51 protein-coding genes and 1 pseudogene (2 of these 52 running past the window's edge) are annotated in these 57,045 nt (G+C 72.0%); 30 read left to right on the forward strand and 22 right to left on the reverse strand.

From position 1 onward, the window contains the following. From AY578_RS20650 to AY578_RS20705, 12 genes are all read left to right on the forward strand, one after another. Positions 1-789: the 3' portion of an HAD hydrolase family protein gene (locus AY578_RS20650; protein WP_420341331.1), read on the forward strand. Its footprint begins 426 nt before the window's first position; only the last 789 of its 1,215 coding nucleotides appear in the window; its start codon lies off the left edge, out of view; it ends in the stop codon at positions 787-789. Positions 790-803: 14 nt separating this feature from the next. Beyond that, positions 804-1,739 carry an N-acetylneuraminate synthase family protein gene (locus AY578_RS20655; protein WP_161231172.1) on the forward strand — a complete coding sequence of 312 codons (936 nt, stop codon included), beginning with the start codon at positions 804-806 and terminating at the stop codon, positions 1,737-1,739. Positions 1,740-1,781: 42 nt separating this feature from the next. Continuing rightward, complete coding sequence (locus AY578_RS20660; protein WP_258903732.1) at positions 1,782-2,870, forward strand: hypothetical protein; 1,089 nt, start codon at positions 1,782-1,784, stop codon at positions 2,868-2,870. Between the two features lie 259 nt (positions 2,871-3,129). Continuing rightward, positions 3,130-4,359, forward strand: coding sequence for a M20 family metallopeptidase (locus AY578_RS20665; protein WP_258903735.1), 1,230 nt, complete (start codon positions 3,130-3,132; stop codon positions 4,357-4,359). Positions 4,360-4,851: 492 nt separating this feature from the next. Beyond that, positions 4,852-5,895, forward strand: coding sequence for a BMP family lipoprotein (locus tag AY578_RS20670; RefSeq protein ID WP_028960168.1), 1,044 nt, complete (start codon positions 4,852-4,854; stop codon positions 5,893-5,895). Positions 5,896-6,203: 308 nt separating this feature from the next. Next, on the forward strand, positions 6,204-7,253 hold the full coding sequence (locus AY578_RS20675; RefSeq protein ID WP_019527810.1) for a BMP family lipoprotein: 1,050 nt from the start codon (positions 6,204-6,206) through the stop codon (positions 7,251-7,253). A 198-nt stretch (positions 7,254-7,451) separates the two neighbouring features. After that, entirely contained in the window at positions 7,452-9,032 is a 1,581-nt protein-coding gene (locus AY578_RS20680; RefSeq protein WP_258903738.1) for an ABC transporter ATP-binding protein, read from the forward strand. Further along, a complete protein-coding gene (locus tag AY578_RS20685; RefSeq protein WP_258903740.1) occupies positions 9,032-10,153 on the forward strand; it encodes an ABC transporter permease in 1,122 nt (373 codons plus the stop codon). The genes AY578_RS20680 and AY578_RS20685 overlap by 1 nt, the downstream gene beginning before the upstream one ends. Next, a complete protein-coding gene (locus AY578_RS20690) occupies positions 10,150-11,424 on the forward strand; it encodes an ABC transporter permease (protein WP_019527807.1) in 1,275 nt (424 codons plus the stop codon). The genes AY578_RS20685 and AY578_RS20690 overlap by 4 nt, the downstream gene beginning before the upstream one ends. Next, positions 11,421-11,822: a cytidine deaminase gene (locus AY578_RS20695; protein WP_019527806.1), complete on the forward strand. Its 402-nt coding sequence runs from the start codon at positions 11,421-11,423 to the stop codon at positions 11,820-11,822. The genes AY578_RS20690 and AY578_RS20695 overlap by 4 nt, the downstream gene beginning before the upstream one ends. 98 nt (positions 11,823-11,920) lie before the next feature. Next, complete coding sequence (locus tag AY578_RS20700; protein WP_028960167.1) at positions 11,921-13,195, forward strand: thymidine phosphorylase; 1,275 nt, start codon at positions 11,921-11,923, stop codon at positions 13,193-13,195. Positions 13,196-13,289: 94 nt separating this feature from the next. After that, the gene (locus AY578_RS20705) at positions 13,290-13,874 is read left to right on the forward strand and encodes a Uma2 family endonuclease (protein ID WP_137210020.1); all 585 of its coding nucleotides are present in this window, start codon (positions 13,290-13,292) and stop codon (positions 13,872-13,874) included. Here the strand turns inward: AY578_RS20705 and AY578_RS20710 are convergent, their stop codons facing one another. Beyond that, a complete protein-coding gene (locus AY578_RS20710; protein WP_028960165.1) occupies positions 13,875-14,795 on the reverse strand; it encodes an AEC family transporter in 921 nt (306 codons plus the stop codon). Between the two features lie 177 nt (positions 14,796-14,972). Between AY578_RS20710 and AY578_RS20715 the strand changes: the two are divergent. Next, a pseudogene (locus AY578_RS20715) lies at positions 14,973-15,173 on the forward strand (STAS domain-containing protein); the annotation flags it as partial. 21 nt (positions 15,174-15,194) lie between these two features. Here AY578_RS20715 and AY578_RS20720 read toward each other — a convergent pair. Next, positions 15,195-16,217: a sigma-70 family RNA polymerase sigma factor gene (locus AY578_RS20720; RefSeq protein ID WP_215048645.1), complete on the reverse strand. Its 1,023-nt coding sequence runs from the start codon at positions 16,215-16,217 to the stop codon at positions 15,195-15,197. A 157-nt stretch (positions 16,218-16,374) separates the two neighbouring features. Beyond that, on the reverse strand, positions 16,375-17,658 hold the full coding sequence (locus AY578_RS20725; RefSeq protein ID WP_215048646.1) for an MFS transporter: 1,284 nt from the start codon (positions 17,656-17,658) through the stop codon (positions 16,375-16,377). A gap of 63 nt (positions 17,659-17,721) precedes the next feature. On the opposite strand from AY578_RS20725, the gene AY578_RS20730 reads away from it, so the two are divergent. Then, positions 17,722-18,684, forward strand: a complete 963-nt coding sequence (locus tag AY578_RS20730) for a LysR family transcriptional regulator (RefSeq protein ID WP_215048647.1) — start codon at positions 17,722-17,724, stop codon at positions 18,682-18,684. 11 nt (positions 18,685-18,695) lie between these two features. Here the strand turns inward: AY578_RS20730 and AY578_RS20735 are convergent, their stop codons facing one another. Then, complete coding sequence (locus AY578_RS20735) at positions 18,696-19,454, reverse strand: alpha/beta hydrolase (protein ID WP_019527799.1); 759 nt, start codon at positions 19,452-19,454, stop codon at positions 18,696-18,698. A gap of 113 nt (positions 19,455-19,567) precedes the next feature. On the opposite strand from AY578_RS20735, the gene AY578_RS20740 reads away from it, so the two are divergent. Both AY578_RS20740 and AY578_RS20745 read left to right on the forward strand, forming a co-directional pair. Then, positions 19,568-20,725, forward strand: coding sequence for an adenosine deaminase (locus AY578_RS20740; RefSeq protein ID WP_019527798.1), 1,158 nt, complete (start codon positions 19,568-19,570; stop codon positions 20,723-20,725). Positions 20,726-20,863: 138 nt separating this feature from the next. Continuing rightward, positions 20,864-21,211, forward strand: coding sequence for a hypothetical protein (locus tag AY578_RS20745; protein ID WP_019527797.1), 348 nt, complete (start codon positions 20,864-20,866; stop codon positions 21,209-21,211). 173 nt (positions 21,212-21,384) lie between these two features. Here AY578_RS20745 and AY578_RS20750 read toward each other — a convergent pair whose 3' ends face one another. From AY578_RS20750 to afsQ1, 5 genes are all read right to left on the reverse strand, one after another. Continuing rightward, positions 21,385-21,585: a PspC domain-containing protein gene (locus tag AY578_RS20750; protein ID WP_019527796.1), complete on the reverse strand. Its 201-nt coding sequence runs from the start codon at positions 21,583-21,585 to the stop codon at positions 21,385-21,387. 59 nt (positions 21,586-21,644) lie between these two features. Continuing rightward, the gene (locus tag AY578_RS20755) at positions 21,645-22,229 is read right to left on the reverse strand and encodes a VanZ family protein (protein ID WP_215048650.1); all 585 of its coding nucleotides are present in this window, start codon (positions 22,227-22,229) and stop codon (positions 21,645-21,647) included. Positions 22,230-22,335: 106 nt separating this feature from the next. Beyond that, a complete protein-coding gene (locus AY578_RS20760; RefSeq protein ID WP_215048648.1) occupies positions 22,336-22,962 on the reverse strand; it encodes a hypothetical protein in 627 nt (208 codons plus the stop codon). Next, complete coding sequence (locus AY578_RS20765) at positions 22,962-24,563, reverse strand: ATP-binding protein (RefSeq protein WP_215048649.1); 1,602 nt, start codon at positions 24,561-24,563, stop codon at positions 22,962-22,964. Before AY578_RS20765 ends, AY578_RS20760 begins: the two co-directional genes overlap by 1 nt. Then, on the reverse strand, positions 24,560-25,237 hold the full coding sequence (gene afsQ1, locus AY578_RS20770) for a two-component system response regulator AfsQ1 (protein WP_033272295.1): 678 nt from the start codon (positions 25,235-25,237) through the stop codon (positions 24,560-24,562). The genes AY578_RS20765 and afsQ1 overlap by 4 nt, the downstream gene beginning before the upstream one ends. Before the next feature lie 243 nt (positions 25,238-25,480). Between afsQ1 and AY578_RS20775 the strand changes: the two genes are divergently transcribed. Next, positions 25,481-26,218, forward strand: coding sequence for a SigE family RNA polymerase sigma factor (locus tag AY578_RS20775; protein WP_019527791.1), 738 nt, complete (start codon positions 25,481-25,483; stop codon positions 26,216-26,218). Between the two features lie 244 nt (positions 26,219-26,462). Beyond that, positions 26,463-27,086, forward strand: coding sequence for a DUF6518 family protein (locus AY578_RS20780; RefSeq protein ID WP_258903750.1), 624 nt, complete (start codon positions 26,463-26,465; stop codon positions 27,084-27,086). A gap of 23 nt (positions 27,087-27,109) precedes the next feature. On the opposite strand, the gene AY578_RS20785 is transcribed toward AY578_RS20780, so the two are convergent. Then, positions 27,110-27,814 (reverse strand): uridine kinase family protein, encoded by a 705-nt coding sequence (locus AY578_RS20785; RefSeq protein ID WP_168713461.1) that lies wholly within the window; start codon positions 27,812-27,814, stop codon positions 27,110-27,112. Between the two features lie 59 nt (positions 27,815-27,873). On the opposite strand from AY578_RS20785, the gene AY578_RS20790 reads away from it, so the two are divergent. Beyond that, entirely contained in the window at positions 27,874-28,212 is a 339-nt protein-coding gene (locus tag AY578_RS20790) for a hypothetical protein (protein WP_168713462.1), read from the forward strand. A gap of 84 nt (positions 28,213-28,296) precedes the next feature. On the opposite strand, the gene AY578_RS20795 is transcribed toward AY578_RS20790, so the two are convergent. From AY578_RS20795 to deoC, 3 genes are read right to left on the reverse strand one after another with little or no spacing between them, the layout of a single operon-like run. Next, complete coding sequence (locus AY578_RS20795) at positions 28,297-29,211, reverse strand: aldehyde dehydrogenase family protein (protein ID WP_136239166.1); 915 nt, start codon at positions 29,209-29,211, stop codon at positions 28,297-28,299. Continuing rightward, positions 29,204-30,640, reverse strand: coding sequence for an aldehyde dehydrogenase family protein (locus AY578_RS20800; protein ID WP_258903770.1), 1,437 nt, complete (start codon positions 30,638-30,640; stop codon positions 29,204-29,206). Before AY578_RS20800 ends, AY578_RS20795 begins: the two co-directional genes overlap by 8 nt. A gap of 5 nt (positions 30,641-30,645) precedes the next feature. Further along, on the reverse strand, positions 30,646-31,599 hold the full coding sequence (deoC, locus tag AY578_RS20805; protein ID WP_019527785.1) for a deoxyribose-phosphate aldolase: 954 nt from the start codon (positions 31,597-31,599) through the stop codon (positions 30,646-30,648). A 148-nt stretch (positions 31,600-31,747) separates the two neighbouring features. Here deoC and AY578_RS20810 point away from each other — a divergent pair, with 148 nt between their 5' ends. Next, on the forward strand, positions 31,748-32,482 hold the full coding sequence (locus AY578_RS20810; protein ID WP_019527784.1) for a PH domain-containing protein: 735 nt from the start codon (positions 31,748-31,750) through the stop codon (positions 32,480-32,482). 100 nt (positions 32,483-32,582) lie between these two features. Here the strand turns inward: AY578_RS20810 and AY578_RS20815 are convergent, their stop codons facing one another. The 3 genes from AY578_RS20815 to AY578_RS20825 all read right to left on the reverse strand — a co-directional run bounded on the left by AY578_RS20815 (position 32,583) and on the right by AY578_RS20825 (position 36,253). Beyond that, the gene (locus tag AY578_RS20815; RefSeq protein WP_258903773.1) at positions 32,583-34,232 is read right to left on the reverse strand and encodes a phospho-sugar mutase; all 1,650 of its coding nucleotides are present in this window, start codon (positions 34,230-34,232) and stop codon (positions 32,583-32,585) included. A 677-nt stretch (positions 34,233-34,909) separates the two neighbouring features. Beyond that, positions 34,910-35,734, reverse strand: coding sequence for a purine-nucleoside phosphorylase (locus AY578_RS20820; RefSeq protein ID WP_019527744.1), 825 nt, complete (start codon positions 35,732-35,734; stop codon positions 34,910-34,912). Between the two features lie 81 nt (positions 35,735-35,815). Beyond that, complete coding sequence (locus AY578_RS20825) at positions 35,816-36,253, reverse strand: gamma-glutamylcyclotransferase family protein (protein WP_019527743.1); 438 nt, start codon at positions 36,251-36,253, stop codon at positions 35,816-35,818. Between the two features lie 87 nt (positions 36,254-36,340). Between AY578_RS20825 and AY578_RS20830 the strand changes: the two genes are divergently transcribed. After that, a complete protein-coding gene (locus AY578_RS20830) occupies positions 36,341-37,789 on the forward strand; it encodes an NAD(P)H-quinone dehydrogenase (RefSeq protein ID WP_019527742.1) in 1,449 nt (482 codons plus the stop codon). Between the two features lie 99 nt (positions 37,790-37,888). Continuing rightward, positions 37,889-38,854, forward strand: coding sequence for a DeoR/GlpR family DNA-binding transcription regulator (locus tag AY578_RS20835; RefSeq protein WP_078504712.1), 966 nt, complete (start codon positions 37,889-37,891; stop codon positions 38,852-38,854). A 64-nt stretch (positions 38,855-38,918) separates the two neighbouring features. Here AY578_RS20835 and AY578_RS20840 read toward each other — a convergent pair whose 3' ends face one another. Continuing rightward, positions 38,919-40,691 carry an acetyl/propionyl/methylcrotonyl-CoA carboxylase subunit alpha gene (locus AY578_RS20840; protein WP_019527740.1) on the reverse strand — a complete coding sequence of 591 codons (1,773 nt, stop codon included), beginning with the start codon at positions 40,689-40,691 and terminating at the stop codon, positions 38,919-38,921. A gap of 364 nt (positions 40,692-41,055) precedes the next feature. Here AY578_RS20840 and AY578_RS20845 point away from each other — a divergent pair, with 364 nt between their 5' ends. After that, a complete protein-coding gene (locus AY578_RS20845) occupies positions 41,056-41,547 on the forward strand; it encodes a hypothetical protein (protein WP_258903794.1) in 492 nt (163 codons plus the stop codon). A gap of 6 nt (positions 41,548-41,553) precedes the next feature. On the opposite strand, the gene AY578_RS20850 is transcribed toward AY578_RS20845, so the two are convergent. The 4 genes from AY578_RS20850 to AY578_RS20865 all read right to left on the reverse strand — a co-directional run bounded on the left by AY578_RS20850 (position 41,554) and on the right by AY578_RS20865 (position 44,318). Beyond that, on the reverse strand, positions 41,554-42,174 hold the full coding sequence (locus AY578_RS20850; RefSeq protein ID WP_258903796.1) for a Maf family protein: 621 nt from the start codon (positions 42,172-42,174) through the stop codon (positions 41,554-41,556). 75 nt (positions 42,175-42,249) lie between these two features. Further along, a complete protein-coding gene (gene mmpB / locus AY578_RS20855) occupies positions 42,250-42,378 on the reverse strand; it encodes a morphogenic membrane protein MmpB (protein WP_019527737.1) in 129 nt (42 codons plus the stop codon). Between the two features lie 128 nt (positions 42,379-42,506). Then, positions 42,507-42,719, reverse strand: a complete 213-nt coding sequence (locus AY578_RS20860) for an acyl-CoA carboxylase epsilon subunit (RefSeq protein WP_019527736.1) — start codon at positions 42,717-42,719, stop codon at positions 42,507-42,509. Between the two features lie 9 nt (positions 42,720-42,728). Next, on the reverse strand, positions 42,729-44,318 hold the full coding sequence (locus AY578_RS20865; protein WP_019527735.1) for an acyl-CoA carboxylase subunit beta: 1,590 nt from the start codon (positions 44,316-44,318) through the stop codon (positions 42,729-42,731). 111 nt (positions 44,319-44,429) lie between these two features. On the opposite strand from AY578_RS20865, the gene AY578_RS20870 reads away from it, so the two are divergent. From AY578_RS20870 to hutH, 5 genes are all read left to right on the forward strand, one after another. Beyond that, positions 44,430-45,362, forward strand: a complete 933-nt coding sequence (locus AY578_RS20870) for a biotin--[acetyl-CoA-carboxylase] ligase (protein WP_161232873.1) — start codon at positions 44,430-44,432, stop codon at positions 45,360-45,362. 761 nt (positions 45,363-46,123) lie between these two features. Next, positions 46,124-47,239, forward strand: coding sequence for an adenylate/guanylate cyclase domain-containing protein (locus tag AY578_RS20875; RefSeq protein ID WP_028959632.1), 1,116 nt, complete (start codon positions 46,124-46,126; stop codon positions 47,237-47,239). A 727-nt stretch (positions 47,240-47,966) separates the two neighbouring features. After that, on the forward strand, positions 47,967-48,767 hold the full coding sequence (locus AY578_RS20880) for an enoyl-CoA hydratase/isomerase family protein (protein ID WP_028959633.1): 801 nt from the start codon (positions 47,967-47,969) through the stop codon (positions 48,765-48,767). 43 nt (positions 48,768-48,810) lie between these two features. After that, the gene (locus AY578_RS20885; RefSeq protein ID WP_019525987.1) at positions 48,811-49,962 is read left to right on the forward strand and encodes a GGDEF domain-containing protein; all 1,152 of its coding nucleotides are present in this window, start codon (positions 48,811-48,813) and stop codon (positions 49,960-49,962) included. 64 nt (positions 49,963-50,026) lie between these two features. Next, entirely contained in the window at positions 50,027-51,595 is a 1,569-nt protein-coding gene (gene hutH, locus AY578_RS20890) for a histidine ammonia-lyase (RefSeq protein WP_019525988.1), read from the forward strand. A 75-nt stretch (positions 51,596-51,670) separates the two neighbouring features. Here the strand turns inward: hutH and AY578_RS20895 are convergent, their stop codons facing one another. Further along, positions 51,671-51,997, reverse strand: a complete 327-nt coding sequence (locus AY578_RS20895; RefSeq protein ID WP_026243989.1) for an LAETG motif-containing sortase-dependent surface protein — start codon at positions 51,995-51,997, stop codon at positions 51,671-51,673. A 737-nt stretch (positions 51,998-52,734) separates the two neighbouring features. On the opposite strand from AY578_RS20895, the gene AY578_RS20900 reads away from it, so the two are divergent. Together AY578_RS20900 and AY578_RS20905 are read left to right on the forward strand one after the other, a co-directional pair. Next, on the forward strand, positions 52,735-53,988 hold the full coding sequence (locus AY578_RS20900) for a L,D-transpeptidase (RefSeq protein WP_019525990.1): 1,254 nt from the start codon (positions 52,735-52,737) through the stop codon (positions 53,986-53,988). Positions 53,989-54,287: 299 nt separating this feature from the next. After that, a protein-coding gene (locus AY578_RS20905) for a S8 family peptidase (protein WP_026243990.1) crosses the window boundary here: on the forward strand, positions 54,288-57,045 show its 5' portion. 575 nt of this gene lie beyond the right edge of the window; only the first 2,758 of its 3,333 coding nucleotides appear in the window; it begins with the start codon at positions 54,288-54,290; its stop codon lies beyond the right edge, outside the window.

A 57,045-nucleotide genomic window follows, 5' to 3' on the forward strand; every position in this document is an offset into this window, starting at 1 on the left:
ACCACCGGGGGAGAAGTCCCGGCAGCCGGGCGATCGGCCCGGACCGCCCGCGGCGGGCACGGCGTGAACCACGACAAGGCCGTCCGCCCCCGCCGTCAGGACCGCCCCCAGGACTTCCTGGAGACCGGCGCCGCCTACGCCATGGACGCCGCGGGCCTGCGCGAACACCGCCACCGCTTCTTCGGCCGTACCGAACTCGTGCGCACCGACCCCGCGCGCGTCCTGGAGGTCGACGACCCGCACGACCTCGCCCGGGCCCGCGCCCTCGCGCCGCTCCTCGACGCCGGCCGCACCGGCCTGCCCACCGCCGCCGACATCGACGCGGTGGTCCTCGACTTCGACGGCACCCAGACCGACGACCGGGTGCTGATCGACGCGGACGGACGGGAATTCGTCTCCGTGCACCGCGGCGACGGCCTCGGCGTCGCCGCCCTGCGCCGCAGCGGCCTGAAGCTGCTGATCCTGTCCACCGAACAGAACCCGGTCGTCGCCGCCCGCGCACACAAGCTCAAGATCCCCGTGCTGCACGGCGTCGACCGCAAGGACCTCGCCCTCAAGCAGTGGTGCGAGGAGCAGGGCATCGCGCCCGAGCGCGTGCTCTACGCCGGAAACGACGTCAACGACCTCCCGTGCTTCGCCCTCGTCGGCTGGCCCGTGGCGGTCGCGAGCGCCCACGACGCCGTACGCGGCGCCGCCCGCGCGGTCACCACCCTCCCCGGTGGTGACGGCGCGGTCCGAGAGATCGCCGGCTGGATCCTCGGTCCCTCTCTCGATTCCCTCCCCCAGTAAGGAAACCCCTGGTCATGAGCGACTCCCGCATCCGCACCCTCGGCGCCCGCGAGGCCGGCCCCGGCCGTCCCGTCTACGTCACGGGCGAGATCGGCATCAACCACAACGGCGACCTGGACAACGCCTTCCGGCTGATCGACGCGGCCGCCGACGCCGGCTGCGACGCCGTCAAGTTCCAGAAGCGCACCCCCGAGATCTGCACCCCCCGCGACCAGTGGGACATCGAACGCGACACCCCCTGGGGCCGGATGACGTACATCGACTACCGGCACCGCGTGGAGTTCGGCGAGGACGAGTACCGGCAGATCGACGCCTACTGCAAGGAGAAGGGCATCGCCTGGTTCGCCTCCCCGTGGGACACCGAGGCCGTCGCCTTCCTGGAGAAGTTCGACGTGCCCGCCCACAAGGTGGCCTCCGCCTCCCTCACCGACGACGAGCTGCTGCGCGAACTGCGCGCCACCGGCCGCACGGTCATCCTGTCCACCGGCATGTCCACCCCGAGGCAGATCCGCCACGCGGTCGAGGTGCTCGGCAGCGACAACATCCTGCTCTGCCACGCCACCTCCACCTACCCGGCTAAGGCGGAGGAGCTGAACCTGCGCGTCATCAACACCCTCCAGCAGGAGTACCCGAACGTCCCGATCGGCTACTCCGGCCACGAGACCGGCCTCCAGACCACCCTCGCCGCCGTCGCCCTCGGCGCCTGCTTCGTCGAGCGGCACATCACCCTGGACCGCGCCATGTGGGGCTCCGACCAGGCCGCCTCCGTCGAGCCGCAGGGCCTGGCCCGCCTGGTCCGCGACATCCGCACCATCGAGGCCTCCCTCGGCGACGGCGTGAAGAAGGTCTACGAGTCCGAGCTCGGCCCGATGAAGAAGCTGCGCCGGGTGGCCGGCGTCGTCGCCGAGGCGGAGATCGCCACGGCCGCCGGCGAGCCCGTGTCGGTCTGACCCGCCCCCACCCACCCCTACGACGGGAACGGTCGTACGTCGATGAGCCCCCGCGCCGGCCGCACCGGCCCCCGCACGCTCGCCTTCGTGGAGAGTCCGGTCCAGCTGCTCAACGTGCTGGAGTGGGCGCACGCCCACGCGCCCGGCGCGGGACTCGCCCTCGTGGTGCTGTCCCCGGTCGACCCGATGACCCGCGGCCAGCTCCGCCGCATGGCCGAACTGGCCCGCGAGGAGGGGCACGACGTCCGCTGGGAGGAGGCGCGCGGGGGAGCGTCCGCCCCGCTGCGCACCATCGGCGGCCTCACCGTGCCGCTGCGCCGGGCCGGCCGGGTCGTCCTCGGCGACCCGTTCTCCCGGTACGTGCAGCTGCTGCTGACCATCACCCGGGCGCCCGAGGTGGTGGTCGTCGACGACGGCACGGCGACCATGGAGTTCGCCGGGCAGCTCGCGCGCGGCGAACGCCTGGTGCGCTGGCACCGCAAGGGCGGCCGCCCCGGCCCCCGCGACCTGGCCCTCGCCCCCGTGTCCGCCGCCGCCCGCCGCCGGCTCACCCCCGGCGAGGGCCGCACCGTGGAGGTGTTCACCTCCATGCCGATGGCGGACGTCCCGCCCGGCGTCACCGTCCGCGCCCACACCTTCGCCTGGACCCGCGACCGCTTCGGCCCGCCCCGCGTCACCCGGGGCGCCGACCTCGTGGGCACCTCCCTGGTCGAGACGGGCGTGGTGGACGCCGACGCCTACGTACGGGCGGTCGGCGCCCTCGCCGCCACCCACGGCGCCCGCCGCTACTTCGCGCACCGCCGCGAGACCACCGAGAAGCTGCACCGGCTGGCCGTCGAGACCGGCCTGGAGATCGTCCGCCCCGAACTCCCCCTGGAACTCGTCGCCCGCCGCGGCCCCGTGGGCCGTACCGTCGTCAGCTTCCCGTCCACCGTCGTCCACACGCTGCCGCTCGCGCTCGCCGGAACTGATGTGCGGATCGCGGTGTGCGACATCGACCCGGCGTGGCTGACCGCTCACGCCTCCCCACGCGCCCGTGGCTTCCTCGCGGACGTCGTCGGCACCGCGCGCGGCGCCCACCCCCTGAGCCCCGCCGCGCCCCCGGACACCGGCCCGCTGTCCGCCAGATGAACCGGTCAGCGTGGGTTGGGCCGGACGTGGTAACCGTGAAGGTACGGAAGGCGCCGACGCCCGCGCGGGGGCTGTGACCGACCTCATGGCCCGGCAGGCGGCGCGCTCCTACCCTCCCGAAAGGGCGGTGAGTGTACCCATCTCGCTGAACGGCTATGCGTAGGGCAGCCGGATTTTCTCCCTCCAACGGGCTGATTTTTCTTGATCAGGGGTCGGTGGAGCGCTTCGGAGCCCTACTCTTCAAAGGGTGAAGCCACTGATGTCACTGGAGTCCGAGATCGATCTCCCCGGGGGAGCGGTGCTCCCCGGCGCGCTGCCCGAGGCACTGCGCGCGGAACTCGTGGCGTTCCGGCGAGACCTCCACATGCACCCGGAACTGGGCAACCAGGAGTTCCGCACGACCGCCGCGATCAAGGAGCGCCTGCAGCGCGTGGGCCTGCGCCCCCGCGTACTCTCCAGCGGGACCGGGGTGATCTGTGACATCGGGGCGGACGAGGAGGCCGGCACCGACGCCGCCATGCTCGCCCTGCGCGCCGACATCGACGCGCTGCCCATCCCCGACATGAAGGCCGGCTGCGCCTACCGGTCCACCGTGCCCGACCGCGCCCACGCCTGCGGTCACGACGTCCACACCACCGTGGTGCTCGGCGCCGGCCTGGTGCTGGCCGAACTGCACCGCCAGGGCCTGCTGCCCCGTCCGGTCCGGCTGCTCTTCCAGCCCGCCGAGGAGGTGCTGCCCGGCGGCGCCGCCGACGTCATCGCCGACGGCGCGCTCGAGGGCGTCGGCCGGATCCTCGCCGTGCACTGCGACCCGCGCGTCGACGCCGGCAAGATCGGTCTGCGCCAGGGCGCCATCACCTCCGCCTGCGACCGGCTGGAGATCGCCCTGGAGGGCCCCGGCGGCCACACCGCCCGCCCGCATCTGACCACCGACCTGGTCACCGCCGCCGCCCGCGTCGTCACCGACGTGCCCGCGCTGGTCGGCCGCCGGGTGGACACCCGCAGCGGCCTCGCCGTCACCTGGGGCCGGGTCGAGTCCGGCCACGCGCCCAACGTCATCCCGCAGCACGCCGAGCTCTCCGGCACGGTCCGCTGCCTGGATCTGGAGACCTGGCGGCAGGCCCCGGACCTCGTGGTCGCGGCCATCGACGAGGTGGCCAATCTGCACCGCGCCAAGTCCGAGATCAACTACGTGCGGGGCGTCCCGCCGGTCGTCAACGAGGCCGGGGCCACCGAGCTGCTGCGCGACGCGATGATCGCCCGCCGCGGCACGGAGGCCGTGGAGGGCACCGAACAGAGCCTGGGCGGCGAGGACTTCTCCTGGTACCTGGAGCGCGTCCCCGGCGCCATGGCCCGCCTCGGTGTCCGCACCCCCGGCGAGCGCATCGTGCGCGACCTGCACCAGGGCGACTTCGACGTCGACGAGCACGCCATCACCGTCGGCGTGGAACTGTTCACCGCGGCGGCCCTGCTGGACGCGCTGCGGTAGCCGGCGTACGCATGCGCGCGGTTCCCCGCACGGCTGAGGGGCGTACCGCCCCAGCTGCGGGCAGTCGTGCAGCGGGGCGGCGGCATGGGTGAGCGCGGCGGCACCGTTTCAGCGCCGGGTGCGGGCCGTCCGTGGCTGAGCGCGCGGTTCCCCGCGCCCCTTGGGGGTGCTGATCGCGCAGTTCCCCGCCCCCCTGAGGTGGTGTGCGCCCAACGGTGCCCGGAGGCGCCCTTTCGTGTCGCACCTCCCCGGGGTCCCGCCGCCCGGCCCTTTCCGCTTGCGGCCGGGTCCCCGGGGGTGCAGCGTGGGGCCCGTGCAGACGCGTATGCCCGTTTCGCCTCCCTGCGACCCCCTGGTTCACAAGGGCGTAACCGGCCATCGGCACGAATGGATAACGGCCCCGCTCGACCCCGTTCCCAGGAGTGTCTACGCGCGTTAATGTGCGCCGAACCGAGCACCCGCTGCGGGGCTTTGGAGAATGGGGAACTTCAGATGCGTCGGATATCCAAACTGACCCGCGTAGCGGTGGGGGTCGCTTCGCTCGCGCTCGCCGCCACCGCGTGCGGCGGAACCAGCAGTGACAGCGGTGACGGCGGCAAGGACGACCTCGGCGTCGCCATCGCCTACGACATCGGCGGCAAGGGCGACCAGTCCTTCAACGACGCCGCCTTCGCCGGCCTGGAGAAGGCCAAGAAGGAGTTCGGCTTCAAGACCGCCGACGTCGAGCCCACCGAGGGCGAGACCGACGCGGACAAGGAGCAGCGCCTCGCCTCGCTGGCGAAGCAGGGCTACAACCCGGTCATCGGCATCGGCTTCGCCTACGGCCCCGCCATGGAGGCCGTCGCGGCCAAGTACCCCGACACCACCTTCGGCATCGTCGACTCCGTCGTCGAGGGCGACAACGTCGCCTCCCTGGTCTTCGCCGAGGAGCAGGCCTCCTACCTCGCCGGTGTCGCCGCCGCCAAGGCCACCAAGAGCAACACCGTCGGCTTCGTCGGCGGTGTGGACATCCCGCTCATCCACAAGTTCCAGGCCGGCTACGAGCAGGGCGTCAAGGACACCAACGCCAAGGTCAAGGTCGTCTCGCAGTACCTGACGCAGACCGCGGAGGAGGGCGGCTTCTCCAGCCCCGACAAGGGCAAGGCCGCCGCCGAGGGCCAGATCGAGAAGGGCGCGGACGTCATCTACCAGGCGGCCGGCCTCTCCGGCCAGGGCGTCATCGAGGCCGCGGCCAAGGCCAAGGTGTGGGCGATCGGTGTCGACTCCGACCAGTACAACCAGGAAGCCCTCGCCGGCTACAAGGACTTCATCCTCACCTCCGCCCTGAAGGACGTCGGCGGCGCGGTCTACACGCTGACCAAGTCGGTTCAGGACGGCAAGCCGCTCACCGGCACGCAGGTCTTCGACCTCAAGGTCAACGGCGTCGGCCTGTCCGACAGCAACCCCAAGATGGCCGAGATCCCGGGCCTGAAGGAAGCCGTGGACGCGGCCAAGAAGGGCATCACCGACGGCACCATCAAGGTCAACACGGAGTGACCCCGCCGCCGGACCCGGTCCGGCACCGGCACCTCCCGTACGCAGCGGGCGGGCGCACCTCGCGCCCGCCCGCTGCGTCGTACCCGCGCGAAAGGCCCGTTCGAAGGCGCGCGGCGCTCACCCACCGCCACCTTCCGTTCGCAAACAGCAACGCCTCGTCCCGGCAGGCGGAACCGGCTTGAACACGGGCGCATAACAAGGTGGACAGAAGGGGTTTTCAGGCAGGTCTACGCGCGTTAATCTGCGGCGAAGCCAGCGCCGTAGCCCGTACCGTTTCCCGGCGCTTGTACGACTTAGGAGCACCACACATGCGCCGGATTTCCCGGATCACGGTCGCAGGCGCAGCGACCGCCTCCCTGGCCCTCGCCCTCTCCGCCTGCGGCGGCACCTCGACCTCCTCGGGCTCCTCGGAGTCGAAGGAGGGCAAGGGCCTCGCCATCGCGTACGACGTCGGCGGCAAGGGCGACCAGTCCTTCAACGACGCCGCGTACGCGGGCCTGGAGAAGGCCAAGAAGGAGTTCGGCTACGAGACGGCCGACGTCGAGCCCACCGACGGTGAGACCGACGCCGACAAGGAACAGCGCCTCGTCTCGCTGGCGAAGCAGGGCTACAACCCGATCGTCGGCGTCGGCTACGCCTACGCGACCGCCGTCAAGGCCGCCGCGGAGAAGTTCCCCGACACCACCTTCGGCATCGTCGACGACGCCACCGTCGAGGCGGACAACGTCGCCGACCTGGTGTTCTCCGAGGAGCAGGCCTCCTACCTGGCCGGTGTCGCCGCCGCCAAGAGCACCAAGACCGACGTCGTCGGCTTCGTGGGCGGTGTGGACATCCCGCTGATCCACAAGTTCCGCGCCGGCTTCGAGCAGGGCGTCAAGGACACCGACCCCAAGGTCAAGGTCATCTCCCAGTTCCTCACGCAGACCGCGGAGGAGGGCGGCTTCTCCAGCCCCGACAAGGGCAAGAGCGCCGCCGAGGGCCAGATCGAGAAGAAGGCCGACGTCGTGTACGCGGCCGCCGGCCTGTCCGGTCAGGGTGTCATCGAGGCCGCCGCCGCCAACAAGGTGTGGGCGATCGGTGTCGACTCCGACCAGTACAAGCAGGAAGCCCTCGTCAAGTTCAAGGACTCGATCCTGACCTCGGCGATGAAGGACGTCGCCAAGGCGGTTTACAACCTCGCGAAGTCGGTCGAGGACGGCAAGCCCGCGACCGGTATCGTCAAGGGCGATCTCAAGACGGGTGAGGTGAGCCTGTCGAACTCCAACCCGAAGTTCGCGGACGACGCCGAGCTCCAGAAAGCCATCGAGACGGCCAAGGAGAAGATCATCAGCGGCGAGATCAAGGTCAAGTCGAGCTGAGTCACACCCTGAACCACCGCGGGGTCGCGACCGCTCGACGGGGTGCGAGGAGCCAGGCTCCTCGCACCCCGTCGGTCAGGTGTGCCACCCCTTTGTATGCCGAAGGGGCGCTACGCGCGTAGACGGCCCCCGTCCCCAGGAGAGTGCGTCATCAACGCGTCCAGCAGCCCTCCGGCCGGAGCGGCGGTCCACAAGACGGTGACCGCCGTGGAGCTCGCCGGGATCACCAAGCGCTTCCCCGGTGTCGTCGCCAACCACGACATCCACCTGACCGTCCGCAAGGGCACCGTCCACGCCCTCGTCGGCGAGAACGGCGCCGGCAAGTCGACCCTGATGAAGATCCTCTACGGCATGCAGAAGCCGGACGAGGGCACCATCACGGTCCACGGCGAACAGGTGAACTTCTCCTCGCCCGCCGACGCCATCGCGCGCGGCATCGGCATGGTGCACCAGCACTTCATGCTGGCCGACAACCTCACCGTCCTCGAGAACGTGGTCCTCGGCAGCGAGAAGCTGTACGGCATCGGCGGCAAGGCCCGCCGCCGCATCAAGGAGCTGTCCGAGCGCTACGGCCTGGAGGTGCGCCCCGACGTCCTGGTCGAGGAGCTGGGCGTCGCCGCCCGCCAGCGCGTGGAGATCCTCAAGGTGCTCTACCGCGGCGCCACCACCCTGATCCTGGACGAGCCGACCGCCGTGCTGGTCCCGCAGGAGGTCGACGCGCTCTTCGACAACCTGCGCGAGCTCAAGGCCGAGGGCCTGTCCGTCATCTTCATCTCCCACAAGCTGGGCGAGGTGCTGTCCGTCGCCGACGACATCACCGTCATCCGCCGCGGCACCACGGTCGGCACCGCCGTGCCCTCCGAGACCACCCCGCGCCAGCTGGCCGAGCTGATGGTGGGCAGCGAGCTGCCCACCCCGGAGACGGCCGAGTCCACGGTCACCGACCGGCCCGTCATCACCGTCGACAAGCTGCGTCTGGCCGCCCCCGGCGGCAAGGCCCTCCTCGACGACATCTCCTTCACCATCCACGAGGGCGAGGTCCTGGGCATCGCCGGCGTCGAGGGCAACGGCCAGACCGAACTGGTCGACGCCCTCATCGGTCTGCGCCACGCCGACTCCGGCGTCATCCGGCTGGCAGACGAGGAGATCACCGCCTGGCCCACCCGCAAGCGCCGCGTGGAGGGCATCGGTTACATCCCCGAGGACCGCCACCGCCACGGCCTGCTGCTCGAGGCGCCCCTCTGGGAGAACCGCATCCTCGGCCACGTCACCGAGAAGCCCAACGCCAAGGGCGTCTGGCTGGACCCGAAGGCCGCCCAGGAGGACACCCGCCGGATCGTCGAGCAGTACGACGTCCGCACCCCCGGCATCGACGTCACCGCCGCCTCCCTGTCCGGCGGCAACCAGCAGAAGCTGATCGTCGGCCGCGAGATGAGCCACAAGCCGCGCTTCCTGATCGCCGCCCACCCCACCCGCGGTGTGGACGTCGGCGCGCAGGCCGCGATCTGGGACCACATCCGCGAGGCCCGCCGCGAGGGCCTGGCCGTGCTGCTGATCTCCGCCGACCTGGACGAGCTGATCGGCCTGTCCGACACCCTCCGCGTGATCTACGAAGGCAAGCTGGTCGCCGACGCCGACCCGGCCACCATCACCCCGGAGGAACTCGGCACCGCCATGACCGGCGCCGCCGAGGGCCACCTCGAACACGAAGAGACCCCTGCCGAGACCCAGGCCGACGTGTCCAAGTCGCCCGAGTCTCCGGAAGACGAGGCCCGCTGATGAAGAAGTTCGACAAGGAGCGCGTGCTCCTCGCCGTGGCCGGCCCGGTCATCGCGCTCGCCGTGGCCTTCGTGCTGAGCGCGATCGTGCTGGTCGCCTCCGGCAAGAACCCCGTCGAGCCGTTCGCCCTCATGTTCGAGCAGGCCGGGTACTCGGACGTCCAGGTGCTGATCCTCAACCAGGCCTCGATGTACTACATCGCCGCCCTGGCGGTGGCCATCGGCTTCCGGATGAATCTGTTCAACATCGGCGTCGACGGCCAGTACCAGCTCGGCGCGATGATGGCCGCCATCGTCGGCGCGCACGCCAGCCTGCCGGCCTTCCTCCAGGTGCCGCTGCTGCTGCTGACCGCCGTGTGCACCGGCGCCTTCTGGGCCGGCATCGCCGGCGTCCTCAAGGTCACCCGCGGCGTCAGCGAGGTCGTCGCGACGATCATGCTCAACGCGATCGCCACCTCGCTGATCGTCTACATGTGGAAGCCGGACGTCTTCGGCGTCAAGATCGGCAACAACAGCACCACCGGCGAGATGCACGAGTCCGGCTGGATCCCCGGCATCGACCTCGGCGCGGCCGGCGAGATCTACGGCCTGGTCGTCCTCGCCGTGCTCCTCGGCATCGGCTACTGGGTCACCCTCAACCGCACCCGCTTCGGCTTCGACCTGCGCGCCTCCGGCGCGTCCAGTTCCGCCGCGGCCGCCAGCGGCGTCGACCCGAAGCGCATGGTCCTCACCGCCATGCTGCTCTCCGGCGCCATCGCCGGCCTGGCGGGCCTGCCGATCCTGCTCGGCGACTCCCACACGTACAACCTGAACTTCCCCACCGGCATCGGCTTCCTCGGCATCGGCATCGCCCTGCTCGGCCGTAACAGCCCGGTCGGGATCGTCTTCGCCTCCCTGCTGTGGGCCTGGCTCGACAAGGCGTCGCCCGAGCTGGACTTCCACGGCTACGACAAGGAGATCGCGGTCATCATGCAGGGCCTGATCGTCCTCTCGGTGGTCGTCTCCTACGAGGCCGTCCGCGAGTGGGGCCTGCGCCGCCAGCAGCGCCGGGTCGGCGCCGAACTCGCCGCGGGGCACGTCCTGGGCGCCAACAACACCACGAAGGAGGTGGCCGGCCGATGACCGCTCCGACCACAGCGACCGACGTCAACCAGCCGTCGCTGGAGCACGCCCCGCCGACCGGCCGCCGCATGTCCTGGCCCGTCCTGCTGCTGGTCATCGCCGGAGCCCTGGCGCTGACCTCGATCGTGCGCCTGGTCACCGGCGCCGACGGCATCACCAACGTCAGCCAGATGTCCACCGCCCTCCAGCTCGCCGTGCCGATCGGCCTCGCCGGTCTCGGCGGTCTGTGGGCCGAGCGCGCGGGCGTGGTGAACATCGGCCTCGAGGGCATGATGATCCTCGGCACCTGGTTCGGCGCCTGGGCCGGATTCCAGTGGGGTCCGTGGACCGGCGTCCTCGTCGGCCTGATCGGCGGCTGCCTCGGCGGCCTGCTGCACGCGATCGTGACCGTCACCTTCAACGTCAACCACATCGTCTCCGGTGTGGCGATCAACATCCTCGCCCTCGGCGCCACCCGCTACCTGGCCCCCCTCGCCTTCGAGGGCCACCAGGGCGGCTCCGCCAAGCAGTCCCCGGCGGTCGAGTCCCTCGGCCACTTCACCGTGCCCGGACTGTCCGACTGGCTGAGCGAGCTCAACGCCAAGGGCTGGTTCTTCGTCTCCGACATCGCGGGCCTGCTCGGCGGCCTGGTCACCAACGTCTCCTGGCTGACCCTGATCGCCGTCGCGCTCGTCCCCGGCACCTGGTGGATCCTCTGGCGCACCCCGTTCGGGCTGCGGCTGCGGTCCTGCGGCGAGAACCCGGTGGCCGCCGAGTCCCTCGGCGTCAACGTCTACAAGTACAAGTACCTCGCCGTGATCATCTCCGGCGGACTGGCCGGCCTCGGCGGCGTCTTCCTGTCCATCGTGGCGAACCCCTTCTACCTGGAGGGCCAGACCAGCGGCCGCGGCTACATCGGCCTCGCCGCGATGATCTTCGGCAACTGGATGCCGGGCGGCCTCGCCATCGGCGCCGGCCTCTTCGGCTACACCGACAGCCTCAACCTGCGCGGCGGCTCCACCAATGTGCACGCCCTGCTGCTGCTCGGCGCGCTGCTGCTGGTCATCGGCGCGATCTGGCTGGCGATCCGCAAGAAGTTCGTCCAGGCGGCCATCACCTTCGTGGTCGGCGCCCTCGTGTTCGCCTGGTACGCCGGCACCAACGAGGTCCCGAGCCAGGTCGTCGCCGCCACCCCGTACGTCGTCACCCTGGTCGTCCTCGCGCTCTCCGCACAGCGGCTGCGCATGCCCAAGGCGGACGGCATGCCGTACCGGAAGGGACAGGGCAAGTGACCGCGGCCGCCGACGTCGACTGGGACGCCCTGCGCGCGGCGGCGCGGGACGCCATGTCGTGCGCCTACGCCCCCTACTCGGGGTACCCGGTCGGCGTCGCGGCCCGGGTCGACGACGGACGCACGGTCACCGGCTGCAACGTCGAGAACGCCTCGTACGGACTGGGCCTGTGCGCCGAGTGCGGACTGGTCTCGGAGCTGCAGCGCACGGGGGGCGGCCGGCTCACGCACTTCACGTGCGTGGACGGCGGCGGCGAGATCCTCGTCCCGTGCGGCCGCTGCCGCCAGCTGCTGTACGAGTTCGGCGGCCCCGGACTGCTGCTGGAGACGCCCGAGGGCATCCTGACCCTGTCCGAGATGCTGCCCCAGGCCTTCGGCCCCCAGCACCTCGTCAAGTAACTCCCGTGCGGCCCCTCCCGACGGCGCCCGGCATCCCGGGCGGCGCCGAGCGGAGGGGCCGTGCTCTTCGCACCCCGGAAGGAACGCCAGCCATGGCCATGGACGTCATCTCCGTCATCCGCACCAAGCGGGACCGCGGCGAACTCACCGACGAGCAGATCGACTGGGTCATCGACGCGTACACCCGCGGGGAGGTGGCCGACGAGCAGATGTCGGCCCTCGCCATGGCGATCCTGCTCAACGGCATGAACCGCCGGGAGATCGCCCGCTGGACCGCCGCGATGATCGCCAGCGGCGAGCGCATGGACTTCTCGTCCCTGTCCCGCCCGACCACCGACAAGCACTCCACCGGCGGCGTCGGCGACAAGATCACCCTGCCGCTCGCCCCGCTGGTCGCCGCCTGCGGCGCGGCCGTCCCGCAGCTCTCCGGCCGCGGCCTCGGCCACACCGGCGGCACCCTCGACAAGCTGGAGTCGATCCCCGGCTGGCGCGCCCTGCTCTCCAACGAGGAGATGCTGCACGTCCTCGACACCACCGGCGCGGTGATCTGCGCGGCCGGTGACGGACTCGCCCCCGCCGACAAGAAGCTCTACGCCCTGCGCGACGTCACCGGCACGGTCGAGGCGATCCCGCTGATCGCGTCCTCGATCATGTCGAAGAAGATCGCGGAAGGCACCGGCTCGCTCGTCCTGGACGTGAAGGTAGGCTCCGGCGCCTTCATGAAGACGATCGAGGACGCCCGCGAGCTGGCCTCCACCATGGTGGGCCTCGGCACCGACCACGGCGTGAAGACGGTCGCCCTGCTCACCGACATGTCCACCCCCCTCGGCCTCACCGCGGGCAACGCCCTGGAGGTCCGCGAGTCCGTCGAGGTCCTCGCGGGCGGCGGCCCGGCGGATGTCGTCGAGCTGACGATCGCGCTGGCCCGGGAGATGCTGGACGCGGCCGGCCTGAAGGACGCCGACCCGGCGAAGGCCCTCGCCGACGGCTCCGCGATGGACGTCTGGCGCCGCATGATCGCCGCGCAGGGCGGCGACCCGGACGCCGAGCTCCCGGTCGCCCGCGAGCAGCACGTCGTGAAGGCCCCGGCGTCGGGCGTCCTCACCCGCCTGGACGCCTACGACATCGGCGTCGCCGCCTGGCGCCTCGGCGCGGGCCGCGCCCGCAAGGAGGACCCGGTGCAGGCGGGCGCGGGCGTCGAGATGCACGCCAAGCCCGGCGACCAGGTCACCGAGGGCCAGCCCCTCCTCACCCTCCACACGGACACCCCGGACCGCTTCGACTACGCGCTGCAGTCCCTGGAGGGCTCCTTCGACATCGGTACCGGTGCGGACTTCACCGCCACGCCGGTGGTCCTGGAGCGCATCGCCTGACCAGGGCTTTCCCCCTTCGGGTGAACGGGACCGGTGGACCCCCGCCGGTCCCGTTCGTCATGCTGTACTCGGCGACGTACCGAAGGAGACCGCCATGAGCGCACTCACCGTGAGCCAGGACCCCGAGCAGAGCTGGGACGACCTCGTCCGGTTCTGGGAGGAGATGGAATGGCCCGAGGGCAGCAAGGTGGAGATCATCGAGGGGATCGTCACCGTGTCACCCGCTCCCGCGTATCGCCACAACGTGATCGCGGCCCGTATTCAGCGCCGCCTCTACTCCGCGATCCCCGAGGACTGGGAGATCTTCCAGACCCTTGCCATCGCTGTGCCGTCGCGCCTGGGCATGCTCATTCCGGATCTCATGGTCGCGCCCGTGCACGACCACACCGAGTCCGAGACCCACATCCCGGCCGGTCTGGCCGAACTGGTCGTCGAGGTCACCTCGAAGTCCAACGCCCGCCACGACCGCGTCAGCAAGCCCGCCGCCTACGCGGCCGCCGGCATCCCCCTGTACCTGTTGGTCGACGCCTGGGCCACCGACGGCCCGACCGTGACGCTCTACGGTGAGCCGAAGGACGACGTCTACCGGCCGTTGAAGAGCGTGAAATTCGGCGAGCCGATCGAGCTCCCCCCGCCCTTCGACCTGGTCATCGACACGGCCGAGTTCCCCGAGGCCTGATCACCCCAGCACCGCCGCCACTGCCACCAGGACGGGGACCGAGAGCGCCGTCGAGATCAGGATGGACTCGCGGGCCAGGCGTTCACCGACGCCGTAACTGCTCGCGTAGGTGAAGAGGTTCTGGGCGGCCGGGAGGGCCGAGGTGACCACCACGTCCAGGAGGTGGGCGCCGTGGAGGCCGAAGACGCCCGCCGCCAGTGCCCAGGCGACCAGCGGCATGCCCACCGCCTTCAGGCCCACGGCCAGCAGCACCGCCCCCCGGTCGCCGCCCCGCAGCGGCAGGGTGCTGCCCCGCAGGGAGATGCCGAAGGCGAGCAGCACCGCCGGGACCGCCATGTTGCCGATGAGCCGCACCGGGTCCCACACCGGGCCGGGGATCTCCACGCCCGCGGCCGACACCGCGACCCCCGCGAGCGACCCCAGCGCGACCGGGTTGCGCAAGGGCGTGAGCAGCCGCCACCACAGGGGCCGTCTCCCGCCCGTCGTCGACAGGTCGAGGATCGTCAGCGCGACCGGCGTGACCCCGACCAGCTGGAACAGCAGCACCGGCGCCACCAGCGAGGCGTCGCCGAGGACGTACACGGCGATCGGGATGCCCAGGTTGCCGGAGTTGACGTAGCTGGAGCACAGGGCGCCGATGGTGGTGCGGCCGACGCCCCAGCCGCGCGCCGCGCCCACCGCGACGAAGACGCCCGCCATCGCCGCCGTGCTCAGTGCGGTGACCAGCAGACGCGCGGAGAAGACCACCGACAGGTCCGCGCGGGCCAGCGTGGTGAACAGCAGCGCCGGGGACGCCACATGGAACGCCAGCTTGGTCAGCACCTCGCTGCCCTGCGCGCCGAGATTCCCCCGCCGTCCGATGACGTAGCCGACGCCGATGACGACGGCGATCACCAGGAACCCGCTCAGCACCCCCTGCACGGCGGCTCCCCGTGGCGGAGGACGGTACCGGGCCCCGGGGACGGCGATGATCTATGGCGCATACAGGCAACCCTCCGGGGCGGGCCACGCCCCGGTCAATGTGATCCTCGGCGCCGCGCGACGGACCGTCCCGCGATGAGTTGGCGGCCCCCGCCCGGTCTACCGCTCGTGGACGCCATGACACCGCCCGTGCTCGTGCTCAGCGGCCCCCTCACCTCGGGCGAGGTGAGCGGGCCGTGCGAGGCGCTGCGCGCCCTGCTGGACGGCGAGGGGCGCGGCCGTGTCGTGGTGTGCGACGTCGCCGGGCTGGGACCGCCGGGCCTGGCCGCCGTGAACCTGCTGGCCCGGCTGCAGCTCACCGCCCGCCGGGCCGGCGGGCGGATACGGCTGCGGGACCCCTCACCCGCGCTCTGCGCCCTGCTCGACCTCGTCGGTCTCCGCTTCGAGACGGAGGGGCAGCCCGAACAGCGGGAACCACCGCTGCGTGTCCAGGAAGCAGTGGAACCCGGTGATCCGGCCGTCTGAGATCTCCAGCGCCTGGATCGCCCACGGCGTGTACCCGCCGTTCTCCGGGTCGGGCTTGTAGTGCGCGAAGCCGGGCAGCCCGTTGACCTCGACGGGCACCAGCCTCGAGTTGGCGCAGGAGGCGCCCATCGTCGTCATGAAGCCCGTGATGTCGTCGGCGCCCGTCAGCCACAGGTCGAACGGCGGCATCGTCATGATGGCGTCCTCGTGCAGCAGCGCGGTCAGCGCCGACATGTCGTACCCCTCGAAGGCCGCCACGTACCGGTCGAGGAGCTTCTTCTGGTCCTCGTCCAGCGGGTCGGCGACCGCCGCGTCGGCGCCCGGCTCCTGCCGCTCGGCGAGCGTCGCCCGGGCCCGCTGCAGCGCGCTGTTGACCGACGCGACCGACGTGCCCAGCAGCTCGGCGACCTCGCTCGCCTTCCACGCCAGCACCTCGCGCAGGATCAGCACCGCCCGCTGCTTGGCGGGCAGCCGCTGCAGCGCCGCCATGAACGCCAGCCGCACGGACTCCTTGGCGACCGCGGCCTCCGCCGGGTCGGCGGGGGTGGGCAGCACCCGGTCGTCGGGCATCGGCTCCAGCCACGTGTGGTCCGGGCGGGGGGACAGGGCGGCCCGCGCGAGCGGCGTGGACTCCGTGAGGTCCATCGGGCGGGCGCGCTTGTTGCCCGCGGACAGCATGTCCAGGCAGACGTTCGTCGCGATGCGGTAGAGCCAGGAGCGGAGGCTGGAGCGTCCCTCGAACTTGTCGAGGCTGCGCCAGGCACGGATCATCGTGTCCTGCACCGCGTCCTCGGCCTCGAAGGACGAACCGAGCATCCGGTAGCAGTACCCGGTGAGCTCCACCCGGTACTGCTCCAGCGTGGCGTCCAGGTCCGTCGTCGCCGTGCCGTTCGTCATCGTCCACCCACCCCAAGCGGCCTCGTGGCGGCGCCTCTTCGCGCCCACCACCTCGGAAGCTACCGCAGCCCACCGACAACGGCCCCCCGAGTGGACGAATCCGCAGGTGAAGGACGATGCGGACGCGCCCCGCCGACGCTGAGCGCCCCCGCAGCCGTCAGGCGGCGCGGGCCGCCTCCCCGGCGCGGCCCGCCGCCCGGGTCCCGGCCAGGGTGATCGCCGCGACGCCCGCCACGGCCACCAGGCCGACCGCGACCGTGCCGGACCAGCCGCCCGCGTGGAACGCCAGCGCGCCCACGGCGCTGCCCACGCTGGACCCGATGTAGTACGCGGACTGGTACAGCGCCGCCGCCTGAGCCCGGCCCTCCGTCGCGGTCCTGCCCACCGCCGACGAGGCCACCGCGTGCCCCGCGAAGAACCCGCCCGTGATCAGCACCAGACCCAGCAGCACCAGCGGCAGCGTGTCCGCCAGCGACAGCAGCAGCCCGGCCGCGGTGGTCGCGCCGCCCGCGTACAGGGCGCCCCGGCGGCCCAGCCGGCCCACAAGGCGTCCGGCCGCGGACGCCGACACCGTGCCCACCAGGTACACCAGGAACACCGACCCGGCCACACCCTGCGGCAGCGAGAACGGCTCCTCGGTCAGCCGGTACCCGATGACCGTGTACACGCCCCCGAACACCGTCATGAACAGCGCTCCGATCGCGAACAGCCGCCGCAGCAGCGGGTTCCCGAGGTGCCGGCGGACCGTGCCGGCCAGCACGCGCGGCCTGAGCGATCCCGCCGTGAAGTGCTTCGGCACCGGCAGCAGCAGCCGGAACGCCACCGCGCACGCCACCGCGACCAGCCCGATCACGCCGACGGCGGCCCGCCAGCCCCACTCCTGCGCCACCCAGCCGGTGATGACCCGGCCGCTCATCCCGCCGACGCTGTTGCCTGCCACGAACAGCCCGATCGCCGTCACCAGCGCCTTCGGCGTGACCTCCTCCGCGAGGTACGCCGTCGCCGAGGCGGGCAGCCCGGCCAGCGCCGCGCCCTGCAGCGCCCGCAGCGCCACCAGCGCCCCGAGCGACGGGGCGAACGGCACCAGCAGTCCGAGGGTCACCGCGACGGCCAGCGAGGCCGTCATGACCGTACGCCGTCCGAACCGCTCGGACAGGGCGCTCATCGGCAGCACGAACAGCGCCAGACCGCCGGTCGCCGCCGACACGGTCCAGCTCGCGTCGCTCGCGCTCACCGCGAAGTCGCCGGAGACCAGCGGCAGCAGGGCCTGCGTGGAGTAGAGGAGCGCGAAGGTCGCGACGCCCGCGAGGAACAGGGCGAGACTCATCCGGCGGTAACCGGGACCACCCGGCGACATCCGGGTCTCGTGGGCGGACAGCGGGGAGGGGGCGGATGCGACGGCGTCCACGCGGGTGGACGCCCCGGTACTGGCGGGAGTCATGCCTTGAACGTACGGAGGTCTCCGCTGATCCGTCCAATGCATGGAATCGCCATAATCGTTCCTATGGAGCATCAGCAGAGGTCAGGCGCTCGGCTGTCACAAACCGGTGACACACGAGACAGAGAAGAGATGGCCCGGCTGCTCGCGCCGCGCCTCGCCCACTTCGCCGGGGTGGCCCGCACCGAGCACGTCACGCGGGCCGCGCAGGAGATGCAGGTGCCGCAGTCCACCCTCTCCCGGGCGCTGGTCCGCCTGGAGGAGGACCTCGGCGTCGAGCTGTTCGCCCGGCACGGCCGCACCGTCTCCCTCACTCCGGCGGGCCGCACCTTCTACGCCTCCGTCGACCGTGCCCTGGACGAGATCGGCCGCGCGGCCGAGGCGGTCCGCGCCGACGCCGACCCCGCCACCGGCAAGGTCGCCTTCGGCTTCCTGCACACCATGGGCGCCGAGACCGTGCCCGGCCTGCTGCACGCCTTCCGCGCCGGCCACCCCGGCATCCGCTTCAGCCTTGTCCAGAACTACGGCGAGGCCATGCTGGAGGGGCTGCGCGGCGGCGAACTCGACCTGTGCCTGACCTCGCCGGTGCCGTCCGCCCCCGACCTGGTGGCCCGCCGCCTCGACGAGCAGAAGCTGCGCCTCGTCGTCCCGCTCGACCACCGCCTCGCCGGGCGCCGCCGGGTCCGCCTGGCCGAGGCCGCCGAGGAGGCGTTCGTGACCCTGGAACCCGGCTACGGGCTGCGCCGCATCACCGACGACCTGTGCGCCCAGGCCGGCTTCGCACCGCGCATCGCCTTCGAGGGCGAGGAGGCCGAGACCCTGCGCGGCCTGGTCGCGGCGGGCCTGGGCGTCGCCCTGCTGCCCCCGCCCCCGTTCCCGCGCCCCGGCGTGGTCGAACTGACGGTGACGGCCCCCAGGGCGGCCCGGGAGATCGGCGTGGCCTGGCTCGCCGGCCGCCCGGACACCCCGCCGGTGGCGGCGTTCAAGAAGTTCCTGCTGTCGAAGCGGGGGAACCTGCTGCCGGGGTAGCTCCACCCGGCTCAGCGCCGTAACGACCTGCCGAACCCCGCCGCCAGCGGCATCCGCAGCCCCAGCGGCGGGGGAGCGGCCAGCGCGTCCTGCACCGGGCGGGAGAAACCCCGCCCGAACAGCACACCCATCACGAAGTCCTCGGCCAGCGCCAGCACTTCGTCCCGGTACTGGTTCAACCCGTGCCCGTCCGCGTGGACCTCGAAGCGGCACACCTCGCGGTTCGCCTTCTTCGCGCGGGCCGCCAGGCGGAACGACAGCTCGGGGTCGGTGCGCGCGTCGTTCGTGCCGTGCACGATGAGCACCTGGCGGCCGGCGAGCTGTCTCACCGGCTCGGCCGGGGCGGTCCCGTCCTCCTCCGGCAGCCAGGGGGCCAGCGCCACCACGGAGTTGACCGCCTCGTGTCCCGCCGCGCGCAGCGCCGCCCTGCCGCCCATGCCGAGACCCACCAGGCACACGGGCACGTCGCCGTAGCGCCGTACGGCCTCGTCGGCGGCCCAGGCGGCGTCGTGCGCGAGATGCGCCTCGTGGCCGTTCCAGCCGCGGTAGCGGTAGTGGACGACATGCGTGGCCAGCTGCTGCTCGCGTCCCGCGCGGGCCAGCCGGCGCCCCAGGCCGCGTACGGAGACCGCCGACAGCGGCGACGGTCTGCGGGCGGAGGACTCCTCGCCGTTCGGGAGCAGCAGCGCCACCCCGTTCACCGTGGCCGGCTCCGAGCCGAGCGCCCTCCCCAGCCGGGCCGTGCGTTCCGGCGTCGCTTGCTGTGCCATGGCAGAACATTCTCAGAAGACGCGGTGGACGCGACCCGTCCGTGCGGTCACCTTTCCGTATCGGCGTTTCCGCGCACCGGGTGATCTACGCGCGTAGGAGTTATGGTGCGGAAATGACGAGCCAGACCATCGCGAACGCCCCCACCTCGGACCAGATCCGCCGGGCGCCCAAGGTTCTGCTGCACGACCACCTCGACGGCGGACTGCGCCCCGGCACCGTCGTCGACCTGGCCCGCGAGACGGGCTACACCGACCTGCCCCACACCGACCCCGACAAGCTCGCCCTCTGGTTCCACCAGGCCGCCGACTCCGGCTCCCTGGAGCGCTATCTGGAGACCTTCTCGCACACCGTCGGCGTCATGCAGACCCGTGACGCGCTGGTCCGGGTCGCCGCCGAGTGCGCCGAGGACCTCGCCGAGGACGGCGTCGTCTACGCCGAGGTGCGCTACGCGCCGGAGCAGCACCTCGAAGGCGGGCTGACGCTGGAGGAGGTCGTCGAGGCCGTCAACGAAGGGTTCCGTCAGGGTGAGCGGCGGGCCAGGGAGAACGGCCACCGGATCCGCGTCGGCGCCCTGCTCACCGCGATGCGGCACGCCGCCCGCGCCCTGGAGATCGCCGAACTCGCCAACGCCTACCGGGACCTGGGCGTCGTCGGCTTCGACATCGCGGGCGCCGAGGCCGGCCACCCGCCCACCCGTCACCTCGACGCCTTCGAGTACCTGAAGCGGGAGAACAACCACTTCACCATCCACGCCGGCGAGGCGTTCGGGCTGCCGTCCATCTGGCAGGCGCTCCAGTGGTGCGGCGCCGACCGGCTCGGGCACGGGGTGCGGATCATCGACGACATCCAGGTCCACGACGACGGCTCGGTCGAGCTGGGCAGGCTCGCCGCCTACGTCCGCGACAAGCGCGTCCCGCTGGAGCTGTGCCCCAGTTCCAACCTCCAGACCGGCGCCGCGTCCTCGTACGCCGAGCACCCGATCGGGCTGCTGCGGCGGCTGCACTTCCGGGCCACGGTGAACACCGACAACCGGCTGATGTCCCACACCAGCATGAGCCGTGAATTCGAGCACCTGGTCGAGGCTTTCGGATACACGCTCGACGACATGCAGTGGTTCACCGTCAATGCAATGAAGTCCGCATTCATTCCTTTCGATGAACGGCTGGCCATGATCAATGACGTGATCAAGCCCGGATATGCAGAACTGAAATCCGAGTGGCTGTTCCGTCAAACCGCCTCGACCAGCACTTCTTCCCTCACGGAGGGCTGACAGGGGCGTCACCGGTAAAGGTGAACGCGCACCGCCTTCACCGTCCGTCCGCATTTCGATGTTTGCGGGGGACGGGGACGCGTGATTACGGTCGCAGCACCGCTCACATCCCCGTATCCCATTTCGAGGACGCCTTTCATGAAGCAGTCTGCTGTCAAGACCCTCGGTGTCGCCGCTCTCGGTGCCGCCTTCGCCGCCGCCGGTGCGGGCGCCGCCCAGGCGGCTCCGTCCCTGCCGGACGCCCCGGGGCTGGACACCGTCACCCAGGCCGTGCCGGCGGACCAGGTGACCGGCGCGGTGCCGGCCACGGCCGAGGTGCTGTCCACGGGCCAGGACGTGGCCGGCAAGGGCCTCGGCACCGCCGCGCCCGTCGCCGGTCAGGCCGCCCCGCTGCCGGCCGCCGGTCTGCTCGGCGGCCTGCCGGTGAACCAGCTGCCGACCCAGGGCGTCAACCTCAACGGCCTCCCGCTGGGCGGCGGCCGCTGACCCTCCGGGCCGGAGACGGACCGATGGGGCGCACCCGGAAACGGGTCGCGCCCCATCGGCGTACTCGGAGGTCCACGGCCCCTGCGCGAGGCCTCAGGGAGATGATGCCGCGCAGGGGCCGGGAGGCCGGCGTCGCACGGCGCCTCGGGGGTGAGGGCGCCGCGCGGGCCGCCCTACCAGGCCGTGCGGGCCTTGTCCTCCGAGGGCATCAGCACCCACAGTGCCAGGTACAGCAGGAACTGTGGACCCGGCAGCAGGCACGAGACCAGGAACACGACGCGCATCGTCTTCGCGGAGGTGCCGAACCGCCGGGCCAGCCCGGCGCAGACACCGCCGATCATGCGGTCGTCGGTGGGGCGGACGAGGCTGCTCATCGCGACTCCTTCGTGAACGGTGCGAGGCATCCTGTCCGGCTGCCTCCGTACCTTCCACGTTACGGAGACGAAGGGGGCAAAGCGTCGCTCCACGGGGCGATCCCGACCCTGGGAATCGTCGGGGTACGCCCCTGAGGGACCTCCTCCCGGCGGACAACCCCGTCCGTCTCCGGGAGGAGCGTCCGCCGGCGCAGCCAGGCGCGCCCGGCGGGCACCACGGCGGCGTGCGCGAGCGCGGCGCCCGCCGTGTTCAGCAGCAGCGAGTCGACGTCCACCACCTGACCCGGCACCGCGGTCTGCAGCAGCTCCACGGCCAGCGACACCAGGGCGGTCGCGGCCATGGTGCGGATCAGCGAGCCCAGCCGGGACACCGCCAGCCGGCCCCCGGCCATCGGCAGCAGCACGCCCAGCGGCGCGAGCAGTGCCATCGACTCCCCGGTCCGGCGCAGCCCCGTCGCGCAGCCCAGTGCGAAGTCGGCGCGGATCCCGTCCAGCGGCCGCAGATTGGCGGGCATCACCCACGGAACGTCCAGGGGGCGCAGCGTGTACCAGGCGACGAACGCCAGATGCGCGGCCAGGAGGATGCCTCCGGCCGCACGGACACGGGCTGCGGCGGTGCCGCCGATGACGCCTTGACGCTGCACGGTCCCCAAGACGCGGCGTGCGCCTCGGCCGGTTCCGGGATGTCACCCGTTCAACCGCTGAGGCGTGCACCACACTGCGCCGCCGTCCCTCCGGGCGCCCGCCGGGTCAGCTTCCGGTGGCCTCGGTGGACGGCGGCTTCCCGGCCGCGGGACGGGCCCGTACGTCGTCGGTGCAGCGGTAGCGGCGCGGAGCCGCGTCGTCGGGGCCGCCCAGGATCACCGAGCCGTTGCCCTCGGCGGCCGCCGAGTCGGAGAAGGTGCAGACGATCTGCGCGAGTGCCGTCGCCGACAGCTCGGCGGGCGGCGTGGACAGCCGCAGCGTGTCCTCCGGGTCGCCGGCCCGCGGCCCGGTCACGGTCGTCCCGGGCCGTACCCGCGTGGTGTACCCGGCCTCCCGCTCGGGCGTCGTCGGCTCCCGCGTCAGCTCGTCCATCAGGCCCTGCGCGACCAGCACCCGGCGCGCGTCCGTGGCCCCGTCGGCCACCCGCACCGCCCGGTCCACGGCCACCAGCGACGGCCCGCACACCAGGAACACCTGCACCGGCAGCCCGCGCTCGCCCTGCCCGGCCCCCTCCGGCTCGCCCAGCGAGCAGCGCACCCGGGACGGCGCGGGTCCGAAGTCGGTCGGCACCTCGGTCGCCCGGATACCGCACCCGGACAGCAGCGCGCCCAGCGTCACGAGCCCCGCGAGGGCCGGCAGGGCGGCCCGGTGTCGTCCGTGTCGTCCGTTCATCAGGCGTCCCCCTCGGCGCCCTCGGTCCCGGCGTCGCCGGCCTTCTCCCCGGACTCCGCGGCGGACACGTCCCGCGGCAGCCGCAGGGTGAAAACGGCGCCGCCCTCGGGCGAGTTGGCCGCGGTGATCTCGCCGCCGTGGATGTGCGCGTTCTCCAGCGCGATGGACAGACCCAGGCCGCTGCCCTCGGAGCGCGGCCGGGAGGCGCTGGCCTTGTAGAAGCGGTCGAAGACGTGCGGCAGGACCTCCTCCGGGATGCCCGGACCGTGGTCCCGCACCTGGATGACGACCGAGCCGCCCGGCATTCCCGAGTCCTCCGCGGACTCCTCCCGCACCGACACCCGCACCGGCGAGCCGCCGTGCTTGAGGGCGTTGCCGATGAGGTTCGCGAGGATGACGTCCAGGCGGCGCGGGTCGATGCGGGCGTGGATGCCGCGCGCGGCGTCCAGCTCCACCGCGTCCAGCCAGGCGCGCGCGTCGATGCAGGCGGTGATCTGGTCGGCGACGTCGACGTCGTCGAGGACCAGACGGGCGGTGCCCGCGTCGAAGCGGGTGACCTCCATCAGGTTCTCCACCAGGTCGTTCAGCCGCCGGGTCTCGCTCACCACCAGCCGCACCGCGGGCTGGATCATCGGGTCGATGCCGCCGCCCTCGAACTCCAGCTCCTCCTCCAGGACCTCGGTCACGGCGGTGATCGCGGTCAGCGGGGTGCGCAGCTCGTGGCTCATGTCCGCGACGAACCGGCGGGACGCCTCGTCCCGCGCCGCCATGTCCGCGACGCGCTTCTCCAGCGCCTCGGCGGCCTTGTTGAACGTCCGTGACAGATCGGCCAGTTCGTCGGTGCCCGACACCCTCAGCCGGGTGTCCAGCTTTCCCTCCCCGAGCCGCCGCGCCGCGGTCCCCAGCCGCTGCACCGGCTTCAGCACGGTCGTCGCGGCGGCGTGCGCGAGGAGGGCGGAACCTATCAGCGCCAGACCGGTGGCGATCCCCAGCGACCAGGCCAGCGAGCCCAGGTCCTTCGCCTCCGGCCCCAGCGACTTCAGCATGTAACCGGTGATGCCGCCGCCGATCAGCTTGGTCCCCGCCACCAGGTACGGGGTGTCGTCCTCGACGATCCGCTGCCAGTACAGATGGTGCGGGTACTTGTTGTTCGACGTGACCTTCTGCCGCTCGGTCACCGCCTCGCGCAGCGACTCCGGCACGTCCCCCAGCGAGAAGCTGTTCAGACCGCCCGAACTGCCGTACACCGTCTGGCCGTCGGGGTTCTCGGCGACGAGCAGCACGGTGAAGCGCTGGCTGCTGTTGGCCATCTGCCCCGCCGTGCGCTGCAGTTCGTCCTGCGTGGGGTGCTCGGGCAGCGCGCCCGCGCGGTTCTGCATCTCCTGCTCGAAGGCGCGCAGGACCGCGTCCTGCGTACGCGTCAGCACCGACTCGCGGTTCAGCCAGTACGCGATCCCGGACGCGGACACGGCCGCCGTCAGCGCGACCAGGCCGAACACGACGACCAGCCGCAGGCGCAGGCTGGTGAAGCGCAGCCGCGACCAGACTCCCTTGCGCGCCGCGGACCAGCCGCGGCCTCCCCCTTGGTGCTCCTGTGTCACTGAGGCGGATCCAGCCGGTAGCCGACACCGCGCACGGTACGGATCAGTGTCGGGGACGACGGCACGTCCTCGACCTTGGCGCGCAGCCGCTGGACGCACGCGTCCACCAGACGCGAGTCGCCCAGGTAGTCGTGCTCCCACACAAGGCGCAGCAACTGCTGGCGGGACAGGGCCTGTCCGGGCCGCCGGCTCAGCTCCAGCAGCAGCCGCAGCTCCGTCGGCGTGAGCTGGAGGTCCTCGCCGTTCTTCGTCACCGTCATCGCCGAACGGTCGATGACCAGGCTGCCGAAGGTCGCCGAGTCGCTGGACTCGCGTTCCCCGCGCCGCAGCACCGCGCGGATCCGGGCGTCCAGGACCCGGCCCTGCACGGGCTTGACCACGTAGTCGTCGGCGCCGGACTCCAGGCCGACGACGACGTCGATGTCGTCGCTGCGCGCGGTGAGCAGGATGATCGGCAGCTGGTCGGTGCGCCGGATGCGACGGCACACCTCGAAGCCGTCGATGCCGGGCAGCATCACGTCCAGCACGATCAAGTCCGGCCGCTGCTCGCGCAGCAGCTTCAGACCGTCCTCACCACTGGCAGCGGTCGCCACGCGGTGACCCTGGCGCGTCAGTGAGAGCTCCAGGGCCGTCCGGATGGCGTCGTCGTCCTCGATCAGCAACAGGGAAGGCACGCGCTCATTCTGGCCCATGGAGGGCTTCCTGTACGACCCGTGCGCGGCTGGTGCCCTTTGGGCCCGGATACGTGGTGCTTCGCGCACGCCCAAGCCGTGAAGGGAGTGTGCGGTCACGGTGACCGGCCCCTGTGACACGTCTGTGACAGTCGGCGGACACGGCCATGAAAGTGGCGCGGCAAGCTTTTCGGCACAGCACAACCGCAGGCGAGAACACCGGAAGTCCACGACGGGGGGCGCGAGATGAACACGCTGCACGGCACCAGCACCAGCGCAGTTGTCACGCGTCTGCACGACGTGCACCGGGGTTCCGAGAAGTCCGGCGCCGCGGGCATGCGGGGGTGCGCTCGCGGCGCCGGGCGTCAGCACACCGCGATCATGGCGGTGGTTGACGCGTCCACGGGGGACACCGACGGGGGAACCGCGTACAGGGAGGAACCGGGGGAGCGCCGCTCGGTGAGCGAGGCGGAGTTCACCGCCTACGTCCAGGAGCGCCGCGCCTCCCTGTATGCCACCGCCTACCACCTGACCGGCGACCGCTTCGAGGCCGAGGACCTGCTGCAGAGCGCGCTGTTCTCGACCTACCGGGCGTGGGACCGGATCAGCGACAAGGCGGCGGTCGGCGGCTACCTGCGCCGCACCATGACCAACCTGCACATCAGCGCGTGGCGCCGCCGCAAGCTGAACGAGTACCCGACCGAGGAGCTGCCGGAGACGGCCGGCGACACGGACGCGATGCGCGGCACCGAGCTGCGCGCGGTCCTGTGGCAGGCGCTGGCCCGGCTGCCCGAACTCCAGCGCACCATGCTGGTCCTGCGCTACTACGAGGGCCGCACGGACCCGGAGATCGCGGACATCCTCAACATCAGTGTCGGCACGGTGAAGTCGAGCATCTGGCGGTCGCTCCGCCGGCTGCGCGAGGACGAGGTCCTCAGCTTCGGCCGTGACGAGGAGAACGCCTTCGGGGAGCTTGTCGCCTGAGGGTGGGGGAACGGGGGAGCCGCAAGGACGTCGGGGGGCGTCCGCGCGGTGAACGGGGATCGGGGGATCCGGGGGAACACGGGGAAACACGGGGGGAGCACGGGGGAACAAGGAGGGGGAGCACCACGGGGGGTGCGGAAACGGCGGGACTGCGCGGGGCCGGGGGGCCCGTCACGCGGTCCCGCTTTTTCGTTCGCCGACCCACTACACACTCTGCGTATACGTCGAGTGTAGAGTGCGGTCCATGACGACCGTGACCGCGTCCCGCAGAGACACGCCCGCCGTCGCCCTCGCCGCGGTGACGGCCTTCGGGCTGCTGCTCGGCTGGGCGACGTACACCCTCCACGGCACGACGCCGCTGCTGGAGCGGGCCACCAACTCGGTGTCCACCTGGATCGTCTGGACCGCCCTGGCCGGTGCGCTCGTCCGCACCCGGTGGCTCGCCGTGTGGAGCGGCGGCGTGATGATGCTCGCCACCTGCGCCGGCTACTACCTCACCGCCGGGGTCGGCGACACCCTCGGGACCGCCGTCGTCTGGTCCGCGGCCGGAGTCGCGGGCGGCCCGCTGCTCGGCTGGGGCGGCTGGACCGTACGGCACGGGCAGGGCGACCGGCGGGCGGTGGCGGGCGCGGCTGTGACGATGGTCGTGCTGGGGGAGGGCCTCTGGCTGGGGGTGAAGCTCCACTACTGGGGCGAGGCGACGGTGTTCCTCGCCGTCGGCGCGCTCCTCACCGCCGGTCTGAGCGCGTACCTCGCGCGCGCCGGGGTGCGCCGGTGGTGGCTGTGCGCCGTGCTCGCGCCCGTGTTCGCCGGCGCGTTCTACCTGGCCGAGTTCTTCGTCCTGGACCGGCTGATCGGCGCGTTCTGACGGACCCTACGGCCGCCGGGCCGTCAGGGCGTCGTCGTCGGCGCGGGCCGTCCGGCGACCGCCGCCGAGGCCAGGCGGCTCAGCGCCTCGTCGCGGTCGCAGGCGTACGCGCCCAGCGCCGTCTGACGGGCGATGATCGAGCGCTCCAGACGCATCAGCCGCCAGCCGCGCCGCAGCAGGAACGGCACCGACTTACGGCCCTCCTTGAGATCCCGCAGGAACCGGCGCCGGAACGTCCGCACCGGACCGCGGCTCAGGCACAGCGCGTCGGCCAGCAGCCCCAGCTCGCGGCAGCGGTCCACGAGTTCCGCGGCGAACACGCCCTCGGCGATGAACAACGGCGTCCCGCCGATGCCCACGGTCGTCTCACCGGTACGGGCGCTCAGCGAGATGTCGTACACCGGGACCGGCGTCGTGCGCGTCCTGCACAGCCGCTCGATCGCGGCGACCGCGGCGTCCGCGTCCCACGAGGCGGGGTCGTCCCAGTCGATGTCGGAGGTGCCCGCCACCAGCGGCAGCGTCGGGTCGTCGCCCTCCTTGTAGAAGTCGTCGAGGCGCAGCACCGGAAGGCCGGAGCGGGCCGAGACGAGGGACTTGCCGGAGCCGGAGGGGCCGCAGAGCAGCACGACTCGCGCGGATATGGGCGACTGGGAACTCACAGGACACCAGTGTGAGGCATCGCGCGGGTGGCGTACGACCCGGCGGACCGACTTTGAAGCACGCGTCACATCTCCACTACGCTGCGCGTCCGACGGTTGACCCTGCGAAGTCAAGAGGTGGCACAGCGATGGCCCGACACAAGGCACCCAGGACGCCCGTCGTCCGGCGCTCCATGGCCGTACTCGCGACGGCGGGAGCGGCGCTCGGCGTCGCGGCGGCGGCAGCCTCCGCGGCGGAGGCGCAGGTGCTGCCCGACGACGCCGGCCAGGTCGTCGGGACGGTCGCGGACCTCAAGCCCAACCCGCTCGCCGGCACGGGCGTGGACCCGCTCGACAACGGCCTCGGCACCCAGGTCGCCGACTTCCGCGGGGTGGAGTCGCGCGAGGTGACCGGGCCGGTGGCCCAGGCGGAGTCGGTCGGCTCCATCCCCGGGGTCGCCGCGGTGACCGACACGCTGAGGCGCTGAGGGCGGGCACGACACGGCGGAGCGCCGGCCCCTCCCGGACGGAGGAGGGGCACGGCGCTCCCGTCGTGAGGCCCTGTGTGCGGCTCAGTAGGAGGAGCCGGACGCGCCCAGCGAACCCGTGGGGTGCCAGACCGTCTTGGTCTCCAGGAAGGCAGTCAAACGGTCCGTGCCGGGCGCGGCCGCCCAGTCGTCCACAGGCTGTGGACGCAGAACGCGCTTCAGGTTGTCCGCGGCCGCGATCTCCAGCTCCTTCGCCAGTACCTCGTCGGCGCCCGCGAGGTCGATCGCGTTGACGTCCTGGTGCGCGGCGAGAGGCGCGGCGATCTCCGCCGTACGGCCGGAGAGGATGTTGACCACACCGCCGGGCAGGTCGGACGTGGCCAGCACCTCGCCGAGGGACAGCGCGGGCAGCGGAGCCTTCTCGGACGCGATGACGACCGCCGTGTTGCCCGTCGCGATGACGGGGGCGACCACGGAGACCAGGCCCAGGAACGACGACTCCTGCGGGGCCAGCACGGCGACCACGCCGGTCGGCTCCGGGGAGGACAGGTTGAAGAACGGGCCCGCGACCGGATTGCCGCCGCCCACCACCTGGGCGATCTTGTCGGTCCACCCGGCGTACCAGACCCAGCGGTCGATCGCCGCGTCCACCTGCGCCGCCGCCTTGGAACGCGACAGGCCTTCGGCCTCGCCGACCTCCCGCACGTACTGGTCCCGGCGGCCCTCCAGCATCTCCGCGATCCGGTACAGGATCTGGCCGCGGTTGTACGCCGTCGCGCCGGACCAGCCGCCGAACGCCTTGCGGGCCGCGACCACCGCGTCGCGGGCGTCCTTGCGGGACGACTGCGGTGCGTTGGCCAGCCACTTGCCCTTGGCGTCAGTCACCTCGTACACCCGGCCGCTCTCGGAACGCGGGAACTTCCCGCCGACGTACAGCTTGTAGGTCTTGAAGACGGAGAGGCGCTCGTTCTTCTCGGTCTTCTCGTTCTTCTCAGACATCGAGGTACGCCTCCAGGCCGTGGCGGCCGCCCTCGCGGCCGAAGCCCGACTCCTTGTAACCGCCGAACGGCGAGGTCGGGTCGAACTTGTTGAACGTGTTGGACCAGATCACGCCCGCGCGCAGCTTGCCTGCGACGGCCAGGATGCGCGAGCCCTTCTCGGTCCAGATGCCCGCCGACAGGCCGTACGGCGTGTTGTTGGCCTTGGCGACCGCCTCGTCCGGCGTGCGGAACGTGAGGACGGACAGGACCGGGCCGAAGATCTCGTCGCGGGCGATCGTGTGCGCCTGGGTGACGTTCGTGAACAGCGTCGGGGCGAACCAGTAGCCGTTCTCCGGGAGTTCGCAGGCCGGGGACCAGCGCTCGGCGCCCTCCGCCTCGCCCTGCTCGGCCAGTGCGGTGATCCGCGCCAGCTGCTCCGCGGAGTTGATCGCGCCGATGTCGGTGTTCTTGTCCAGCGGGTCGCCGAGGCGCAGCGTGGACAGCCGGCGCTTCAGGGAGTCCAGCAGCTCGTCGTGGATCGACTCCTGCACCAGCAGACGCGAGCCCGCGCAGCAGACCTGGCCCTGGTTGAAGAAGATGCCGTTGACGATGCCCTCGACCGCCTGGTCGATCGGCGCGTCGTCGAAGACGATGTTGGCGCCCTTGCCGCCCAGCTCGAGCGTCAGCTTCTTGCGGGTGCCCGCGACCGTGCGCGCGATCTCCTTGCCGACGGCGGTCGAGCCGGTGAAGGCGACCTTGTTCACGTCGGGGTGGGCGACCAGCGCGGCTCCGGCGCGGCCGTCACCGGTGACGATGTTGACGACGCCCTTCGGCAGACCCGCCTGACGGCAGATGTCCGCGAAGAACAGCGCGGAGAGCGGGGTCGTCTCGGCGGGCTTCAGCACCACCGTGTTGCCCGTCGCGAGCGCCGGGGCGATCTTCCACGCCAGCATCAGCAGCGGGAAGTTCCAGGGGATGACCTGGCCGGCCACGCCGAGCGGGCGCGGGTTCGCGCCGTAGCCGGCGTGCTCGAGCTTGTCGGCCCAGCCCGCGTAGTAGAAGAAGTGCGCGGCGACCAGCGGGAGGTCCGCGTCGCGGGTCTCCCGGATCGGCTTGCCGTTGTCCAGCGTCTCCAGGACGGCCAGCTCACGGCTGCGCTCCTGGATGATGCGGGCGATGCGGAAGAGGTACTTCGCGCGCTCCGGGCCCGGCAGCGCGGACCACTTCTCGAACGCCTTGCGGGCCGCCCGCACCGCGCGGTCGACGTCCTCCTCGGACGCCTCGGCGACCTCGGAGAGCACCTCCTCGGAGGAGGGGGAGACGGTCTTGAAGACCTTGCCGCCGGCCGCCTCGGTGAACTCGCCGTCGATGAAGAGGCCGTAGGACGGGGCGATGTCGACGACCGAGCGGGACTCGGGCGCCGGGGCGTAGTCGAAAACAGGTGCCATGGTGATCAGTCCACCGTCACGTAGTCGGGGCCGGAGTAGCGGCCGGTGGCCAGCTTCTGACGCTGCAGCAGCAGGTCGTTCAGCAGCGAGGAGGCGCCGAAGCGGAACCAGTGGTTGTCCAGCCAGTCCTCGCCCGCGGTCTCGTTGACCAGGACCAGGAACTTGATCGCGTCCTTGCTGGTGCGGATGCCGCCGGCCGGCTTCACGCCGACCTGGATCCCGGTCTGCGCACGGAAGTCGCGCACCGCCTCCAGCATCAGCAGGGTGTTCGCCGGGGTCGCGTTGACGGCGACCTTGCCGGTCGAGGTCTTGATGAAGTCGGCCCCGGCCAGCATGCCGAGCCAGCTCGCCCGGCGGATGTTGTCGTACGTCGACAGCTCGCCCGTCTCGAAGATGACCTTCAGGCGGGCGTCCGTCCCGCAGGCCTCCTTCACGGCGGTGATCTCGTCGTACACCTTCATGTAGTTCCCCGCGAGGAACGCGCCGCGGTCGATGACCATGTCGATCTCGTCGGCACCGGCGGCGACGGCCTCACGGACGTCCGCCAGCTTCACGGAGATCGGGGCGCGGCCGGCCGGGAAGGCGGTGGCGACGGAGGCGACCTTGACGGTCGAACCGGCGACGGCCTCCTTCGCCGTGGCCACCATGTCGGGGTAGACGCAGACCGCGGCCGTGGGGGGCGCCGAGCGGTCGGTCGGGTCGGGGCGGACCGCCTTCGCGCCGAGCGCCCGGACCTTGCCCGGGGTGTCCGCGCCTTCCAGCGTCGTCAGGTCGACCATCGAGATGGCGAGGTCGATGGCGAACGCCTTCGCGGTCGTCTTGATCGAGCGGGTGCCGAGGGAGGCGGCACGCGCCTCCAGGCCGACCGCGTCGACGCCGGGCAGCCCGTGGAGGAAACGGCGCAGCGTGCTGTCGGACGCGGTGACGTCGCTCAGAGCGTGGGGTGCAGTGGTGGGCATGGTCACCAGACGAGCATATCTACGCGCGTAGCGGCTGTACAGCCCCGGATCGGATCCGGGGCCGCGGGTTTCCAGGGGGAGACGGTGCGAGCTGGGGCTGGGTGAGCGGCCTTCGGGCCGGGGACGGGGGTCGTGCAGAATCGGGGGCATGACGACCCCCGACCCGTCGCGCGAGCCGGAGCCCACGAAGCCCGCCGGAACCGCGACGACCCCGTACAAGGACCGCGTCTACCGCTCGCCCGCAGGCGTCGTCGGTGGCGTGCTGGTGCTCGCCGTCATCGCCTGGCTCGGCATCGACGCGGTCGTCGTGGGCGAGGGCCGCACGCCCTGGCTCGCCCTCGCCACCATGCTCTTCCTCGTGCCGCTGGTGTTCGCCTACACCCTGCGGCCCGCCGTCTTCGTCAACGACGACCGGCTGCGCATCCGCAACCCGCTGCGGACGATCGTGCTGCCGTGGGGGCAGGTCGCCTCGCTGCGGTCCGGGTTCTCCAACGAGGTCGTCGACGACTCCGGCACCAAGTACCAGCTGTGGGCGCTGCCCGTCTCCGTTCGCGCCCGCAGCAAGGCGGCGCGGCAGGAGGCGCGGGCGGCCCGTGCGGCTGCCCGCGCCGGGCAGGGTGAGGCGGGGCGCGGTCGTGGAGCCGCTGGTGCCTCCGGAGGCGTGGTGGGCGCCGCCGACCTGGGTGCTGGTGCCGCCGCCGCGGCGGGCGGGCCGCGCCGGGCCGAGACGGACCAGGCCATGGACGAGCTGCGAGAGCTGCACGAGCGGCGGCAGCAGGAGGCCGGGGCGCAGGGGGAGGCCGGCGTGAAGTGGGCCTACGAGATCATCGCGCCCGCGGTGGCGGGCGCTGTGCTGCTGGGTGTGCTGTGGGGGCTGGGCTGAGGGTCCGGCCGTGAGAGCGGTGGGGGCGGCCCGGTTTCGGGCCGCCCCCGTTCGGTTCGGTTTCGGGCCGCCCCCGTTCGGTTCGGTTTTCTGGACGCCCTCAGATGCCCGCGGCTTCGGAGAGGTCCTGCTTGATGGCGGTGAGGAGGGTCGTCGCCTTGGTGCGGGCCTCGGGGAGGTTCTCCTTGGTGGCGACCGGGATCACCACCTCCAGGTAGCACTTCAGCTTCGGTTCCGTGCCGCTGGGGCGGACCACGACGCGGGCGCCGTCCAGCGTGTAGCGCAGGCCGTCCGTGGGCGGGAGCTTGTCCGTGCCCTTGCTGAGGTCCTCGGCCTTCGTGATGCGCAGGCCCGCCAGCTCGGTCGGGGGCTGCTCGCGCAGCCGGCGCATCGCGGCGGCGATCAGACCGAGGTCCTTCACGCGCACGCTGAGCTGGTCCGTGGCGTGCAGGCCGTGCTCCACGGCGAGGTCGTCGAGGAGGTCGAGGAGCGTGCGGTTCTCGGACTTGAGCTCGGACGCCAGTTCCGTGAGGAGGAGGGCCGCCGTGATGCCGTCCTTGTCGCGTACGCCGTCCGGGTCCACGCAGTAGCCGAGGGCCTCCTCGTAGCCGTAGCGCAGGCCCTCGACGCGGGCGATCCACTTGAAGCCGGTCAGGGTCTCCTCGTACGGCAGGCCCGCCTTCTCGGCGATACGGCCGAGGAGGGAGGAGGAGACGATCGACTCGGCGAACGTGCCGGTCGCGCCGCGGCGGACCAGGTGGGCGGCGAGGAGGGCGCCGACCTCGTCGCCGCGGAGCATGCGCCAGTCGCCGCCGTCCTTCACGGCGGCGGCGCAGCGGTCGGCGTCCGGGTCGTTGGCGATGACCAGGTCCGGGTTCGTCTCGCGGGCCTTCGCGAAGGCGAGGTCCATCGCGCCGGGCTCCTCCGGGTTGGGGAACGCGACGGTCGGGAAGTCGGGGTCCGGCTCGGCCTGCTCGGTGACGAGGTCGGGGGTGGGGAAGCCCGCGCGGGCGAAGGCGGCGAGGAGGACGTCCTTGCCGACGCCGTGCATGGCCGTGTAGACGGTGCGGGCGGTGCGGGGGGAGTCCTTGGAGAGGACGGCGTCCGTGCGGGTGAGGTAGGCGTCGAGGACGGTGTCGTCGAGGGTCTCCCAGCCGGTGGTGGGGCGGGGGACGTCGTCCAACGACGCCACGGCGTCGATCTCCGCGGCGATCTCCGCGTCCGCCGGGGGGACGATCTGGGAGCCGTCGCCCAGGTACACCTTGTAGCCGTTGTCGCGGGGCGGGTTGTGGCTGGCGGTGACCTCCACGCCGGCGACCGCGCCGAGGTGCCGTATGGCGAAGGCGAGGACGGGGGTGGGGAGGGGGCGGGGGAGGACGGCGGCGCGGAGGCCGGCGCCGGTCATGACGGCGGCGGTGTCCTCGGCGAAGGTCTGTGACTTGTGGCGGGCGTCGTAGCCGATGACGACGAGGCCGGCCGTGTCGTCCCCGTGGGGGGTTCCCTGCTTCTTGAGGTACGCGGCGAGGCCGGCGGCGGCGCGGATGACCACGGAGCGGTTCATGCGGAGGGGGCCGGCGCCGAGTTCGCCGCGGAGGCCGGCGGTGCCGAACTGGAGGGTGCCGGCGAAGCGGGCGGCTAGTTCGGCGTGGTCGCCGGAGTCGATGAGGCGGGCGAGTTCGTCGCGGGTGTCCGGGTCGGGGTCCTCGGCGAGCCATGCCTGGGCCTGTGCGATGAGCGCGTCGTTCTCCACGGTCGGTCGGCCTCTCTCGGTGGTCGTGTTGTCAGGTTCGCATGGGGGCGGGGCTGGGGTCGGCTTCGTGCCCTGCCCGGTGGGGGTGGGGGCGCGTGCCTGCGACGCCCGGTGGGGCTGGGGTCGCGTGCCTGCGACACCCGGTGGGGCTGGGGCGGGTGCCTGCGGCGCGGGTTCCGCCCGGTGGGGCTGGGGAAGCGCGCTGTGCGTCCCGTCGGTGGGGGTTGCGGTGTGACGCCTGCGGCGCATCCACCTGTCCGGTGGGGGCGGGTGTAGCGCCTACGGGCGGTGGGTGGTGCGGGGCCGCGGTGGGGGCGGTCGTCCTCGGTCTGGCGCGAGAGTGCGTGTTTGTACGTGCAGGGCGCGGACGCGCCAGCCGCTGCGGGCGCCCACCCCCACCCCGTCCCCTCCCCGCCGCGAGCGGCTACACCGACACCGGTGGCGCGGGCACGCGCCCCGCCATCCGCGGGCGCGCGGCAGGCGGGCGGCGGCCGCCAGTGTCGCCGACCGCGGGCAGTCGTGCCGCCGGGGCGGCACGGGTGGGCGCGGCGGCACCCTGCTGGCGCCAGGTGCGCCGACACCCCCTGGCCCGCACCGACGCCGGTGCCTGCTCACCCCGGGGCGCCAGCTCCCGTAGATGCACCCCGGGTGTCGTGCAGCCCCGCTGCAAGAGGGGGTTACAGGCGGCCCAACACCTGTGTGAGCAGCGCGCCCATGCGCGTCGCGCTGTCCCGGCCCGCCTGGAGCACCTCCTCGTGGTTCAACGGCTCGCCCGTCATACCGGCGGCGAGGTTGGTCACCAGGGAGATGCCCAGAACCTCCGCGCCCGCCTCGCGCGCGGCGATCGCCTCCAGGACCGTGGACATCCCCACAAGGTCCGCCCCGATCACCCGGGCCATACGGATCTCCGCGGGCGTCTCGTAGTGCGGGCCGGGGAACTGGGCGTAGACGCCTTCCTCGAGGGACGGGTCGATCTCCTTGCACAGCGCGCGCAGACGCGGCGAGTAGAGGTCCGTGAGGTCGACGAAGTTCGCGCCGACGATCGGCGACGTCGCCGTCAGGTTGATGTGGTCGCTGATCAGGACCGGCTGGCCCGGGCGCATGCCCTCGCGCAGGCCCCCGCAGCCGTTGGTCAGCACGATCGTCTTCGCGCCCGCCGCGACCGCGGTGCGGACCCCGTGCGCCACCGCGGCGACACCGCGGCCCTCGTAGTAGTGGGTGCGGCCCAGGAAGACCAGGGCACGCTTCGCCCCGATGCGGTAGGAGCGGATCTTGCCTCCGTGGCCCTCGACCGCCGGCGGCGGGAAGCCGGGCAGCTCGGTGACCGGGTGCTCGGCCTCGGGGGTACCGAGCGCGTCCGCGGCCGGGGCCCACCCGGAGCCCATCACGAGGGCGACGTCGTGGGTCTCGGCGCCTGTGAGTTCGCGCAGGCGGGCTGCGGCGGCGTCGGCTGCGGCGTACGGGTCGCCCTGGATGTCGTCCGGAAGAAGAGAAGCGTTCACGTCGACGAGGGTAGCCGCAATTCGCCTACGCGCGTAGATGTGGGAGGTGACGGGATGGCGATCGTTGTCGTGTCGTTTCCGTCAGCAGGGGCGCTTGCGGAGCTCCATCACATAGTCGTGGGGCGCCCCGGCGGACTCCGCCGCGTCGGCGATCTCGCCCAGGTAGCGGGCCGAGGGCAGGCCGCCCTCGTAGGAGTTGAGGACGTACGTCCACGCGTGTTCCTCGCCGTCCAGGGTGTGGACGCGGACGCGGGTGCGGCGGTAGATGTCCAGGCCCGTGCCCTCCCAGCGGTCCAGGGACTCCTCGTCCATGGGCGCGATGTCGTAGAGGGAGACGAAGACCTGCGAGATCGGGTCCTCGACGAGGGTGGCGAGTGCGCCTTCCCAGCCCATGTGCTCGCCCCCGAACGTCAGCCGCCAGCCGTTGAGCCAGCCGGTGGCCCGCAGCGGGGAGTGCGGGGCGCGGCGCGACATCAGCCGGGCGTCGAGGTTGCCGGCGTAAGCGGCGTAGAGCGACATGGGGGAAGGGTACGGCAGGGGGTGCCGGGACGGTCGTGGCTCCGGGGAAGCACCCCCGGGCGGTCGCACGGTGAAGTGTGCGGGACAATGGAGTACGTGACTCGGATCGTGATCATCGGTGGCGGACCCGGCGGATACGAAGCGGCGCTGGTCGCCGCGCAGCTCGGCGCGGAGGTGACCGTCGTCGACTGCGACGGCCTGGGCGGTGCGTCGGTGCTGACCGACTGCGTCCCGTCCAAGACCCTGATCGCCACGGCCGAGGTGATGACCACCTTCGACTCCTCCTACGAGGAGCTGGGGATCATCGTCGCCGACGACACCCCGCCCCTGGAGCAGGCCGCCCGGGTGGTCGGCGTCGACCTGGGCAAGGTCAACCGGCGTGTGAAGCGGCTCGCTCTGGCGCAGTCGCATGACATCACTGCGTCCGTGACGCGCGCCGGCGCGCGTGTCATGCGCGGGCGTGGGCGGCTCGAGGGGATGCAGGCGCTCGACGGGTCGCGCAAGGTCGTGGTCACCGCTGCGGACGGGGCCGAGGAGACGCTCACCGCCGATGCCGTTCTGATCGCCACCGGTGGGCATCCTCGTGAGCTGCCCGACGCCCGGCCCGACGGTGAGCGGATTCTCAACTGGACCCAGGTGTACGACCTCGACGAGCTGCCCGAGGAGCTCATCGTCGTCGGTTCCGGTGTCACGGGTGCCGAGTTCGCCGGCGCCTACCAGGCGCTCGGGTCGCGGGTCACGCTGGTGTCCTCCCGTGACCGCGTGCTGCCGGGTGAGGACCCGGACGCCGCCGCCGTGCTGGAGGACGTCTTCCGGCGGCGCGGCATGAACGTCATGGCACGGTCGCGCGCCCAGTCCGCCAAGCGGGTCGGCGACCGCGTCGAGGTCACGCTGGCCGACGGGCGGGTCATCACCGGTTCGCACTGTCTGATGGCCGTCGGCGCCATCCCCAACTCCGAGGGCATGGGCCTGGAGGAGGCCGGCGTGCGGCTGCGCGACTCCGGGCACATCTGGACCGACAAGGTCTCGCGCACCACCGCTCCGGGCGTCTACGCCGCCGGTGACGTCACGGGTGTGTTCGCGCTGGCCTCGGTGGCCGCCATGCAGGGGCGGATCGCCATGTACCACTTCCTCGGTGACGCGGTCGCGCCGCTGAATCTGAAGACCGTCTCCTCGAACGTCTTCACCGACCCTGAGATCGCCACCGTCGGGTACTCCCAGGCCGACGTGGACAGCGGGAAGATCGACGCCCGTGTCGTGAAGCTGCCGCTGCTGCGCAACCCGCGCGCCAAGATGCAGGGCATCCGCGACGGCTTCGTCAAGATCTTCTGCCGTCCCGGCACCGGCATCGTCGTCGGCGGTGTCGTCGTCGCGCCGCGCGCCTCGGAACTCATCCACCCCATCTCGATCGCGGTCGACAACAACCTGACCGTCGAACAGATCGCGAACGCCTTCACCGTGTATCCGTCGCTGTCGGGCTCGATCGCCGAGGTTGCGCGGCAGTTGCACACACGCAAGGCGGGCGGCGAGGCCTGACCCGGCCCTATACCACTTGCTGTGGGGCCGTGCGAACAACTTCTGCTATTCAGCGCAAACTGCTGAAACCAGACGGTCGTCGGCGTTACTGTCAGTTTCGTGTTCGCTGCAGAACGTCGCCAATTGATCCTCGAAATGGTGCGAGCGAACGGGGCCGTGTCGCTCCGTGAGCTCGCCCGCGTCGTCCAGACCTCCGAAGTGACCGTACGGCGGGACGTGCGCGCGCTGGAGGCAGAAGGACTCCTCGACCGCCGGCACGGCGGTGCGGTACTGCCGGGCGGTTTCACACGCGAGTCCGGCTTCCCGCAGAAGTCGCATCTCGCCACCGCCGAGAAGACCGCCATCGCCGACCTCGCCGCGAACTTCGTGGAGGAGGGCGAGGCCATCGTGGTCGGCGCGGGCACCACCACGCAGGAGCTGGCCCGCCGGCTGGCCCGGGTGCCCGGGCTGACGGTCGTCACCAACTCCCTGCTGGTCGCCCAGGCGCTCGCCCACGCCAACCGGGTCGAGGTCGTGATGACCGGCGGCACGCTGCGCGGCTCCAACTACGCCCTCGTCGGCAGCGGCGCCGAGCAGTCCCTGCAAGGGCTGCGGGTGTCCCGGGCCTTCCTCTCGGGCAGTGGCCTGACGGCCGAGCGGGGGCTGTCCACGTCCAACATGCTGTCGGCGTCCGTCGACCGGGCGCTGGTGCAGGCCGCCGCCGAGGTGGTGGTCCTCGCCGACCACACCAAGCTCGGCACGGACACCATGTTCCAGACGGTGCCCACGGACCTCATCACCCGTCTGGTCACCGACGAGCCGCCCGCGCACGACGACCGTGCCGCGACCGAGCTCCAGGCCCTCGCCGACCAGGGCGTGCAGATCGCCGTCGCGGGGACGCCGGGGGGAAACGGCAGCGCGGCGGGTGACGGCCCGCCGTCGGCGCGCCAGCGCCGTGACGTCCCGCTGCCCGGCCCGAGGCGGCAGGGCCCCGGACTGCGTACGGCCGTGGCGCTGGGCGCCGCGTCCGACCAGGGCCAGGGCGCCGAGCGGGCCGCCCGGGTGGCGGACATGCGACGGCGCTGAACGGCGTACACGAACGCGCCCGGCACCCCCCGCTCGGGAGGGCGCCGGGCGCTGTACGTGCGCGTCAGTCCTTGATCTCGCAGATCGCGGCGCCGGACGTGACCGAGGCGCCGACCTCCGCGTTCAGTCCCTTGACGGTGCCGGAGCGGTGGGCGTTGATGGGCTGCTCCATCTTCATCGCCTCCAGGACGACGACCAGGTCGCCCTCCTGGACCTCCTGGCCCTCCTCGACCGCGACCTTCACGATCGTGCCCTGCATCGGGGAGGCGAGGGTGTCGCCCGAGGCGGCCGGGCCCGACTTGCGGGCGGCGCGGCGCTTCGGCTTGGCGCCGGCGGCCAGGCCGGTGCGCGCCAGGCTCATGCCGAGCGAGGCCGGGAGGGAGACCTCCAGGCGCTTGCCGCCGACCTCGACGACGACCGTCTCACGGCCCGCCTCCTCCTCCGCGTCCGCGTCCACGGACGAGGCGAAGGGCTTGATGTCGTTGACGAACTCCGTCTCGATCCAGCGGGTGTGGACCGTGAACGGCTCGGAGGAGCCGGTCAGCTCGGGGGCGAACGCCGGGTCCTTGACCACCGCGCGGTGGAACGGGATGGCCGTGGCCATGCCCTCCACCTTGAACTCCTCCAGGGCCCGCGAGGCGCGCTGCAGGGCCTGCTCACGGGTGGCGCCGGTGACGATCAGCTTCGCCAGCAGGGAGTCCCACGCCGGGCCGATGACGCTGCCGGACTCCACGCCCGCGTCCAGGCGCACACCCGGGCCCGACGGCGGGTCGAACGCGGTGACGGTGCCGGGGGCGGGCAGGAAGTTGCGGCCCGGGTCCTCGCCGTTGATGCGGAACTCGAAGGAGTGACCGCGCAGCGGCGGGTCGTCGTAGCCGAGCTCCTCGCCGTCGGCGATGCGGAACATCTCGCGCACCAGGTCGATGCCGGAGACCTCCTCGGTCACCGGGTGCTCCACCTGGAGGCGGGTGTTGACCTCGAGGAAGGAGATCGTGCCGTCCACGCCGACGAGGAACTCCACCGTGCCGGCGCCGACGTAGCCGGCCTCCTTCAGGATGGCCTTGGAGGCGCGGTACAGCTCGGCGTTCTGCTCCTTCGACAGGAACGGCGCCGGGGCCTCCTCGACCAGCTTCTGGTGGCGGCGCTGCAGCGAGCAGTCACGCGTCGACACGACGACCACGTTGCCGTGGCTGTCGGCCAGGCACTGGGTCTCCACGTGACGCGGCTTGTCCAGATACCGCTCGACGAAGCACTCGCCGCGCCCGAAGGCGGCGACCGCCTCACGGACGGCCGAGTCGTACAGCTCGGGGACCTCCTCGAGGGTGCGGGCGACCTTCAGGCCGCGCCCGCCACCGCCGAAGGCGGCCTTGATGGCGATCGGCAGGCCGTGCTCCTCGGCGAACGCGACGACCTCCTCCGCGCCGGACACCGGGTCGGGCGTGCCCGCCACCAGCGGGGCGCCGGCGCGCTGGGCGATGTGCCGGGCGGCGACCTTGTCACCGAGGTCGCGGATGGCCTGCGGCGGCGGGCCGATCCAGATCAGGCCCGCGTCCAGCACGGCCTGGGCGAAGTCGGCGTTCTCCGAGAGGAAGCCGTAGCCGGGGTGGATCGCGTCCGCCCCCGACTCCCGCGCGGCCTTCAGCACCTTGTCCATGTCGAGGTAACTGGTGGCCGGAGTGTCACCGCCCAGGGCGAACGCCTCATCCGCGGCGCGGACATGCAGAGCGTCCCGGTCCGGGTCGGCGTAGACGGCAACGCTCGCGATTCCGGCATCCCGGCAGGCCCGGGCAACGCGGACAGCGATTTCGCCACGGTTGGCGATGAGCACCTTGCGCACGATTGAGGCTCCCTCCTTGAAACAAGCCGAGTTTAGGGACTGCCGACACGGCACTTCGACCCGTCCCCAGTGGTGAGCTTGCCCACACGGAGCGTGATACGAGGCTCGCTCGACCCGCGAAATCCCTTGTCGCACCTCGGTACGCAGGACTCCTCCCGAGAACCCTAGCCCCGTCGTGTGGCCAAGGTCTCTGTGAGAGCGTGCTGCGGCCCACTTCGTTTCTTTGTGGAGTCCCTACGAATGGCCCAATGATTCTTTGCCCGCCGCACGCCCCTTGTACCGAGGTTTACCTCTCAGTAGCCTTCGCCTCGTCCCGAACGTACTCGGGGTAACCAGAGTCGTGCTCGAAAGTGGGTGGGGGCCGGTGGTCCGCAGACCGGTGGCGTGGATCGTCGCGCTCGTGCTGTTCGCCGAGGCGCTGGGCGTACTGGCGGTGAACTGGTTCCTGGGGGTCGTCGTCGACCGGCAGGACATGTCGCTGGCCGGTCTCGACCCGGACATGATGTCGGTGTCGTCGAAGGCCGGCGGGGTCGTCTTCGGGCTCTACTTCGCCGCGTGCGGCCTGGTGGCCCTGCTGGTCGCCCTGCGCGACCGCGCCCCGGCCGGGTTAGGCCGGGTGCTGCTGATCAGCGCCGCGGTCGTGCACGCGCTGCTGGGCGCGTTCGCGTGGGGGCTGATCGGCTGGACGGCGTTCCTCTCCATGGTCGTCGTCCTCGCGCTGATCGTGCTGCTCCTGATGACGTACGACGGGCGGCAGGAGGAGCCCGGCGAGGCCGGTGAGCCCGGCGGGTCCGACGGGCCCGTCGACGCCGGGACGCCGCCGTTCAGTCCTCCTGCGGCGCCCTCGGCTCCCTGACGGCCGTCAGCTCTTCTGCGGCGCCCACAGCTCCGTGATGCCCACGCCCAGCTCGGCGAGCAGGCGCCGTACGAGCGGCAGGCTGATGCCGATCACGTTGCCGTGGTCGCCGTCGATGCCGTCGATGAACGGCGCCGAACGGCCGTCCAGGGTGAACGCCCCCGCCACGTGCAGCGGTTCGCCGGAGGCCACGTAGGCCGCGATCTCCTCGTCCGAGGGTTCGCCGAAACGGACCACCGTGGAGGCGGTGGCGGAGGCGTAGCGGCTGCTGAGGGTGTCGTAGACGCAGTGGCCCGTCTGCAGCGTGCCCGCGCGGCCCCGCATCGCCTTCCAGCGCGCGGTGGCCTCCTCGGCGTCCTCCGGCTTGCCCAGGGCCTGGCCGTCCAGATCCAGCACCGAGTCGCAGCCGATCACCAGCGCGCCCTTCACCTCGGGCTTCGCGGCCACCACGGACGCCTTCGCCTCGGCCAGGGCCAGCGCCAGCTCGGCGGGGGTGGGGGCGGAGACGGCGTCCTCGTCGACGCCGCTGACGATCACCTCGGGGGTCAGCCCGGCCTGGCGGAGCAGTCCGAGCCGGGCGGGGGACTGGGAGGCGAGCACGAGACGGCGGCGCGGCTGATCTGTCATGCGGTCAGCGTATCGGCGTCGCCCGTCCGGCTCATCCCGCATCACGGGAGGCCCGTGCCGGGCGGGAGGCGCGGCTCACCGCAGGCCGATCACCACCATGGCGACCACCATCGCCAGAGCCATGAGAACGCCCAGCCGCCGCAGCATCTCCTGCGTGTCGCGCAGTTCCTTCGGCGGCTTGTTCTCGGGGTCGGACCACAGCATTCCTCCAGCGTGCGGCGGAGGTGGCGGGGGGCGCCTGAGTACGCGTACTCAACTTGGCGCCGGACGCCCGTACGCGTGCGAACGGGCCGCACGCGGTGCGTACGGCCCGTTCAGGACGCGGTGGGGCTTCAGCCGCCCGGCCAGTACGTCCGTGACCACGACGCCGGGCCCGGCTGGGGCACACGGCGCGCGGCGATGCGGGACGGGTCGGACCAGGCGTCGGGGATCGTGGGCGCGCCGGACGGCTGCGCGGCCGCCGCCGCGGCGCGCGCCCTGACCACCGCCAGTGCGGCGGCCAGCTCCTCCGGGGTCGGGTTGCCCCGTACGACCTTGATCGTCACAGCGGCTCCTTACAGGGGGATGTTGCCGTGCTTCTTCGGGGGCAGGCTCTCGCGCTTGGTCCGCAGCTGGCGCAGACCGCGCACGATGTGGCGGCGGGTGTCGGACGGCATGATCACCGCGTCGACGTAACCCCGCTCGGCGGCGACGTAGGGGTTGAGGAGCGCGTCCTCGTACTCCTGCATCAGCCGCGCGCGGGTCGCCTCCGGATCGTCCGACTCGGCGATGGTGCGGCGGTGCAGGATGTTGACGGCGCCCTGCGCGCCCATCACCGCGATCTGGGCCGTCGGCCAGGCCAGGTTGAGGTCGGCGCCCAGGTGCTTGGAGCCCATGACGTCGTACGCGCCGCCGAACGCCTTGCGGGTGATCACCGTGATCAGCGGGACGGTGGCCTCCGCGTAGGCGTAGATCAGCTTCGCGCCGCGGCGGATGATGCCGTCGTGCTCCTGGTCCACGCCGGGCAGGAAGCCGGGGACGTCGACGAAGGTCAGCACCGGGATGTTGAAGGCGTCGCAGGTCCGCACGAAGCGGGCCGCCTTCTCCGACGCGGTGATGTCCAGGCAGCCGGCGAACTGCATCGGCTGGTTCGCCACGATGCCGACGGGACGGCCCTCGACACGGCCGTACCCCGTGAGGATGTTCGGCGCGAACAGGGGCTGCGTCTCGAAGAACTCCGCGTCGTCCAGGACGTGCTCGATGACCGTGTGCATGTCGTACGGCTGGTTCGCCGAGTCCGGCACGATCGTGTCGAGTTCGCGGTCCTCGTCGGTGACCTCGAGGTCGGCCTCCTCGGGGAAGGCCGGGGGCTCCGAGAGGTTGTTGGACGGCAGGTACGAGAGCAGCTGCTTGACGTACTCGATCGCGTCCTTCTCGTCGCCCGCCATGTGGTGCGCCACGCCCGACGTCGAGTTGTGGGTGCGGGCGCCGCCCAGCTCCTCGAAGCCGACGTCCTCGCCGGTGACCGTCTTGATGACGTCCGGGCCGGTGATGAACATGTGGCTGGTCTGGTCGACCATGACCGTGAAGTCGGTGATCGCGGGGGAGTAGACCGCGCCGCCCGCACAGGGGCCCACGACCAGGCTGATCTGCGGGATCACGCCGGAGGCGTGGGTGTTGCGGCGGAAGATCTCCCCGTACGCGCCGAGGGAGGCCACGCCCTCCTGGATGCGGGCGCCGCCGGAGTCGTTGATGCCGATGACCGGGCAGCCGGTCTTCAGCGCGAAGTCCATGACCTTCACGATCTTCTGGCCGTAGACCTCGCCGAGGGCGCCGCCGAAGACGGTGAAATCCTGGGAGAAGACGGCGACGGGGCGGCCGTCGACCGTGCCGTAGCCGGTGACGACGCCGTCGCCGTACGGGCGGTTGGCGTCGAGGCCGAAGTTGGTGGAGCGGTGCCGGGCGAACTCGTCCAGTTCGACGAAGCTTCCCTCGTCGAGCAGGAGGTCGATCCGCTCACGGGCCGTCAGCTTGCCCTTGGCGTGCTGCTTTTCGACGGCACGTGCGGAGCCGGCGTGCGTCGCCTCTTCGATACGACGCTGGAGATCCGCGAGCTTGCCCGCGGTGGTGTGGATGTCAGGCTGCTGCTCTTCCGGCTCGGACATCGGGATGCGGCTCCCTGCCTGCTCAAAAGGGGGGGACGGTTACTCATCCGTAGCGTAGTGGGGGGCTGAGTGTTCGGCAGTGCGGTGTTTCCCACACCTAGTGTGGGTTGCATGACACCCCGAGATGACTCCGAGTCCCCTGAGCCGCGTCGTAGCCGGTGGTCCGACCTTGACCGGCCTCCCTTGAACGCCGCTGCGTTGCGGCGGGCGCTGGTGCGGCAGGGGGGTTTGTGGCGGGAGGTGGACGTGGTGCAGCGGACCGGGTCCACGAACTCCGATCTTGTCGCTCGGTCGGCGGGGTCGGCGGGGTCGGCGAGGTCGGCGAGGTCGGCGGGGTCGGCGGGGCGCGGTGGCCGGTTGGAGGAGGGGGTTGTGCTCGTCGCGGAGGAGCAGAGCGCCGCTCGGGGGCGGCTGGACCGGAAGTGGGTGGCTCCGGCTCGGTCGGGGTTGTTCTTCTCCGTGTCGCTGCGGCCTGGGGATGCGGGGGTGCCGATGGAGCGGTGGGGGTGGCTGCCGTTGCTGACGGGGGTTGCGGTGGCTGCGGGGCTGGCGCGGGCCGGCGGGGTGGATACGGCGTTGAAGTGGCCGAACGATGTACTGGTGACCGTGGGGGGAGAGGAGCGGAAGGCCGGGGGGATTCTGGCGGAGGCCGCTGGTGACGGGGGTGTCGTGGTGGGGGTCGGCGTGAACGTCAGCCTGCGGGCTGAGGAACTGCCTGTGCCTACGGCGGGGTCGCTGGCGTTGGCGGGGGCTGTGAGCACCGATCGGGATCCGCTGCTGCGGGCGGTGCTGCGGGGGCTGGAGGACTGGTACGGGCGCTGGCGGGCGGCGGAGGGGGACGCGGGGGCGTGCGGGCTGCAGGAGGCGTACGCGGCGGGGTGCGCGACGCTGGGGCGGCGCGTACGGGCGGAGCTGCCGGGGGAGCGGGCGCTGGTGGGGGAGGCGGTCGCGGTGGACGGCGACGGACGGCTGGTGCTGGCGACGGAGGCGGGGGTGCAGGAACCGGTGGGGGCGGGGGACATCGTGCATCTGCGGGCGGGGTGAGGTGGTGGTCGCCGGTGGGCGGAGTTCTGCCGGTGGGGGTTGCGGTCTGACGCCTGCGGCGCATCCACCTGTCCGGTGGGGGCGGGTGTAGCGCCTACGGGTGGTGGGGGGTGCGGGGCCGCGGTGGGGGCGGTCGTCCTCGGTCTGGCGCGAGAGTGCGAGCTTGTACGTGAACGGGGCGGACGCGCCAGCCGCTGCGGGCGCCCACCCCCACCCCGTCCCCTCCCCGCCGCGAGCGGCTACACCGACACCGGGGGCGGGGCCCCCGCCAACTGCGGGCATTCGTGCCGCTGGGGCGATGGGGGTACCTCCCGCTCGAGCGAAGCCGAGAGTGGGGGAGGGTGGGCGCGGCGGCACCCTGCAGGCGCCAGGTGCGCCGACACCCCCCGGCCCACACCCACGCCGGGTGCCTAAGAAGCTCCGGGGTGTGCAGCAGCCCGCCCGACGTCCCGGCTCCGGGTACGGATGAAGCTCCAGGGTGTGCAGCACCCCACCCGCCGCCCCAGCTCCGGGTGCCGACGAAGCTCCGGGGTGTGCAGCGCCCCACCCCACCCGCGCCGGGCGCATACGTAGGCGCCGGGTGTGCAACACCCAGCCCTGTCCCACAGCCGTGGCCGAAAACGCACCCCCCGCCCGTAAGCAAAGGCACGCACCCCCCACCTCCCCCACGGCCCAACCTGACGGAGTGAGCTACCGCACACCTGCCGTAGAGTTGAGCCCGGTCGAGACATGGCCGTGACAGATCGGAAGGGCAGCAACGCGTGAGCGTCGACGACTCGGGTTCCGGTGCGGACGCGCAGGGCGACGGCGAGGATCCGCTTGCTCTGCGCCTCGAGCAGCTCATTCTGGGCGCCGAGCGCCGTTACACGCCGTTCCAGGCGGCCCGCAGCGCCGGCGTCACGATGGAGCTCGCCACCCGCTTCTGGCGTGCCATGGGCTTCGCCGACGTGGGTCAGGCGAAGGCCCTGACGGAGGCGGACGTCCTCGCCCTGCGCCGCCTCGCGGGTCTGGTGGAGGCCGGCCTGCTGAGCGAGGCCATGGCCGTCCAGGTCGCCCGGTCCACCGGCCAGACCACCGCGCGTTTGGCCGAATGGCAGATCGACTCCTTCCTCGAAGGGCTGACGGAGCCGCCCGAGCCCGGCATGACCCGTACCGAGGTCACGTATCCGATCGTCGAGCTGCTCCTGCCCGAGCTGGAGGAGTTCCTCGTGTACGTGTGGCGGCGGCAGCTCGCCGCCTCGGCCGGGCGGGTGGTGCAGGAGGCCGACGACGAGGAGATGGTGGACCGGCGGCTCGCTGTCGCCTTCGCCGACCTCGTGGGCTTCACCCGCCTCACCCGGCGGATGGAGGAGGAGGAGCTCGGCGAGCTGGTCGAGGCCTTCGAGACGACCGCCGCCGACCTGGTCGCCGCGCGTGGCGGGCGGCTCATCAAGACCCTCGGCGACGAGGTGCTGTACGCCGCCGACGACGCCGGGACCGCCGCCGAGATCGCCCTGCGGTTGATAGAGACCATGGCGAACGACGAGACGATGCCGGAACTGCGCGTCGGCATGGCCTTCGGCACCGTCACCACCCGGATGGGCGATGTCTTCGGCACAACCGTGAATCTCGCCTCCCGGCTGACCTCCATAGCCCCCCGCGACGCGGTGCTCGTCGACGCCGACTTCGCCCAGGAGCTCATCCGCACCGGTGACGCGCCGGCCAGTGAGGCCGCCGCAGCCGAGGCGGCCGCCGCGGCGGAGAAGGAGGGTGAGGAGCCGCCCCAGTACCGCTTCGCGCTGCAGCCGATGTATCAGCGGCCCGTCCGTGGTCTCGGCGTGGTCGAGCCCTGGCTGCTGTCCCGGAGGACTCCCCCGGAGGAGGCCCCCGCCGACTGACCGTCGGCGTGGCCTTCAGCCGCCCAGGCAGATGTTCAGCAGCGGGAGGCAGAGGCCGCGGTCGTCGTCCTCGTCCTTGCTCTCGTCGCCGGGCGGCGGGGGCGGGGGTGGAGGCGTCGTGGCCGGCGGAGGTGGTGTCGGCGGCTGCTCCGGCGGGGGTTCGGATGCCTGTGACGTCTCGGGTGCGGGCGGGGGCGTCACCGTGCGGGTGCTCGCTGGTGCCGATGGCGTCTGTGGCGGTGCCGACTGCTGTGTGAGCGGCTCCTGCGCCTTCCCGCCCTGCGCTTTCGGTGACGTCGGGTTCGGGTTCGGACGCGGGGCCTGCGGGGGTGTCGTGCCCCCGGGGGGATCCGCTTCCCCCGGTGTGGTGGCGGCGCCGCTCCTCTCCGGCGAGGGGAGGGCGGCCGCCCTCGTGTCCCGTGGTGGGGCGTCCGGAGTCGACAGGTGGATCAGCGTCGCCGCGCCCGCCGTCAGGGTCAGGGCGCCCGCGGCCAGGAGGGCCCGGCGGCGACGGGTTTTTCGGTGGCGTCCTCGGGGGACGGTGCGCGTCTCGTCCGGTGTCATGGTGTGTCTCCCCCCTGCGGTGTGCGCACGGTACGCGCCGGGGGCTGTGTGGCTCAGGCGAGTCGGTCGTATGTCACTCGAACGGGTGGACCCTTTTCCTCGGCGGCTCCCGGCTGCCATGATCGGGGCGAGCCAAGTTAACCCGCGTTAACCGGAGGGTGTCATGAGTGAGGAACGGTTCGGGGAGTTCGTGCTGGTGCGGCGGCACGAGCGGGGGCATGTCGCGGAGCTCGTCCTCGACCGGCCGAAGGCCATGAACGCGGTGTCGACCGAGATGGCCCGTTCCGTCGCCGGCGCCTGTGCGGCGCTGGGCGAGGACCGTGACGTACGGGCGGTGGTGCTGACCTCGTCGCACGAGCGGGCGTTCTGCGTGGGGGCCGATCTGAAGGAGCGGAACTCGTTCAGCGATGCGGATCTGGTGCGGCAGCGGCCTGTGGCGCGGGCCGCCTATACCGGGGTGTTGCAGCTGCCTGTGCCCGCCATTGCCGCTGTGCACGGGTTCGCCTTGGGCGGTGGGTGCGAGCTCGCTCTGTCGTGCGACGTGATCGTGGCCGACCGTACGGCCGTGATGGGGCTGCCCGAGGTGTCCGTCGGGGTCATCCCGGGCGGCGGTGGTACGCAGCTGCTGCCCCGGCGGGTCGGGTCGGCTCGGGCCGCCGAGCTCATCTTCACCGCGCGTCGGGTCGAGGCCGAGGAGGCCCGGGAGATCGGGCTCGTGGATGAGCTGGTGGAGGAAGGGCGGGATCGGGAGGCGGCGCTCGCCATGGCCTCGCGGATCGCCGGCAACTCCCCTGTGGGGCTGCGGGCCGCCAAGCGGGCGCTGCGGCTCGGCCACGGGCTCGATCTGCCGGCCGGGCTCGAGGTCGAGGACGCCGCCTGGCGGTCCGTGGCGTTCTCCGGGGACCGGGCCGAGGGTGTGGCCGCCTTCAACGAGAAGCGGCGGCCGGAATGGCCGGGCGAGTGACCTCGATGTCTCGATAAGCGGAAAATCTCCCTAATCTGGGGGAATGGGTGAGGAGAGCCGGCTGGCGGCCGTGGTGGCGCTGGCTCAGGGCATGGCCGCCGCGCACAGTTCGCGGGAGGCGTGGCGGGCCGCCGCCGGCGGGGCCCGCCGGGCCCTCGGCGGGAGTTTCGCCGCGCTGTCGGTGTGGGAGCGGGAGCTCGGACGGCTGCGGGTGCTGGTGAACGTCGGCGAGCTCGCCGAGGGGGAGGAGGAGTTCCCCGAGGACGAGTCGTACCCGGTGCACCAGTTCGCCGAGATCACCGAGTTCCTGCACGAGCAGTGGGCCGGCGGGGGTGAGCCCGACGCCTGGGTGGAGACCGCGCAGGGCCCCGAGGAGGGGCGCGCCGGGTACTGCCATCAGCGGGTCGCGGCGCTGCGGCGGCGCGGGCGCGGCTGCTGCGTGGTCGCGCCGATCGTGCTGCACGGGCGGGCCTGGGGCGAGCTGTACGTGGCCCGGCCCGTCGGCGAGCCCGTGTTCGGGCGGGCGGACGCCGACTTCGCGACCGTGCTGGCCGCCGTGGTGGCTGCGGGGATCGCGCAGACCGAGCGGCTGGAGGAGGCGCGGCGGCTGGCCTTCACGGACTCGCTGACGGGGCTCGCCAACCGGCGGGCCGTGGACACCCGGCTGGACGAGGCGGTCGAGCTGCACCGGCGCGACGGGGCCGTCGTCAGCCTGGTGGTGTGCGACGTCAACGGACTGAAGCGGGTCAACGACACCCTCGGGCACTCCGTGGGGGACCGGCTGCTGGAGCGGTTCGGGACCGTGCTGTCGCTGTGCGGCGCGCGGCTGCCGGGCGCGCTGGCGGCGCGGCTCGGCGGGGACGAGTTCTGCTTGCTGGCGGTGGGGCCGCCCGCCGACGAGGTGGTGAAGGCGGCCGACGAGGTGTGCCGGCGGGCCGTGGAGCTGGGCATCGGCGACGGTGTCGCGTGCGGGGTGGCGTCCACGGAGGATCCGATCGGGCCGGTGCGCTCGGCGCGGCGGCTGTTCCGGCTGGCCGACGCGGCGCAGTACCGGGCCAAGGCCGAGCGGGCCGCGCACCCCGTGGTGGCCGGGCGGGAGGGGCCGGACGACCCCGTGGTCCGGCTCGCGGACGAACCCTCGCGGGAGGCCGACGGGGAGCGGCGCCGGTTCCGCGGGCGGCACGCGCCCGGGTAAGGGGCGCGGCCCGGGTCCGGTGGTGACAGTGAGGCATTCACTGCGTAGGCTCCTGAATATGGATATGCACACAGTGGTGGTGGGGACGTCGGGCGTGACCGCGTCCGACGTGCTGGCCGTGGCGCGCGGCGGCGCCCGCGTCGAACTGTCCGAGGAGGCGGTCGCCGCCCTCGCCGCGTCCCGCCGGATCGTGGACGCCCTGGCCGCCAGGCCCGACCCGGTGTACGGGGTGAGCACCGGTTTCGGCGCCCTGGCGACCCGGCACATCAGCCCCGGCCTGCGCGCACAGCTCCAGCGCAACATCGTCCGCTCGCACGCCGCCGGCATGGGGCCGCGGGTGGAGCGTGAGGTCGTCCGCGCGCTGATGTTCCTGCGGCTCAAGACCCTCTGCTCCGGGCACACGGGCGTCCGGCCCGAGGTCGCGCGGACCATGGCCGACGTACTGAACGCCGGGATCACCCCGGTGGTGCACGAGTACGGCTCCCTGGGCTGCTCCGGCGACCTCGCCCCGCTCTCGCATTGCGCGCTCGCGCTGATGGGCGAAGGGGAGGCGGAGGGACCCGACGGCGCCGTGCGGCCCGCCGGCGAGCTGCTCGCCGAGCACGGCATCCGGCCCGTCGAACTGCGCGAGAAGGAAGGGCTCGCCCTCCTCAACGGCACCGACGGCATGCTCGGCATGCTGGTCATGGCCCTCGCCGACCTGGACCTTCTCTACCGGTCCGCCGACGTCACCGCCGCGCTGAGCCTGGAGGCGCTGCTCGGTACCGACAAGGTGCTCGCCCCCGAGCTGCACGCCATCCGCCCCCACCCCGGTCAGGCCGCCAGCGCCGCCAACATGCTGGCCGTGCTGGAGGGTTCGGGCCTGACGGGACATCACCAGGACGACGCGCCACGGGTCCAGGACGCCTACTCGGTGCGCTGCGCCCCGCAGGTCGCCGGCGCCGGACGCGACACCCTCGCGCATGCCCGCCTGGTCGCCGAGCGGGAGCTCGCCGCCGCCGTCGACAACCCGGTCGTCCTGCCTGGGGATACCTCCCAGGCTTTCGGCTCCGGGGGAGGCCGGGTGGAGTCCAACGGCAACTTCCACGGCGCTCCGGTCGCCTACGTGCTGGACTTCCTCGCCATCGCCGTCGCCGATCTCGCGTCCATCACGGAGCGCCGTACCGACCGGCTGCTGGACAAGAACCGCAGCCACGGGCTGCCGCCGTTCCTCGCCGACGACGCCGGCGTCGACTCCGGGCTGATGATCGCCCAGTACACCCAGGCCGCCCTGGTCAGCGAGCTGAAGCGGCTCGCCGTACCGGCGTCGGCGGACTCCATCCCGTCGTCCGCGATGCAGGAGGACCACGTCTCCATGGGCTGGTCGGCGGCGCGCAAGCTGCGCACCGCCGTCGACGGGCTGACCAGGGTGGTCGCCGTGGAGCTGTACGCCGCCGCACGGGCCGTGGAGCTGCGCGAGGGCCTCACCCCCGCCCCGGCGACCCGTGCGGTGCTGAAGGCGCTGCGGGAGGCCGGTGTGGGCGGTCCCGGGCCGGACCGGTACCTGGCGCCCGACCTCGCCGCCGCGGAGAGCTTCGTACGGGACGGGCGGCTGGTCGAGGCCGTGGAAGGGGTCACAGGCCCGCTGAAGTGACACGGCCGCCGAAGTGACACGGCAGGGGCCCCGCGGACGGATCCGCGGGGCCCCTGTGTGCTGTGGGACGGGCGCTCAGAACTCCAGGCGCTCCCGGCGGACCGAGTAGACGACGAAACCGGCGCCGAGGGCCAGACAGGCCGTGCCGCCGACGATGTACGGGGTGCTGTCGAAGCTGCCGGTGTCCGCGAGGCGGACCTCCTGGCCGGTGCTCTGCAGCTGGGCCGACGTCGCGCTCGACACGCCTCTCGCCTGCTCGGTGACCTGCGGGGACGGGCTCGCGGACGGCGTGGTCCGCGCGGGGGCGTCCGAGGTCGCGTTCGCGGACGGGACGAACCACAGGGCGCACAGCAGGGTGCCCGCGGCGGTGGCGGTCAGCAACGGACGGAGCGCGGATGACACGGAATATCGATCCCCTTGTGGCGCTGGCGAATTGGCCGTGTGGGCTGATGGTAGTGAACCGCGCGGGTCACGGGAAAGTCACGGGAGCCTCTCCCTGTGCGCTCCGGGCGCGAGTTCTGGGGGGATGTGACGGTTTGTACGTTTTCGCCCTGTGGGGTGGATGTGGCAGATGCTGAACGGGCTTGTGCGCAAAGGGTTGTGACCGAGGGCACAGTAAGAATCGCGTAGCTCTCTTACGTGCCCGTTCGTACTGGTCGGCGGGGGTGACGGGGAGGTGGCCGGGGCGGATCGCGTGCGGTGACGGGTGGTTGGATCACGACCGGTACTCGCGTGACGGGGGGAGCGGCGGCGATGATGGCGGCAGTTCGAAGAGGGCTGCGAAGACGAGTCCGACGACGAAGAATCCCCCACATATGACGACGAAGAATCCCCCACATATGACGACGAAGAAGCCCCCACATATGACGCGTCCCCCGACGGCGGTTCCCGCGGCGGCCGAGACGACTTGACGAAATATTGACCCCGGGAGGCAACCGACGCCCCCGGACGGCACGTCTCAATCGGCGCACTGACCGGCGTTCCCGCGGTCCGCAACGGCGGACGTGGTGAGTCCCACACGCGTAGGACTCGGGAACCGGATCACCCGGTCGTAGCGTTGAAGCTTGTGGACGAGGCGCCTCGGCTCCTGCCAGGGGCCTCGTGGGGTTGGGATTCTGGCAACGATGGAGAAGCGTGTGATGACGGACGGTAAGCGGCGGCGCAGGGGTCTGGCGGCCGCGTCCGCTCTGCTCGGCGGGGTGCTGGTGCTCTCGGCGTGTTCCGGCGGGGACGACGACGCCGCGGGATCAGACGGCAAGGACACCTCGCAGGCGCAGGTCGACGAGGCAGCGGCCAAGAAGTCCTCCGCGGCGCAGATCAAGATCACGCCGAAGGACGGCTCGACGAACGCCTCCATCAACAACTCGGCCACCGTGACCGTCGAGAAGGGCGAGCTCACCGAGGTCACGATGACCACCGCCGACGGCACCGCCGTCGAGGGCCAGATATCGCCCGACAAGAAGAGCTGGAAGCCCAGCGGCCAGCTCGAGCGCGCCACCACCTACAAGCTGTCGGCCTCCGCGAAGGACTCCGAGGGTCTCATCGCCCACGAGAACGCGTCCTTCACGACCGTCTCCCCCTCCAACAGCTTCATCGGCAACTTCACCCCGGACGACGGCACCACGGTCGGCGTCGGCATGCCCGTGTCGATCAACTTCGACAAGGCCATCACCAACAAGGCCGCCGTGCAGAAGGGCATCGAGGTGTCCTCCAGCAGCGGCCAGGAGGTGGCCTGCCACTGGTTCAACGGCAACCGCATGGACTGCCGCCCCGAGCAGTACTGGCAGGAGGGTTCCACCGTCACCCTGAAGCTGGCGCTCGACGGGGTCGAGGGCGCCGAGGGCGTCTACGGCGTCCAGCAGAAGACGGTCACGTTCAAGATCGGACGCAACCAGGTCTCCTACGTCGACGCCGAGACCAAGCAGATGAAGGTCACGCAGAACGGCAAGACCGTCAAGACCATCCCGATCTCCGCCGGCGCGCCCGAGAACAAGACGTACGAGGGCCAGATGGTGATCTCCGAGAAGTTCAAGGAGACCCGGATGAACGGCGCCACCGTCGGCTTCACCGACGACGACGGCAAGGGCGAGTACGACATCAAGGACGTGCCCCACGCCATGCGTCTGAGCAACTCGGGCACCTTCATCCACGGCAACTACTGGGGCGCGAAGTCCATCTTCGGCAGCGTCAACACCAGCCACGGCTGCGTGGGTCTCGCCGACGCCAAGGGCGCCAACGACCCGAGCACCCCGGGCGCCTGGTTCTACAACAACTCGATCATCGGTGACGTGGTCGTCGTGCAGAACACCGGCGACAAGACCATCGCCCCGGACAACGGCCTCAACGGCTGGAACATGAGCTGGGAGCAGTGGAAGGCCGGCTCCGCGGTCTGACGCCCCTTCCGCCACGAAACACCCCACCACACGGCCGGTGCCCTCGTCCCCTCCCTCGGGAGCGGTGACGGGGGCACCGGCCGTTCGGCGTCCCTCTCGCCCCAACCGCGCGATTCTGTAACGGAGTTCCTGCGGCCACATCACAGTCACCCGGCGACTTCCCGACCACTTCCGAACCCCCTTGAGCCGCTTGATCACGTGTCGGCATACTCCGAGCACCGGGGGGTGCGCGCAGGCGTACGAGACCACCCCCGGCCGGGTGATGCTTTCGCCGCCCGGCGACTTCGCTAGGGGGAACCTTGCGCAGACAAGTCAAAAGAGCATGCGCGGCCACGATCGCGACGGCGACCGCCGTGGCGCTCGCGGCGGGCATGGCCGGCCCCGCGTCGGCCGACGGGGAGAACAGCACGGCCGCCGGCTCGTCCGTGAGCGCGGCGGCGCTCAAGGGGAAGCACCGGGTCACCCTCATCACCGGTGACCGGGTCGCACTGGACGCCAAGGGCCGTGTCGTGGGCGTGGAGCCGGCCGAGGGCCGGGAGCACATACCCGTCCAGGTCCGCCGTGCCGACGGCCGCACGCTGGTCGTCCCGGCCGACGCCGCCCGGCTGGTCGCGACCGGCACGCTGGACCAACGCCTGTTCGACGTCACCGAGTTGAACAAGACGGCGACCCGCACCGCGCACCGCGGCGGTCTGAAGGTCATCGTCGGCTACCGGGGCGCCGCGAAGGCCGCCAAGGCCGACGTCCGCGACGCGGGCACGGTCCGCCGGGCGCTGACGTCCCTGAACGCGGACGCGGTGCAGACGCCGGACGAGGCCACCGCCGAGCTGTGGGACGCCGTCACCGACGGCGACCGCACCGCCTCCGGTGTCGCCCGCGTCTGGCTGGACGGCGTCCGCAAGGCGTCCCTGGACACCTCCGTCGGGCAGATCGGCGCCCCGAAGGCGTGGGAGGCCGGCTACGACGGCAAGGGCGTCAAGATCGCCGTCCTGGACACCGGTGTGGACGCCACCCACCCGGACCTCAAGGGCCAGGTGGCCGCGGCCAAGAACTTCACCTCCGCGCCCACCACCGGCGACGTCGTCGGCCACGGCACCCACGTCGCCTCCATCGCGGCCGGCACGGGCGCCCAGTCGAAGGGCACGTACAAGGGCGTCGCGCCCGGCGCGAAGATCCTCAACGGCAAGGTCCTCGACGACTCCGGCTTCGGCGACGACTCCGGCATCCTCGCCGGCATGGAGTGGGCGGCCGCGCAGGGCGCCGACATCGTCAACATGAGCCTCGGCGGCATGGACACCCCGGAGACCGACCCGCTGGAGGCGGCGGTCGACAAGCTCTCCAAGGAGAAGGGCATCCTGTTCGCCATCGCGGCGGGCAACGAGGGCCCCCAGTCGATCGGTTCGCCCGGCAGCGCGGACTCCGCCCTCACCGTCGGCGCCGTCGACGACAAGGACAGGCTCGCCGACTTCTCCTCCACCGGCCCGCGTCTCGGCGACGGCGCCGTCAAGCCGGACCTCACCGCCCCCGGCGTGGACATCACGGCCGCCTCGGCGAAGGGCAACGAGATCGCCAAGGAGGTCGGCGAGAAGCCGGCCGGCTACATGACCATCTCCGGCACCTCGATGGCCACCCCGCACGTCGCGGGCGCCGCCGCGCTGCTCAAGCAGCAGCACCCGGAGTGGACGTACGCGGAGCTGAAGGGCGCGCTGACCGCCTCCACCAAGGACGGCACGTACACACCGTTCGAGCAGGGCTCGGGCCGCGTCCAGGTGGACAAGGCGATCGCGCAGACCGTGATCGCGGAGCCGGTGTCGCTGAGCTTCGGCGTCCAGCAGTGGCCGCACGCCGACGACAAGCCGGTCACCAAGAAGCTCACCTACCGCAACCTCGGCACCGAGGACGTCACGCTGAAGCTGACGTCGACCGCGACCGACCCGAAGGGCAAGGCCGCCCCGGCCGGCTTCTTCACCCTCGGCGCCTCCACCCTGACCGTCCCGGCGAACGGCACCGCCTCCGTGGACGTCACCGCCGACACCCGCCTCGGCGGCACGGTCGACGGCGCGTACTCGGCGTACGTGGTCGCCACCGGCGCCGGCCAGAGCGTGCGCACCGCGGCCGCGGTGGAGCGCGAGGTCGAGTCCTACACCCTCACGCTGAAGGTCCTCGACCGCTCCGGCAAGGCCACCGCGAACTACACGGCGGGCCTGACGGGTCTCACCGGCCTGGGCAAGGACCGGTCGTACTGGCCGTACGAGGCCGACGGCACCGTCAGCGTGCGCGTGCCCAAGGGCGGTTACGTCCTGGACGCCGGCGTGCTCGTGGGCGCCGACCCGGAGAAGTGGCAGGGCGCCGACTGGCTCGCCCAGCCCAAGCTGGACGTCACCAAGAACACCACGGTGACGCTGGACGCCCGCAAGGCCAAGCCGGTCAAGGTCACCGTGCCGGGCAAGGGCGCCAAGCCGCAGTTCGCCTCGGCCGACTACACCGTCGAGACGAACGACGGCGCGGTCTCCTTCGGCTGGTGGCTGGACAGCTTCGACGGCTTCCGCACCGCGCACCTCGGCCCGCAGATCACCAACGGCACGCTGAGCCAGCAGTGGGACGCCCACTTCAGCAACGGCGCCAAGGCGCAGTACAGCGCCGTCAGCGGCGGCACGGTGAAGAAGCTCGCCACCGGCTACACCCGCGCCTTCAAGGCCAAGGAGTTCGCCACCGTCCAGGTCGGCATGGGCGCCGCGGCGAGCGGCAAGAAGGGCGCCGTCACCGCGTACGGCTGGCTGCCCGGCGGCTCGGGCGCGTCCGGCTTCTCCCAGGAGCAGAAGCTGCCCAGCACCCGCACGCTGTACCTGTCCACGGCCAACGGCGTGACGTGGGACCTCGACTTCGAGCAGCTCGGCGGGGTCGACGAGGACGGCTGGCCCGTCTACGACGCCGGGTACTCCATCGGCGCCGGCAGGACCTACAAGGGCGGCAAGACCTACAAGGAGACCGTGAACACGGCCGTCTTCGGCCCGCGTCTCACCTCGGACTACGGCGTCTTCCGCGACGGCAACAGCA

The sequence above is a fragment of the Streptomyces thermocarboxydus genome, assembly GCF_024760485.1.
In the GTDB taxonomy this organism is placed as follows: Bacteria; Actinomycetota; Actinomycetes; order Streptomycetales; family Streptomycetaceae; genus Streptomyces; species Streptomyces cellulosae.

Coding starts and splice junctions, on each gene's coding strand:
- AY578_RS20675 (WP_019527810.1), top strand. CDS start 6,204: ATGCGCCGGATTTCCCGGATCACGGTCGCAGGCGCAGCGACCGCCTCC.
- AY578_RS20725 (WP_215048646.1), bottom strand. CDS start 17,658: ATGACTCCCGCCAGTACCGGGGCGTCCACCCGCGTGGACGCCGTCGCA.
- AY578_RS20660 (WP_258903732.1), top strand. CDS start 1,782: ATGAGCCCCCGCGCCGGCCGCACCGGCCCCCGCACGCTCGCCTTCGTG.
- AY578_RS20690 (WP_019527807.1), top strand. CDS start 10,150: ATGACCGCTCCGACCACAGCGACCGACGTCAACCAGCCGTCGCTGGAG.
- AY578_RS20810 (WP_019527784.1), top strand. CDS start 31,748: ATGACGACCCCCGACCCGTCGCGCGAGCCGGAGCCCACGAAGCCCGCC.
- AY578_RS20870 (WP_161232873.1), top strand. CDS start 44,430: ATGACACCCCGAGATGACTCCGAGTCCCCTGAGCCGCGTCGTAGCCGG.
- AY578_RS20885 (WP_019525987.1), top strand. CDS start 48,811: ATGGGTGAGGAGAGCCGGCTGGCGGCCGTGGTGGCGCTGGCTCAGGGC.
- AY578_RS20760 (WP_215048648.1), bottom strand. CDS start 22,962: ATGAACGGACGACACGGACGACACCGGGCCGCCCTGCCGGCCCTCGCG.
- AY578_RS20790 (WP_168713462.1), top strand. CDS start 27,874: ATGGCCCGACACAAGGCACCCAGGACGCCCGTCGTCCGGCGCTCCATG.
- AY578_RS20825 (WP_019527743.1), bottom strand. CDS start 36,253: ATGTCGCTCTACGCCGCTTACGCCGGCAACCTCGACGCCCGGCTGATG.
- AY578_RS20705 (WP_137210020.1), top strand. CDS start 13,290: ATGAGCGCACTCACCGTGAGCCAGGACCCCGAGCAGAGCTGGGACGAC.
- AY578_RS20800 (WP_258903770.1), bottom strand. CDS start 30,640: ATGGCACCTGTTTTCGACTACGCCCCGGCGCCCGAGTCCCGCTCGGTC.
- AY578_RS20880 (WP_028959633.1), top strand. CDS start 47,967: ATGAGTGAGGAACGGTTCGGGGAGTTCGTGCTGGTGCGGCGGCACGAG.
- AY578_RS20720 (WP_215048645.1), bottom strand. CDS start 16,217: ATGACGAACGGCACGGCGACGACGGACCTGGACGCCACGCTGGAGCAG.
- AY578_RS20670 (WP_028960168.1), top strand. CDS start 4,852: ATGCGTCGGATATCCAAACTGACCCGCGTAGCGGTGGGGGTCGCTTCG.
- AY578_RS20750 (WP_019527796.1), bottom strand. CDS start 21,585: ATGAGCAGCCTCGTCCGCCCCACCGACGACCGCATGATCGGCGGTGTC.
- AY578_RS20745 (WP_019527797.1), top strand. CDS start 20,864: ATGAAGCAGTCTGCTGTCAAGACCCTCGGTGTCGCCGCTCTCGGTGCC.
- AY578_RS20795 (WP_136239166.1), bottom strand. CDS start 29,211: ATGTCTGAGAAGAACGAGAAGACCGAGAAGAACGAGCGCCTCTCCGTC.
- AY578_RS20700 (WP_028960167.1), top strand. CDS start 11,921: ATGGACGTCATCTCCGTCATCCGCACCAAGCGGGACCGCGGCGAACTC.
- AY578_RS20740 (WP_019527798.1), top strand. CDS start 19,568: ATGACGAGCCAGACCATCGCGAACGCCCCCACCTCGGACCAGATCCGC.
- AY578_RS20735 (WP_019527799.1), bottom strand. CDS start 19,454: ATGGCACAGCAAGCGACGCCGGAACGCACGGCCCGGCTGGGGAGGGCG.
- AY578_RS20900 (WP_019525990.1), top strand. CDS start 52,735: ATGACGGACGGTAAGCGGCGGCGCAGGGGTCTGGCGGCCGCGTCCGCT.
- AY578_RS20730 (WP_215048647.1), top strand. CDS start 17,722: ATGGAGCATCAGCAGAGGTCAGGCGCTCGGCTGTCACAAACCGGTGAC.
- AY578_RS20865 (WP_019527735.1), bottom strand. CDS start 44,318: ATGTCCGAGCCGGAAGAGCAGCAGCCTGACATCCACACCACCGCGGGC.
- AY578_RS20775 (WP_019527791.1), top strand. CDS start 25,481: ATGAACACGCTGCACGGCACCAGCACCAGCGCAGTTGTCACGCGTCTG.
- AY578_RS20655 (WP_161231172.1), top strand. CDS start 804: ATGAGCGACTCCCGCATCCGCACCCTCGGCGCCCGCGAGGCCGGCCCC.
- AY578_RS20665 (WP_258903735.1), top strand. CDS start 3,130: ATGTCACTGGAGTCCGAGATCGATCTCCCCGGGGGAGCGGTGCTCCCC.
- mmpB (WP_019527737.1), bottom strand. CDS start 42,378: ATGCTGTGGTCCGACCCCGAGAACAAGCCGCCGAAGGAACTGCGCGAC.
- AY578_RS20830 (WP_019527742.1), top strand. CDS start 36,341: ATGGAGTACGTGACTCGGATCGTGATCATCGGTGGCGGACCCGGCGGA.
- AY578_RS20780 (WP_258903750.1), top strand. CDS start 26,463: ATGACGACCGTGACCGCGTCCCGCAGAGACACGCCCGCCGTCGCCCTC.
- deoC (WP_019527785.1), bottom strand. CDS start 31,599: ATGCCCACCACTGCACCCCACGCTCTGAGCGACGTCACCGCGTCCGAC.
- AY578_RS20685 (WP_258903740.1), top strand. CDS start 9,032: ATGAAGAAGTTCGACAAGGAGCGCGTGCTCCTCGCCGTGGCCGGCCCG.
- AY578_RS20850 (WP_258903796.1), bottom strand. CDS start 42,174: ATGACAGATCAGCCGCGCCGCCGTCTCGTGCTCGCCTCCCAGTCCCCC.
- hutH (WP_019525988.1), top strand. CDS start 50,027: ATGCACACAGTGGTGGTGGGGACGTCGGGCGTGACCGCGTCCGACGTG.